Origin of the sequence: Pseudomonas sp. Pseusp3 (assembly GCF_047304225.1) — a bacterium.
In the GTDB taxonomy this organism is placed as follows: Bacteria; Pseudomonadota; Gammaproteobacteria; order Pseudomonadales; family Pseudomonadaceae; genus Aquipseudomonas; species Aquipseudomonas fluorescens_CD.
In genome coordinates this window covers 1-57155 of sequence record NZ_JBGLYV010000038.1, presented here as the reverse complement: position 1 = coordinate 57155, position 57155 = coordinate 1, and the positions used below count along the sequence as shown (strand labels likewise).

The 57155-nt window shown below is 60.4% G+C and carries 55 protein-coding genes (1 of these 55 running past the window's edge); 35 read left to right on the top strand and 20 right to left on the bottom strand.

Annotated elements, in window-relative coordinates; translation table 11 throughout:
- The 5 genes from ACCD00_RS15175 to ACCD00_RS15155 form a co-directional block, all read right to left on the bottom strand.
- On the bottom strand, nt 1–453 hold the 5' end (the start) of the coding sequence (locus ACCD00_RS15175; RefSeq protein WP_413425697.1) for an acyl-CoA dehydrogenase. Its footprint begins 675 nt before the window's first position; the window shows 453 of its 1128 coding nt (coding positions 1–453); its start codon is at nt 451–453; the stop codon falls past the left edge of the window.
- A gap of 144 nt (nt 454–597) precedes the next feature.
- Nucleotides 598–1791, bottom strand: a complete 1194-nt coding sequence (locus tag ACCD00_RS15170; protein WP_413425695.1) for an acetyl-CoA C-acyltransferase — start codon at nt 1789–1791, stop codon at nt 598–600.
- 12 nt (nt 1792–1803) lie between these two features.
- Entirely contained in the window at nt 1804–2565 is a 762-nt protein-coding gene (locus ACCD00_RS15165; RefSeq protein ID WP_413425693.1) for an SDR family NAD(P)-dependent oxidoreductase, read from the bottom strand.
- 16 nt (nt 2566–2581) lie between these two features.
- A complete protein-coding gene (locus tag ACCD00_RS15160) occupies nt 2582–4246 on the bottom strand; it encodes an AMP-binding protein (RefSeq protein WP_413425691.1) in 1665 nt (554 codons plus the stop codon).
- Nucleotides 4247–4382: 136 nt separating this feature from the next.
- Nucleotides 4383–5306 (bottom strand): carbon-nitrogen hydrolase family protein, encoded by a 924-nt coding sequence (locus ACCD00_RS15155; protein ID WP_413425689.1) that lies wholly within the window; start codon nt 5304–5306, stop codon nt 4383–4385.
- A gap of 84 nt (nt 5307–5390) precedes the next feature.
- Between ACCD00_RS15155 and ACCD00_RS15150 the strand changes: the two genes are divergently transcribed.
- Complete coding sequence (locus tag ACCD00_RS15150; RefSeq protein ID WP_413425687.1) at nt 5391–6299, top strand: LysR substrate-binding domain-containing protein; 909 nt, start codon at nt 5391–5393, stop codon at nt 6297–6299.
- A 9-nt stretch (nt 6300–6308) separates the two neighbouring features.
- Here the strand turns inward: ACCD00_RS15150 and ACCD00_RS15145 are convergent, their stop codons facing one another.
- A complete protein-coding gene (locus ACCD00_RS15145; protein ID WP_057400121.1) occupies nt 6309–6563 on the bottom strand; it encodes a hypothetical protein in 255 nt (84 codons plus the stop codon).
- A gap of 164 nt (nt 6564–6727) precedes the next feature.
- Here ACCD00_RS15145 and ACCD00_RS15140 point away from each other — a divergent pair, with 164 nt between their 5' ends.
- Nucleotides 6728–7045 carry a DUF883 family protein gene (locus tag ACCD00_RS15140; RefSeq protein WP_413425685.1) on the top strand — a complete coding sequence of 106 codons (318 nt, stop codon included), beginning with the start codon at nt 6728–6730 and terminating at the stop codon, nt 7043–7045.
- A gap of 124 nt (nt 7046–7169) precedes the next feature.
- Here ACCD00_RS15140 and ACCD00_RS15135 read toward each other — a convergent pair whose 3' ends face one another.
- A complete protein-coding gene (locus ACCD00_RS15135; protein WP_413425683.1) occupies nt 7170–8210 on the bottom strand; it encodes an Ldh family oxidoreductase in 1041 nt (346 codons plus the stop codon).
- 358 nt (nt 8211–8568) lie between these two features.
- Here ACCD00_RS15135 and ACCD00_RS15130 point away from each other — a divergent pair, with 358 nt between their 5' ends.
- Nucleotides 8569–9570, top strand: a complete 1002-nt coding sequence (locus ACCD00_RS15130) for a FecR family protein (protein ID WP_413425681.1) — start codon at nt 8569–8571, stop codon at nt 9568–9570.
- Nucleotides 9571–9628: 58 nt separating this feature from the next.
- On the opposite strand, the gene ACCD00_RS15125 is transcribed toward ACCD00_RS15130, so the two are convergent.
- Nucleotides 9629–11971, bottom strand: coding sequence for an acylase (locus tag ACCD00_RS15125; protein ID WP_413425679.1), 2343 nt, complete (start codon nt 11969–11971; stop codon nt 9629–9631).
- A 250-nt stretch (nt 11972–12221) separates the two neighbouring features.
- On the opposite strand from ACCD00_RS15125, the gene ACCD00_RS15120 reads away from it, so the two are divergent.
- Nucleotides 12222–12593, top strand: coding sequence for a fe2+ zn2+ uptake regulation protein (locus ACCD00_RS15120; protein WP_413425677.1), 372 nt, complete (start codon nt 12222–12224; stop codon nt 12591–12593).
- Nucleotides 12594–12601: 8 nt separating this feature from the next.
- On the opposite strand, the gene ACCD00_RS15115 is transcribed toward ACCD00_RS15120, so the two are convergent.
- Nucleotides 12602–12790, bottom strand: a complete 189-nt coding sequence (locus ACCD00_RS15115) for a hypothetical protein (protein ID WP_413425675.1) — start codon at nt 12788–12790, stop codon at nt 12602–12604.
- Nucleotides 12791–12947: 157 nt separating this feature from the next.
- Between ACCD00_RS15115 and ACCD00_RS15110 the strand changes: the two genes are divergently transcribed.
- On the top strand, nt 12948–13085 hold the full coding sequence (locus ACCD00_RS15110; RefSeq protein WP_413425673.1) for a hypothetical protein: 138 nt from the start codon (nt 12948–12950) through the stop codon (nt 13083–13085).
- Between the two features lie 7 nt (nt 13086–13092).
- Here the strand turns inward: ACCD00_RS15110 and ACCD00_RS15105 are convergent, their stop codons facing one another.
- Nucleotides 13093–14019, bottom strand: coding sequence for a LysR family transcriptional regulator (locus ACCD00_RS15105; protein ID WP_413425671.1), 927 nt, complete (start codon nt 14017–14019; stop codon nt 13093–13095).
- Nucleotides 14020–14136: 117 nt separating this feature from the next.
- Here ACCD00_RS15105 and ACCD00_RS15100 point away from each other — a divergent pair, with 117 nt between their 5' ends.
- The 8 genes from ACCD00_RS15100 (at nt 14137) to ACCD00_RS15065 (ending at nt 20583) form a co-directional block, all read left to right on the top strand.
- Entirely contained in the window at nt 14137–15132 is a 996-nt protein-coding gene (locus tag ACCD00_RS15100) for an aldo/keto reductase (RefSeq protein ID WP_413425669.1), read from the top strand.
- 230 nt (nt 15133–15362) lie between these two features.
- Complete coding sequence (locus tag ACCD00_RS15095; protein WP_413425667.1) at nt 15363–15809, top strand: DUF411 domain-containing protein; 447 nt, start codon at nt 15363–15365, stop codon at nt 15807–15809.
- Entirely contained in the window at nt 15809–16243 is a 435-nt protein-coding gene (locus tag ACCD00_RS15090) for a YqaA family protein (protein ID WP_413425665.1), read from the top strand. The genes ACCD00_RS15095 and ACCD00_RS15090 overlap by 1 nt, the downstream gene beginning before the upstream one ends.
- An 85-nt stretch (nt 16244–16328) precedes the next feature.
- Complete coding sequence (locus tag ACCD00_RS15085; protein WP_413425663.1) at nt 16329–17354, top strand: alpha/beta fold hydrolase; 1026 nt, start codon at nt 16329–16331, stop codon at nt 17352–17354.
- Nucleotides 17355–17367: 13 nt separating this feature from the next.
- Nucleotides 17368–18321, top strand: coding sequence for a D-2-hydroxyacid dehydrogenase family protein (locus ACCD00_RS15080; protein WP_413425661.1), 954 nt, complete (start codon nt 17368–17370; stop codon nt 18319–18321).
- A gap of 409 nt (nt 18322–18730) precedes the next feature.
- A complete protein-coding gene (locus ACCD00_RS15075) occupies nt 18731–19273 on the top strand; it encodes a tetratricopeptide repeat protein (RefSeq protein WP_413425659.1) in 543 nt (180 codons plus the stop codon).
- Between the two features lie 66 nt (nt 19274–19339).
- Nucleotides 19340–19822, top strand: coding sequence for an RNA polymerase sigma factor (locus tag ACCD00_RS15070; RefSeq protein WP_413425701.1), 483 nt, complete (start codon nt 19340–19342; stop codon nt 19820–19822).
- On the top strand, nt 19822–20583 hold the full coding sequence (locus ACCD00_RS15065) for an anti-sigma factor family protein (protein WP_413425657.1): 762 nt from the start codon (nt 19822–19824) through the stop codon (nt 20581–20583). The genes ACCD00_RS15070 and ACCD00_RS15065 overlap by 1 nt, the downstream gene beginning before the upstream one ends.
- Before the next feature lie 25 nt (nt 20584–20608).
- Here the strand turns inward: ACCD00_RS15065 and ACCD00_RS15060 are convergent, their stop codons facing one another.
- Nucleotides 20609–21910, bottom strand: coding sequence for an ATP-binding protein (locus tag ACCD00_RS15060; protein ID WP_413425655.1), 1302 nt, complete (start codon nt 21908–21910; stop codon nt 20609–20611).
- A 4-nt stretch (nt 21911–21914) separates the two neighbouring features.
- A complete protein-coding gene (locus tag ACCD00_RS15055; protein ID WP_413425653.1) occupies nt 21915–22616 on the bottom strand; it encodes a response regulator in 702 nt (233 codons plus the stop codon).
- A gap of 266 nt (nt 22617–22882) precedes the next feature.
- Here ACCD00_RS15055 and ACCD00_RS15050 point away from each other — a divergent pair, with 266 nt between their 5' ends.
- The 10 genes from ACCD00_RS15050 (at nt 22883) to ACCD00_RS15005 (ending at nt 35074) form a co-directional block, all read left to right on the top strand.
- On the top strand, nt 22883–24040 hold the full coding sequence (locus ACCD00_RS15050; protein ID WP_413425651.1) for an efflux RND transporter periplasmic adaptor subunit: 1158 nt from the start codon (nt 22883–22885) through the stop codon (nt 24038–24040).
- Between the two features lie 15 nt (nt 24041–24055).
- A complete protein-coding gene (locus tag ACCD00_RS15045; RefSeq protein WP_413425649.1) occupies nt 24056–27154 on the top strand; it encodes a multidrug efflux RND transporter permease subunit in 3099 nt (1032 codons plus the stop codon).
- A gap of 182 nt (nt 27155–27336) precedes the next feature.
- A complete protein-coding gene (locus ACCD00_RS15040; protein WP_413425647.1) occupies nt 27337–27978 on the top strand; it encodes a DUF1345 domain-containing protein in 642 nt (213 codons plus the stop codon).
- A gap of 77 nt (nt 27979–28055) precedes the next feature.
- On the top strand, nt 28056–28910 hold the full coding sequence (locus ACCD00_RS15035; RefSeq protein WP_413425645.1) for an AraC family ligand binding domain-containing protein: 855 nt from the start codon (nt 28056–28058) through the stop codon (nt 28908–28910).
- 38 nt (nt 28911–28948) lie between these two features.
- A complete protein-coding gene (locus tag ACCD00_RS15030) occupies nt 28949–29557 on the top strand; it encodes a LysE family translocator (RefSeq protein ID WP_413425643.1) in 609 nt (202 codons plus the stop codon).
- Between the two features lie 140 nt (nt 29558–29697).
- Entirely contained in the window at nt 29698–30723 is a 1026-nt protein-coding gene (locus ACCD00_RS15025; protein WP_413425641.1) for a LacI family DNA-binding transcriptional regulator, read from the top strand.
- Between the two features lie 183 nt (nt 30724–30906).
- On the top strand, nt 30907–31689 hold the full coding sequence (locus ACCD00_RS15020) for a sugar phosphate isomerase/epimerase family protein (RefSeq protein WP_413425639.1): 783 nt from the start codon (nt 30907–30909) through the stop codon (nt 31687–31689).
- Complete coding sequence (locus ACCD00_RS15015) at nt 31682–32722, top strand: sugar kinase (RefSeq protein WP_413425637.1); 1041 nt, start codon at nt 31682–31684, stop codon at nt 32720–32722. The genes ACCD00_RS15020 and ACCD00_RS15015 overlap by 8 nt, the downstream gene beginning before the upstream one ends.
- Before the next feature lie 54 nt (nt 32723–32776).
- On the top strand, nt 32777–34075 hold the full coding sequence (locus tag ACCD00_RS15010; protein WP_413425635.1) for an MFS transporter: 1299 nt from the start codon (nt 32777–32779) through the stop codon (nt 34073–34075).
- 21 nt (nt 34076–34096) lie between these two features.
- The gene (locus ACCD00_RS15005; RefSeq protein WP_413425633.1) at nt 34097–35074 is read left to right on the top strand and encodes a 2-hydroxyacid dehydrogenase; all 978 of its coding nucleotides are present in this window, start codon (nt 34097–34099) and stop codon (nt 35072–35074) included.
- 140 nt (nt 35075–35214) lie between these two features.
- On the opposite strand, the gene ACCD00_RS15000 is transcribed toward ACCD00_RS15005, so the two are convergent.
- The 5 genes from ACCD00_RS15000 to ACCD00_RS14980 all read right to left on the bottom strand — a co-directional run bounded on the left by ACCD00_RS15000 (nt 35215) and on the right by ACCD00_RS14980 (nt 40800).
- Nucleotides 35215–36402 (bottom strand): pyridoxal phosphate-dependent aminotransferase, encoded by a 1188-nt coding sequence (locus ACCD00_RS15000; RefSeq protein WP_413425631.1) that lies wholly within the window; start codon nt 36400–36402, stop codon nt 35215–35217.
- Between the two features lie 43 nt (nt 36403–36445).
- A complete protein-coding gene (locus ACCD00_RS14995; RefSeq protein WP_413425629.1) occupies nt 36446–37468 on the bottom strand; it encodes a methyl-accepting chemotaxis protein in 1023 nt (340 codons plus the stop codon).
- 51 nt (nt 37469–37519) lie between these two features.
- Nucleotides 37520–38071: an MCP four helix bundle domain-containing protein gene (locus tag ACCD00_RS14990; RefSeq protein ID WP_413425627.1), complete on the bottom strand. Its 552-nt coding sequence runs from the start codon at nt 38069–38071 to the stop codon at nt 37520–37522.
- A gap of 225 nt (nt 38072–38296) precedes the next feature.
- Entirely contained in the window at nt 38297–39439 is a 1143-nt protein-coding gene (locus ACCD00_RS14985; protein WP_413425625.1) for a glycerate kinase, read from the bottom strand.
- A 239-nt stretch (nt 39440–39678) separates the two neighbouring features.
- Nucleotides 39679–40800, bottom strand: coding sequence for a sugar diacid recognition domain-containing protein (locus ACCD00_RS14980; RefSeq protein WP_413425623.1), 1122 nt, complete (start codon nt 40798–40800; stop codon nt 39679–39681).
- Between the two features lie 169 nt (nt 40801–40969).
- Here ACCD00_RS14980 and ACCD00_RS14975 point away from each other — a divergent pair, with 169 nt between their 5' ends.
- From ACCD00_RS14975 to rarD, 8 genes are all read left to right on the top strand, one after another.
- Nucleotides 40970–42280, top strand: a complete 1311-nt coding sequence (locus tag ACCD00_RS14975; protein ID WP_413425621.1) for an MFS transporter — start codon at nt 40970–40972, stop codon at nt 42278–42280.
- 104 nt (nt 42281–42384) lie between these two features.
- Entirely contained in the window at nt 42385–42981 is a 597-nt protein-coding gene (locus ACCD00_RS14970; protein ID WP_413425619.1) for a hypothetical protein, read from the top strand.
- Between the two features lie 228 nt (nt 42982–43209).
- On the top strand, nt 43210–43917 hold the full coding sequence (locus ACCD00_RS14965; protein ID WP_413425617.1) for an ABC transporter ATP-binding protein: 708 nt from the start codon (nt 43210–43212) through the stop codon (nt 43915–43917).
- Nucleotides 43917–45113, top strand: coding sequence for an ABC transporter permease (locus tag ACCD00_RS14960; RefSeq protein ID WP_413425699.1), 1197 nt, complete (start codon nt 43917–43919; stop codon nt 45111–45113). Before ACCD00_RS14965 ends, ACCD00_RS14960 begins: the two co-directional genes overlap by 1 nt.
- Nucleotides 45106–46590, top strand: coding sequence for a TolC family protein (locus ACCD00_RS14955; protein ID WP_413425615.1), 1485 nt, complete (start codon nt 45106–45108; stop codon nt 46588–46590). The genes ACCD00_RS14960 and ACCD00_RS14955 overlap by 8 nt, the downstream gene beginning before the upstream one ends.
- Nucleotides 46580–47875 carry an efflux RND transporter periplasmic adaptor subunit gene (locus tag ACCD00_RS14950; protein WP_413425613.1) on the top strand — a complete coding sequence of 432 codons (1296 nt, stop codon included), beginning with the start codon at nt 46580–46582 and terminating at the stop codon, nt 47873–47875. Before ACCD00_RS14955 ends, ACCD00_RS14950 begins: the two co-directional genes overlap by 11 nt.
- 78 nt (nt 47876–47953) lie before the next feature.
- Nucleotides 47954–48964, top strand: coding sequence for an aldo/keto reductase (locus ACCD00_RS14945; RefSeq protein WP_413425611.1), 1011 nt, complete (start codon nt 47954–47956; stop codon nt 48962–48964).
- A 212-nt stretch (nt 48965–49176) separates the two neighbouring features.
- Nucleotides 49177–50058: an EamA family transporter RarD gene (gene rarD / locus ACCD00_RS14940; RefSeq protein WP_413425609.1), complete on the top strand. Its 882-nt coding sequence runs from the start codon at nt 49177–49179 to the stop codon at nt 50056–50058.
- 129 nt (nt 50059–50187) lie between these two features.
- On the opposite strand, the gene hppD is transcribed toward rarD, so the two are convergent.
- Together hppD and ACCD00_RS14930 are read right to left on the bottom strand one after the other, a co-directional pair.
- Nucleotides 50188–51264 (bottom strand): 4-hydroxyphenylpyruvate dioxygenase, encoded by a 1077-nt coding sequence (gene hppD / locus ACCD00_RS14935; RefSeq protein WP_008020954.1) that lies wholly within the window; start codon nt 51262–51264, stop codon nt 50188–50190.
- Between the two features lie 250 nt (nt 51265–51514).
- A complete protein-coding gene (locus ACCD00_RS14930) occupies nt 51515–52459 on the bottom strand; it encodes a DMT family transporter (RefSeq protein WP_413425606.1) in 945 nt (314 codons plus the stop codon).
- A gap of 78 nt (nt 52460–52537) precedes the next feature.
- On the opposite strand from ACCD00_RS14930, the gene ACCD00_RS14925 reads away from it, so the two are divergent.
- From ACCD00_RS14925 to ACCD00_RS14915, 3 genes are all read left to right on the top strand, one after another.
- Nucleotides 52538–53419, top strand: coding sequence for a LysR family transcriptional regulator (locus ACCD00_RS14925; protein ID WP_413425604.1), 882 nt, complete (start codon nt 52538–52540; stop codon nt 53417–53419).
- A 104-nt stretch (nt 53420–53523) separates the two neighbouring features.
- Nucleotides 53524–55056, top strand: a complete 1533-nt coding sequence (locus ACCD00_RS14920) for an EAL domain-containing protein (RefSeq protein ID WP_413425602.1) — start codon at nt 53524–53526, stop codon at nt 55054–55056.
- Between the two features lie 233 nt (nt 55057–55289).
- Nucleotides 55290–55652 (top strand): histone-like nucleoid-structuring protein, MvaT/MvaU family, encoded by a 363-nt coding sequence (locus ACCD00_RS14915; protein ID WP_007975932.1) that lies wholly within the window; start codon nt 55290–55292, stop codon nt 55650–55652.
- Between the two features lie 163 nt (nt 55653–55815).
- Here ACCD00_RS14915 and ACCD00_RS14910 read toward each other — a convergent pair whose 3' ends face one another.
- Nucleotides 55816–56334 carry a DUF4946 domain-containing protein gene (locus tag ACCD00_RS14910; protein WP_413425599.1) on the bottom strand — a complete coding sequence of 173 codons (519 nt, stop codon included), beginning with the start codon at nt 56332–56334 and terminating at the stop codon, nt 55816–55818.
- 144 nt (nt 56335–56478) lie between these two features.
- On the opposite strand from ACCD00_RS14910, the gene gloA reads away from it, so the two are divergent.
- Nucleotides 56479–57000 (top strand): lactoylglutathione lyase, encoded by a 522-nt coding sequence (gene gloA / locus ACCD00_RS14905; protein WP_413425597.1) that lies wholly within the window; start codon nt 56479–56481, stop codon nt 56998–57000.
- The last annotated feature ends 155 nt before the right edge of the window (nt 57001–57155 follow it).

The window sequence follows — 57155 nt, the reverse complement described above, 5'->3', positions numbered from 1 at the left end:
GCAACCGTTGAGCACGTAATGATCGCCCTCCAGGCGCGCGCGGGTTTTCAGGCCGCTGGCGTCGGAACCGGCCTGGGGTTCAGTCAGGGCGAATGCGCCGAGCATCGCGCCGCTGGCCAGCGGCTTGAGGAAGCGCTCTTTCTGCTCATCCGTGCCGTAGTTGAGGATCGGCACACAACCCACGGAGTTGTGCACACTCATGATGGTCGAACAGGCGCCATCGCCGGCGGCGATTTCTTCCAGCGCCATGGCGTAGGCCAGGTAACCGGTGTCGCATCCGCCCCACTGCTCCGGCACCAGCATGCCGAAGAAGCCCAGCCCGGCCATTTCGCCAATGGCTTCCTTGGGAAAGCGATGCTCACGGTCCCACTCGGCCGCGAACGGTTTCAGCCGTTCCTGGGCAAAGTCCCGGGCCATGTCGCGGATCTGTTGTTGGTCGTCATTGGGGATCATGGTGAATCCTTAAAAATGTAATCGCCCCCTGTAGGAGCGAGCTTGCTCGCGAAGGGCCTGAGAGCGCCGCATTCATCCAGGCAGACCTCGTCATCGTTGACGCCCTTCGCGAGCAAGCTCGCTCCTACAGGGACTGCGCAAGTCTTAATACAGGCATTCCACGGCCATCGCCGTCGCTTCACCGCCACCAATGCAAATCGCCGCGACACCACGCTTCAGGCCCTTCTGGCGCAGGGCCGAGAGCAAGGTCACGAGAATCCGCGCACCGGACGCCCCGATCGGATGACCGAGGGCGCAAGCACCGCCGTGCACGTTGAGTTTCTCGTGGGGAATTTCCAGATGAGTCATCGCGGCCATGCCGACCACGGCGAAGGCTTCGTTGACTTCCACCAGATCTACGTCATTGAGCGACCAGCCGGTTTTCTTCATCAACTTCCTGATTGCGCCAATCGGTGCCACCGGGAACAGGCCCGGGGTATCGGCGAACGCAGCGTGGCCATGAATCACCGCCAACGGTTTCAGGCCTTGCTTCTGTGCCTGCGACTGGCGCATCAGCACCAGTGCGGCGGCACCGTCGGAGATCGAACTGGAGTTGGCCGCCGTCACCGTACCGCCTTCACGGAACGCCGGTTTCAACGAAGCGATCTTGTCCAGCTTGGCTTTGGGCGGCTGCTCGTCATTGCTGATCACAACCTGCTCTTTGCCGACCGTCACGGTGAGCGGCACGATTTCGTCCCTGAAGCTGCCGTCCTTGATCGCCTGCTGGGCGCGAGTGGTCGAGGCGATGGCGAACGCGTCCTGGGCTTCACGGCTGAAGCTGTTGGTTTCGGCGCAGTCTTCGGCGAAGGTGCCCATCAGGCGGCCCTTGTCGTAGGCGTCTTCGAGGCCGTCCAGGAACATCGAGTCCTGCACCCGGCCATGGCCCATGCGGTAGCCGGCACGGGCGCGGTCCAGCAGGTAAGGCGCGTTGGACATGCTTTCCATGCCACCGGCGACCACCACGTCGGCACTGCCGGCCACCAGCATGTCGTGGGCCAGGATCGCCGCTTCCATGCCGGAACCGCACATCTTGTTCAAGGTGGTGCAGCGGGTCGATTTATCCAGCCCGGCACCCAGCGCCGCCTGACGCGCCGGGGCTTGGCCGAGGCCTGCCGGCAGTACGCAGCCGAACAGCACTTCGTCGACGCTATCACTGGCGACGCCGGCACGTTCAACCGCGGCCTTGATGGCGGCAGCGCCGAGTTGCGGCGCCGTCAGGCTTTTCAGTTCGCCCTGGAAACCGCCCATCGGGGTGCGGACGGCGCTGACGATTACAATCGGATCGTTGGACATTGTCATGACAAATCCTCCTTATTTGGCGGCCATGCGCAAGGCACCGTCGAGACGGATCACCTCGCCATTGAGCATGCTGTTTTCAATGATATGCCTGACCAGCGCGGCATACTCGCCCGGTTTGCCCAGGCGCGGCGGAAATGGCACGCCAGCCGCCAGGGAGTCGCGGACTTCCTGGGTCATGCCGGCCATCATCGGCGTTTCGAAGATGCCGGGAGCGATCGTCATGACACGGATGCCGAAACGCGCCAGTTCGCGGGCAGCGGGCAAGGTCAGGCTGACAATCGCACCTTTGGACGCCGAGTAGGCCGCCTGACCGATCTGACCGTCGTAAGCCGCGGCAGACGCGGTATTGATGATCACGCCGCGTTCGCCATCGGCGTCCGCTTCGGTTTCCGCAATCGCCGCTGCCGCAAGGCGCAGCATATTGAAGCTGCCGATCAGGTTGACGTTGATCACCTGGCTGAAGCTGGCCAGCGCGTGCGGGCCATTCTTGCCAAGAATCTTCTCGCCACGCACGATGCCGGCGCAATTGACCAGGCCATTGAGGCCGCCAAAGGCCTTGACCGTCGCCTGCACGGCGGCTTCGGCCGCTGCTTCGTTGCTGATGTCCGCCACCACGCTGTGCGCGCCAAGGCGCTGGGCCTGGGCGGCAACGGCTTCGGCGTTCATGTCCACCAGCATCACTTTCGCGCCTGCGGCAACCAGCACCTCGGCAGTGGCTGCACCAAGGCCGGAAGCGCCACCCGTGACGATAAATATCTTGTTCTCGATCTGCATCATTGTTTCCCTGGATTCAAGCTGGAACGTTCTTCGCCGCGGCCTCTTGAGCCTTGGCGATTTCCTGGTTGCGCAAGATAAAGCGCTGCAATTTGCCGCTTGGGGTTTTCGGCAACTCGCTGACAAATTCGATTTCGCGGGGGTAGGAATGCGCCGCCAGACGCTTGCGCACGTGTTGCCGCAGCTCTTCGGCCAACGCAGGTTCTGCGCGGTATTGCGGGCTGAGCACGACAAAGGCCTTGACCAGTTCGGTGCGCTCCGGATCGGGTTTGCCGATCACTGCGGCCTCGACCACGGCCGGGTGTTCGATCAGCGCGCTTTCCACGTCGAACGGACCGACCCGGTAACCGGAGGTGGTGATCACGTCATCGCTGCGACCGACGAAGCTGATGCTGCCGTCCGGGTTCCACTCGACGGTGTCGCCACTCAGGTAATAGTTGCCGACAAAGGCCTTGGTCGGCCCGCCTTCGTAGCCGGCGAACCAGCACATCGGCGATTGGCTGCGGTCGATGGCCAGAATGCCCGGCTGGCCAACGCCCAGTTCCTTGTATTCGTCATCCAGGACCACGATGCGGTGGCCTGGCGAGGCAAAACCGGCCGCGCCCATGTGAATCGGATGTTCAAGGCCGTGGTGGTTGCACAGCACCATGCCCAGTTCGGTCTGGCCGTAATGGTCGTGGATCACCACGTCGAGGTTGTCGGCGAACCAGCGGATCACTTCCGGGTTCAGCGGCTCGCCGGCGCTGCTGACGATGCGCAGCTTGCCCTTGATCGATCTGGCGAATTCGTCGCCGCCGGCAATCAGCAAACGGTAGGCGGTCGGCGAACCGGTGAGATTGGTAATCCCGTACTTGTTGATCACCCGGCAGGTGCTTTCCAGGGTGAACGGGCCATCGTAAAAGGTGATCGGATGCCCCATGGCCATCGGCCCCGTGACACCGAAATAGATACCGTAGGCCCAACCCGGATCTGCGACGTTCCAGAAGGCGTCTTCCGGGCGCAGATCCACCGCATCGCGGGTGTAGCTCTGGAACGCAACGATGGCCTTGAGCGGCACCGACAGGGCTTTCGACGGACCGGTGGTGCCCGAAGTGAACATCAGCAGGAACGGATCTTCCCCGGTCAGCAATACAGGCTCACAGTCGGCGGAATAGTTGGCCAGTTCGGCCCAGAAACTGCAATCGCCACGAACCAGGCCCTGCCCTTTGGGGCCTGTGACGGTCACCGTGGTCGGGCAATCGGCGACTTCGGCCAGTTTCGGCCGGTTCACCGCATCGGTGACCACCACTTTGGCGCCAGAGCAGCTCAGGCGGTGCTCGATGGCTTTGGGGCCGAACGCGGTAAACAGCGGTTGATACACCGCACCGATGCGCCAGGTGGCGAACACGGTGATCAGCAGTTCGATATTGCGTGGCAACAGGCCGGCCACCTTGTCGCCTTTCTTCACGCCCAAGGCCTGTAGGTAATTGGCGAAACGCGCGGCCTTGTCCTGCAGTTCGGTGAAGGTATAGGTCGCACTGGTGCCGTCGCGTCCTTCCCAGAACAGCGCGATGCGGCCCGGCAAGGCATGCCGGTCACAACATTCGACACAGGCGTTGAGGGCGGTCAGATCGCCTGCGAGTGCGGTGTCGACGGTGTGCTGATAATTGAACTGAGAAGTAGCAGACAAGTAATCGCGCATTGCCAGAATCCCTCTGTGTTTCTTATTAGGTTGGGGGAACCGTAATCAACAGGGAAATACTCGCTCTGCGCGGGGTGTCGGGCAATGGTCAAAGTTATCAAGTTGTCTGACTGCTTTGGCCAAAGCCCGCAGGGTATCAAGCGATGAAGCGCACTCCGGGTTTGGCGCGCTCGTCCACGGTCAGTTCGAAAACATCCGGCCGCGCGTAGTGGCCGACCACGTCGTAGTCGTAGCGGGCGCGTACCAGGTCGTCAGTGTCGATTTGCGCGGTAAGCAGACCGGCGCTGTCACGCAACGGTCCGGCGAGGATGTCGCCCATGGGACCTACGATCACACTGCCACCGGCGATCAATGGCCGATCCGCCGGCCAGTTGGCGATGTCCACGCCCAGGGCCTTGGGTGAGGCCTGGACCTGACAGGCACTGACCACGAAACAACGCCCCTCATGGGCGATGTGGCGCATGCTGACCTGCCACATCTCCCGTTCGTCCACGGTCGGCGCGCACCACACCTCCACGCCCTTGGCGTACATCGCCGTGCGCAGCAACGGCATCATGTTTTCCCAGCACACCGCCGCACCGACACGCCCGACCTGGCTGTCGATCACCGGCAGCGTCGAACCATCGCCCTTGCCCCAGATCAGCCGTTCGGTGCCGGTGGGCATCAGTTTGCGGTGTTTGGCCACCAGACCGGCCTGCGGATCAAAGTACAGCGCGGTGCAGTACAACGTGCTGCCCGCACGCTCGATCACGCCGATCACCAGATTGGCCCCAGTGCGGGCGGACAGCGCCGCCAACGCCTCGGTTTCCGCGCCGGGCACGTCGATGGCATTGGCAAAATAGCGGGCAAAGGCTTCGCGACCTTCCGGCAGGCGATAACCCAATTGCGTACCAAAGCCCTCACCTTTGGGATAACCGCCCAGCAGCGCTTCCGGCATCACCACCAACCCGGCGCCGGATTCGATGATCGCGTTTTCATAGGACAGGATCTGTTCCAGGGTTTCAGCCTTGCCGCCGGGCAATGCGCCGATTTGCAGGGCCGCAACGATTGATTTGGGCATATCGGAAACTCCATTCGCATCAGGTGTTGCTCATTATCCAGCGTCACGCAATCATCAATAAAGACCGACTCACTGCTGAATGATATGAGCCAAATGAATATCACAGACATCGACCTCAACCTGCTCAAAGTCTTCGAAGCGCTGCACGAGGAGTCCAGCGCCAGTCGTGCCGCCTTGCGCCTGGGCGTGACGCAATCGGCGGTCAGTGCAGCACTGCGGCGGTTGCGCGAGGTGTATGGCGATCAGCTGTTCGTGCGCACCGGACGAGGCCTGGCCCCCTCGCTCAAGGCCAATCAGCTCAAGCCGGTGGTCAGCGATGCCCTGAACAAATGCCGGCAGAGCCTGGCGATGGTCGATCCGGCCGCACAGCAGTACGACGGTCGCTCGGTCACTGTGGGAATGTCGGATGATTTCGAAATTGCCTACGGCCGGCGGATGATTGAAGAAATCGCCCGTACCGCGCCGAAGCTGCGGCTGATTTTCCGCCAGACCCACAGCCAGATCGTCGCCCAGGCGTTGATGGAGCGCAGCATCGACCTGGCGATCACCGCGGGCGGGGTTGCCGAGCGGCTGCTCAGCCGTCAGGTACTGGGGGAAGGCGGATACCTGTGCCTGGCGGACCCGTCGAGCCTGGGCGCGGGCCAGCAGAGCATCAGTCTTGAAGAGTTTGTCGCCCGCGAACACATTCTGGTGTCGTCCGGCGGTTTTATCGGGATTACCGACGAGGGGTTGGCCGCGCTGGGGTTGAGTCGGCGGGTGTGCGCCTCGACCACGCACTTTGCCGCGCTGCCGCATTTGCTCAAGGGCAGCCAGGCCGTTGCGACCATTCCGGCTCATGCGGCGCAAAGCATCGCAACGCTCAGCGGACTGGCGTTGCTGCCCTGCCCCTTGGCGTTGCCACGTTACCCGATCGAGCTGGGCTGGCGCACCAGCACCCAACTCGATCCGGTGGTGTTGAAAGTGCGTGAAGCGATTGTCGCAAGTTTCGCGTGACAGCCGATATTACTTGTTGGCGGCCATCAGGCGATTGACTTCACTGCGCACCATGTTGGCGAATTCCGGGGGCGACATACCGTCCAGCTCGGCGCGCACCCATTCCGCCCACTTGCCTTTGCGCTTGGCCCGTTCGCCGAACAACCGCGCGGCCTCACCCTTGGCTTTGCCCAGATTGTTTTGCCAGAGTTCGAACAGACGGGATTTCTCGTCTTCAAGCGCAGCGCGCTCGGCGAGGGGTTTGTCGGCCAGATTGAAGCTCATGGGATTTTCCTGCTGCGTAAAATAGGCGACATCTTACACTGTAGGACGAAATGTCCTGCGCCGGTTTTTCAGCAAGATGGCCTCACTGGGCAAAATAGCTGCAACTTTTCCGACAACCGCAGACTCCATTGTTCACTGTCCACTTACCTGCAAGGAGTACTTCAATGGTCCGCAAAACCACCGCGCAAGCCGCCGAAGACCAAATCAAGGATCTGGCGTTCAGCGAACTTCAATCGCTGATCGAAGAGTCGGAAAAACTGCTGAAAAGCAGCGCTTCACTGGTCGGGGAAGAAGCGGACACCATTCGCGGACAAATCGCGCTGAAACTCCGGCAGGCCAGGGATTCGGTAACCAGCGTGCGCGACCGGACGCTGCCCGCGGTCGAGGCCACTGAAACCTATATCGGCGGGCATCCATGGCAAACCGTGGCGATTTCTGCCGGGTTCGGCCTGGTGGTGGGGTTGTTGTTGGGGCGGCGCTAAATACTGGCAAAAACTGAACCCTGTGTGGGAGCGGGCTTGCTCGCGAAGGCGGTGTGTCAGCAACCAAGCTATCGGCTGACACGACGCCTTCGCGAGCAAGCCCGCTCCCACAAGGCTGACAGCGTCAGACGCCCGCCAGCTCCCGCAGGTTCGCCAGCGTCTTGGCATCCAGCTCGATGCCGTTGACCTGCGACCTGGCGCGCTGATGATGACGCCGGTCACCCGGCAAGCGCTTCAAGCCGACCCCGTGCATTTGACGCACCAGTTCCTGGCTGCGTTCGGCAAAGCTTTGCCCCGCCGCTTTGCCCGGATCGATCACGATCAGCAATTGGCCAGTCCAGGGCGTCTTGGCGCCAGGGTGGTTCTTCCAGTCGAATTCGAAGGAAAAATTCCCCCCGGTCAGTGCCGCCGCCAGCAGCTCGACCATCATCGACAACGCCGAGCCCTTGTGCCCGCCAAACGGCAGCAACGCGCCGCCCTCGAGAATTGCTTTCGGGTCTGTGGTCGGCTGGCCGAGGCTGTCCACGCCCATCCCTGCCGGCAAGCGTTTACCCTCGCGCGCGGCAATTTGCACATCACCATGGGCAATGGCACTGGTGGCAAGGTCGAAGACAATCGGTTCGCCGTCGGCCCGCGGGGCGGCGAAGGCAATCGGGTTGGTGCCGAACAGCGGCCGGTCGGCACCGTGGGGCACCACGCAGGTCATGCTGTTGACCACACTCAAGGCCACCAGGCCTTCATAGGCAAAAGGTTCGACATCCGGCCACAGCGCAGCGAAATGGTGTGAGTTGCGAATCGCCAGTACCGCGATTCCGGCGCTCCGCGCTTTCTCAACCAACAGCTCGCGTGCGGCCGCCAGGGCCGGTTGCGCAAAACCGTTGGCGGCATCGACCCGCACGAAACCTGAAGCCACATCTTCGACGATCGGAACGGCCTGGCCGTTGACCCAGCCACTTTGCAGCGTGGACACATAACCCGGCATCCGGAACACGCCGTGGCTGTGCGCGCCGTCGCGCTCGGCGCCCGCGCAGTTTTGCGCCAGCACCCTGGCGACATCGGCCGAGGTGCCGTGACGCAAGAAAATCTTCTCCAGCAAAGCGCTCAACGCTTCAAGGGACAGGTATTGCGAGACCGCAGTGGACGCGTGATCGTGTGGCGCAGACATCTGAAGCTCCAGACTAATTATTGGAGGGGGCAACAGCGTACGTAGACCGCCGATTAACAACGCGCCGGGAGCGAGCTGTCAACCCTTCGATTGCGCAGGCTGGCACGAACGCCAGCCGCCCATGCGTTAACTATCTACCGCCTGCGCCCCGGCGCCGATTTTTCGTCTCGACGCTCCTTCCATTGGCGTATTGCGCCGCGCCTCAACGTTGGTCCACCGGGCAGGTCCACGAATTCTCCCATCCGAAAAGAACGCAGCACTCTGGCGAAAAATAAACGCACTTTGATGGGTAATTGCCATGACTGATGTTCTCGCAGACTTCCCCCAAGGTTAGAATGCACGAAATCAGGATGAGCCAATGACCGACCACACGCTCTCGGAAGCCGAATACGACGCCATCACCGATGCCGCAGCGCATTGGTGCATGCGCCTGCACGCCAATGATTGCACTGAGCAAGAGCGCCAGGCGTTCGCGCAATGGCGGGATGCGCATCCGCTCCACGCCTTCGAGTACGAGGCGATGCTGGATATCTGGGATGTTGCCGGGGACCTGCCTTGCCCCGCCCCCGTCATGCCGATGGTTCATGCCAAACCGCAGACGCCCTGGCGCACCATGGGCATAGCGGCTGCCGTGTGTGCCCTGGCGTTACCGCTGGCCGCGTACAGCGGCTGGCACCTGGGCTGGCTGCCCAACTCGTACCAGCATTTCGAATCGACCGACAATGTCCGCACGGTCACCTTGAACGATGGCAGTCAGGTTGAGTTGAACCTGGGCAGCGAGCTGACCTACAGCAACTACAAGAATCAGCGGCAAGTCACGCTGAAAAAAGGCGAGGCGTTCTTCAGCGTCAGCCATGACACTCGTCACCCGTTTATCGTCAAGGCGGCTGAAGGCCGCATACGCGTGACCGGGACCAAGTTCAACGTCTGGATGTATGAAGACCAGGTGAAGGTGAACCTGATCGAAGGCTCGGTGCTGGTCAGCAGCAACGATAACCTGTCCGGCGACGGACTGCGGCTGGGTCCGGCGATGCAGGCAAGCTATCGCCGCGGCGATTTCACTCCGCGCATCAGCGATACCTATGACAACGACAGTTCGCTGGCCTGGCGCCAGGGCAAACTGGTGCTCGACGATCTGGCGCTGGCCGATGCATTGCCATTGATCAACCGTTACCTGGAAAAGCCGTTGAAGATCGCTGACAACAGCACCGGTTCGATCCACATCGGCGGCATCTATAGCATCAAGGAGATCAACGGTCTGGTGAAGTCCCTGCCCCGCGTGCTGCCGGTGTACCTGACGCGCAATGACAACGGCAATCTGGTGGTCAACGCGATTCCGCAAAAGACCCCAAAAAGCTGAAAAGGCCGCAACCCTTGCCGGGTGCGGCCTTCCTCGTTCGTTTCAGCACCCCTTCAGATCACTGCGCGGCCACCTTGGCGGGCTTTTCATCCTGTTGACGGATGGTCTGTAGCTGATACTGCGGATCGGCGGTGATCTGTTGCTCGGTGAACGGCAACACGCTCAATTGCTTGTTCGAAAACGCCTGGGTCTGATCCCGGGAATACTTCGACGCCGGGTCGCTCGATAACGAAAACGCCAACAACCCTTTGGCCTGTGGCCCCTGCTCGTCAAAGGTCACCACCTGCAAGTAGCTGGTGCCGCTGACCACTTCATGCTTGCCGTCGGACCTTGGCACGCTCTGGATCGCGTTATAGATCCCCAGCATGCCCGGCCCGCCGTGAATCGGTGTTTGCTGGCTACCGCTGCTGACCACCTGGATATCGCCCCAGCGGCTGTCTGGTTTGAGACCAGCAGCGCTGACTTGTTCGACCGAGGCCAGCATCGCCGCCCGCAGCGCCTGCGCCACGTTCGGACGATCGACCGCCAGGCCACGCGGGGTGTGTTGCGGGTCTAGCGGATCGAACGCCACGCGCCAGACATCAGGGACCGGCTCCAAGGCCTCCATGACATTCTGGAAGTGGACAAAGCCAAGGCCACTGTTCAGGTTTGCCGTTCGATCCCACGTTTTGAGGCTGGCGCACAGTGGCGTGAGCGCTTTTGCGTCGGCACCGAGATTTTTCGCGCAAAACTGCAGCAGATCAGGCATCACTAGAGCGGCCTGATAAACCTGATCGTCCATGACCATGTGTTGCAAGTCCGCCGGCGCGACCTTGGCCAGCGTATGCAAGCGATCCAGCGCAAAACGCGAACGCAAGCCCAGTGGCTGATTGTCCTGGCTGATCAATGGCGAGTAGCCGGTCAGTGGTTGTGCCGGGTTGGCCAGCCACGCCGAATCGTTGGAGTGCTGGACAAAATCCTTGCGCAGCAACTGCGGTAGTTTGTCCGAGGCATAGATGCCGGCCTGCGCGGCCAGCGGGTCGATGTCCCAGGCACAGGCACTGTTGGAACCGTCGAGGATGATCATCTGCAGGCCGATCCGCGGATCGCTGCACTGGGCGAGCTTGGCAGCACTGACGTTGGGCACCACCGACAGGTTCATGTACAGCGTCTGCCCCTGATCGTCCGCCGCCAGCGTGTTGACCCAAGGAATCCCCTGGATCTTGTGCACCGAGTCCTGGAAATCCTTGAGGTTGTCAGCGCGGTTCATTGCGTACCACTGTTGCAGCACGCGGTCGTTATCCAGGTTGGCATCGCGCAGGCTGTAGGCGTACTGACGGTCCCAATCCAGCTTTCCTGGCCATTGCACCACCGGGCCGAACTTCGAGCTGTAGATCACACGGGAAACCGCCTGGACCTGCCCGTCCGCCTGTTTGACGTTGACGGTCAGGGTTTGCTTGTCCATTGGCAGGGACTGGCCGTCGAGCAGGTAACGGGTCGAATCCTTGGGGTCGAGTTGCAGACGGTACAGCGTGAAGTGCCTGGAGGAATCCACGGTGTGGGTCCAGGCCAGATGTTGATTGAAACCGATGTTGATCACCGGCAGGCCGGGCAACGCCGCGCCCATCACGTCCAGTTTGCCGGGAATGGTCAGGTGCATCTGATAAAAACGCATGCCGCCCACCCACGGAAAGTGCGGATTGGCCAGCAACATGCCGCGCCCGTTGAAAGAACGCTCGCTGCCGACCGCGACGGCATTGCTGCCCCGGTCCAGGGCAAAGCGCTGCATCCGCGTGGCGGCCACCTGGAAATCGGCGTTTGACGCCAGAGTGACCGCCTCAGGCGGCGCGGCTCCGGCCAGGGCCTCGGCAAATTGCCCGACTCCGCCCTCGACCAGCAGGCGCCGGGTCAATTTCACCAGATCCATCGACGTGATATCCCGCACCCAGTCGCCCTGGCATTGCGCCGGCAAACCCTGTGCGCGACGTTCGGCCAGCGAACGGTTATACCCCGCCACGTAACCCTCAATGAGTTCGCGGACCTGCGGAATTTGCGCTTGCCAGAAACCGGCCACGGCCTGTGGTGTATTCAACCAGGTGAAAAACACATCACTGACCCGGTTCTCCCGCTCTTCGACGGTGAATTGATCCGGTCCGAAATACCGTGAGCGCTCACCATTGACCGTAGCGATCTCGTTAGCCAGCAGGCACAGGTTGTCCTGGGCGTAGGCATAGCCGATGCCGTAGCCAAGCCCGCGCTCGTTGTCGGCACGGATGTGCGGCACGCCGAAACCGGTTCGGCGGATGTCCGCGCTCGTTTGCGCAGGCGAACCGCTCGCGCTCGCAGCAAGGCTCAGCCCCAGGCTCAACCCCAGTGTCACACCCGCCAGGCTCAACCTGGCTAACTGGCTGGAAATAATCACGCTCGCTCCTGATCGAAAAAACGATGGCCACTGCTGCGCATACCCGCACGCACCGTGCCTCCCTGTAGGGACGAAGCTCACACCAGAAATTTAGGGTTTTACCGCGCATTGGCGCAAGGACTGACAGGTTGATCACGCGGTGGCGACAAAATTTCTACATTCGAGCCTTCATGATTTGCGCTGCTCATACGTCTAGTCATGTAAGAGCGCCCACTTTTTCCTGATCAGGCTCTGAAAAGGAGTTTTTGCAATGTACAACTCGCGACTGCCAACGGACGGTAGCAACGCGCCAAAGGGTGCTTCCATGGGAGTTGGCGTATTCGAGCCGCGTAGCGATCGCCACGGCAACGAGCGCATCAGGATCCTGCTCAAAAGCTATGGCCTGCGCACCAGCCTGATCCGCCTGAAAGTCATCGATGCCTTGCTGGCAGCCGCCGAAAGCGACCGCAGCCTTGGCGTACGCGGCGTGCACAGCCAATTGCTGGACCTGGATATTCCATTGTCCTTTCTCAGCGTGCGTGAAGTGCTAAAGCGCTTGTGCAGCGAAGGCGTGATTGTCCTCAACCCCGACAAAAGCTACAGCCTGCACCCTCAGGCTGCCGCCATCCTGCGCAACCCGTGATCGAATGATCAGGGCTTGACCTTGCGGCGCATCACGCCATTGATGACCACCACGACCACCGCCACGCCTATGGCGATGTACTGGAACATTTTTTCGCTGATGACACCGGTATTCTGCAACCAGGAAAGGCCAAACATGATCCCCAGTACCACCAGGGAGATCAGAATCGAGTATTTCAAACGTTGCGACTGAGTCATTGCGGGTTCCTGAATCTGAAAAATGTATCCGGTTTGTATCGACATGCATGCCAGGCGCTTACCCTGTTTCGGGAATGACCTGCTATAAGCGCGGTCTCATGTTACAGCCGATGAAGATTTTTAGCTTCATTACGGCGATAACATGAGGATTTCCAAAATGTTGCGTCGAATCACACTGCTGATTCCACTGTTTGCCCTCCTGACCCTGAGCGGTTGCATTATTTACCCCCATGGGGGCCGGCATCACGATCACTACTACGGCCATGGCGGACCGGGTTACTACCAACATCGTTAACGGCGGCTCAATATCCCGAGTCCTTTCTGTAAAAGTCATTGCCAGGCTGGGCACACAGTTCTACCAGCCAATCGACAAACACCCGCACCCGCCGGGATAACTGGCGGTGCGGCGGATACAGCGCCGTCATCGGCATGCCCGGTGGCGGCACTTGCTTGAGCACTTCACACAAACGTCCCTCCGCCAGTTGCCGCGCCACATGGTAGTACGGCGTCTGCACCAGACCATATCCGGCCTCGCACGCCGCCAGATAGCCATCGGCACTGTTGACCGCCACCTGCTTGGGCAGGTCGAGCGACTGCACCTGGCCATCCACGACAAACTCCAGCCCATAGCGTTTTCCGCTGCTGCTGGAGAAGTACTCGACCACCTGATGCCCGCGCAGGTCATCCAGGGAACGAGGCGTTCCGTGCCGCTGCAGATAATCAGGGCTGGCACAGGTCACCTGATCCATCATCACCAGCGGCCGCGCCACCAACGAATCGTCCAGCGTCGAGCCACCGCGCAACACGCAATCGACACCTTCGCGAATCAGGTCGACCGGCCGGTCATTCAAGCCGATTTCCAGCTCGATCAAGGGATAGCGGGCGGTGAATTGCGGCAGCGCCGGGATCACCACCAGGCGCCCCACTCCCGCCGGCATGTCCACGCGCAACAGCCCCTTGGGATTGTGCCGTGCTGCACTGAACACCGCTTCGGTCTCTTCAAGATCCGCCAGCAAGCGTACGCAACGTGGGTAATAGGCCGCACCGTCGAGCGTCAGGCTGATCTGCCGCGTGGTGCGTTGCAACAGTTGCACCCCCAGATGCGCCTCCAGTTGCTTGATCAGGATGGTTACCGAGGCCCGGGGCAATTGCAGGCTGTCGGCGGCCCTGGCAAAGCCACCCAGCTCGACGATTCGGGTAAAGACGCGCATGGCATTGAAACGGTCCATTGCTGGCTCCACCGGCAGATTGTTTAGATTTAACGAATAGTGATAGCCGTTTTAGCCGGTTTATCTTGTTTCTGTCGAGATGAACAATGGCGATTCACTTCACAGGGAGCTGATTTCATGCACACACGTCAATTGGGAAAAAACGGTCCGCAGGTTTCGGCCATCGGCCTGGGTTGCATGGGTATGACCGATTTCTATACCACCGGCACGGACACCCGCGAAGCCACCGCCACCCTGCATCGCGCGCTGGAACTGGGCGTCAACCTGCTCGATACCGCTGATATGTACGGCCCGCACAGCAATGAAGAACTGATTGGCAAGGCCATTGCCGGCAAGCGCGACCAGGTGTTCCTGGCCAGCAAGTTCGGTATCGTCCGCGACCCGGCGAACCCCGGCGCCCGGGGCGTCAACGGTCGGCCGGAATACATTCGCCAGTCCATCGACGGCAGCTTGAAACGCCTCGGCGTGGATACCCTTGACCTGTATTACCAGCACCGCATCGACCCGCAGGTGGCCATTGAAGAAACCGTTGGCGCCATGGCCGATCTGGTCAGTGCCGGCAAAGTCCGTTATCTGGGATTGAGCGAGGCCTCGGTGACGACACTGGAACGGGCGCACAAGGTTCATCCGATCAGTGCGTTGCAAAGTGAATATTCGCTGTGGAGCCGCGATCAGGAAGAAAACGGTTGCCTGGCAGCCTGCCAGCGCCTGGGCGTCGCCTTTGTGCCTTATAGCCCGTTGGGCCGGGGGTTTCTGACCGGCGCATTGAAAAGTCCGGATGATTTCGCCGCAGACGATTACCGCCGTTTCAGCCCGCGCTTCCAGGGCGAAAACTTCGCGAAGAACCTGCTGCTGGTGCAGCAAGTGCAGGCCCTGGCGGCGGAAAAAGGCGTGACGGCGGGCCAACTGGCGCTGGCGTGGGTGCTGGCCCAGGGTGATTACCTGATTCCGATTCCCGGCACCAAGCAACGTAAATACCTGGAAGAAAACGTGGCCGCACTGCAGGTGACGCTGAGCGCCGAAGAGCTGCACGCGCTGGAGTCGGTCTTTGCGGCTAATGCCACCGCTGGCCTGCGTTATCCGGAGGAAGTCATGAAGCTGCTCGACCGGTAAGGGTCACCGGCCCGTTCGATGAATCGGGCGGGCCGGGTAACACGGCTTCAGGCCTTGGCCGGGAGACCATTGCACCTGACGATTTTGTAATGTGCCCCTCATCTGCCTGACAGCGTTGATCTACCATCATCGAACGGCGGATCTTTGTAGTACTTCGAAACACTCCTTGAATGCCTGACCGGGAAAAATGGTCAGAATGCGTTTTTTGCCCGTTAGCCGAGACGAATCCCATGCGAAACCCTCTGCGTCTGATCGCCCTGAGCGCCCTGTTCATTTCTTCCCTGGCCCAGGCCGCCGACCTCATTCCGATCGAGGTTCATCGCGACGCCAATTGTGGTTGCTGCAAAAAGTGGATCACCCACCTGGAGGCCAATGGCTTCAAGGTCGAAGACCACGTCGAAGCCAACATGAGTGAGTTCAAGCAACAGCACGGTGTACCGCCGCGCCTGGCGTCGTGCCACACCGCATTGATCAATGGCAAATTCGTCGAAGGTCATGTCCCGGCCGATCAGGTCCTGGCCTTGAGCAAGCGCGACGATCTGCTCGGTGTCGCCGCCCCCGGCATGCCCATGGGGTCGCCCGGCATGGAAATGGATGGCATGAGCGATGCCTATCAGGTCATTGGCCTGAAAAAGGACGGCACTGACGTGGTGGTTGCGGACTACCCCGCCCATTGATGTCCGGCGCATACCTCGGGCTGTTTTTCGCCGCATTCGGCGCCGCCACGCTGCTGCCGTTGCAATCCGAAGCCGTGCTGGTCGCACTGCTGCTCAGCGATCGGTATTGGCTCTGGGCGCTGCTGGCAGTGGCAACGCTGGGCAACGTCCTGGGGTCGCTGCTTAACTGGTGGCTGGGGCGCGGGATCGAGCGGTTCCGCGACCGGCGCTGGTTTCCGGTGAGCCCCCGGCATCTGGAAAAAGCCCGGTTTCATTACCAACGCTACGGCCATTGGTCATTACTGCTCAGTTGGCTACCGGTGATCGGCGATCCGCTGACGCTGGTCGCCGGGGTCATGCGCGAGCCACCGGGGCGGTTCCTGCTGATCGTCACCCTGGCCAAAGGCGCCCGTTATGGTGTACTGGCCGTGGCGACATTGGGCTGGATGGGTTGAACCATCAAGGGCGGCGATTGCCTGTGCTTAATGTCGCCCTAATCGAGCCGATCCAGCATCGGCGGATTTTCCATGGAGTTGCCCCATGCCGCGCCCCCTCTCCCGCTGGTTACACGGCCTGTTGCTGACCGCCGCACTGCCCGCCATCGCCCAAGCCGAAGGACCGGCATACGGTCCCGAACTCCAGGGTTTCGACTATCCGTACACGCTCAAGCACTTTGCGTTCGAATCCCAGGGCCAATCCCTGCAAATGGGTTACATGGACGTCGCCGCCCACGGCAAGGCCAATGGTCGCAGCGTGGTGCTGATGCACGGCAAGAATTTCTGCGGCGCCACCTGGGACAGTTCGATCAAAGCCCTCAGCAACGCCGGCTATCGGGTCATCGCCCCGGATCAGATCGGCTTCTGCACCTCCAGCAAACCGGCGCACTATCAGTACAGCTTCCAGCAACTGGCGACGAACACCCAGCAATTGCTCAAGGCGCTGGGCATCCAGAAAGCGACTCTGCTGGGGCATTCCACCGGCGGCATGCTCGCCACTCGCTATGCCTTGCAATACCCCGAACAGGTCGAGCAACTGGCGCTGGTCAACCCTATCGGCCTGGAGGACTGGAAAGCCCTCGGTGTGCCCTATCGCACGGTTGATCAATGGTACGGACGCGAACTCAAACTCAGCGCCGACGGTATCCGCAACTACGAACGCAGCACGTATTACGGCGGCCGCTGGAAACCTGAATTCGATCGCTGGGTCGACATGCTCGCCGGCCTGAACAAAGGCCCGGGGCATACGCAAGTCGCGTGGAACTCGGCGCTGATCTACGACATGATCTTCACCCAGCCGGTGTACTACGAATTCCACAACCTGCGGATGCCGACCCTGCTGTTGATCGGAACGTCCGATACCACCGCCATCGGCAGTGACATCGCCCCTCCCGAGGTCAAGGCGAAGATCGGGCACTACGACGTCCTCGGCAAACAGGTGGCCAGGCTGATTCCCCAGTCCACGCTAGTCGAATTCCCTGGCATGGGCCACGCGCCACAGATGGAACAACCGGCACAATTCCACCAGGCCCTGCTCGCCTGGCTGAACAAGACCAACCCCGTGCGTTGAAGAGGAAAGGCTGATGCCTGTACAGATTGCAGTGCTTGATGATTGGCAGGATGTGGCGCGGGACGTGGTGGACTGGTCGGCGCTGGACAGCGTCGGCCAGGTGAGCTTTCTCCATGACTACCCCACCGATAACCCATCCCTGGCCGAGCGCCTGGCCGGGTTTGAGGTGATTTGCGTAATGCGCGAACGCACCCGCTTCGATGAAGACCTGCTGCGCCGCCTGCCTAAGCTCAAACTGCTGGTGACCGGCGGCATGCGCAACGCCGCGCTTGACCTGAAAGCCGCCGCCGCACTGGGCATTCAGGTCTGCGGCACCGACAGCTACAAACACGCCGCACCGGAACTGACCTGGGCGCTGATCATGGCCGCAACCCGCAACCTGGTGGTCGAAGCCAATGCCTTGCGCGCCGGCCAGTGGCAACAAGGCCTGGGTGGCGACCTGCATGGCAAGACGCTGGCGATCCTCGGTCTGGGCAGCATCGGCCAGCGCGTCGCGCAGTTCGGCCAGGTGTTCGGCATGCGCGTCATTGCCTGGAGTGAAAACCTCACCGCCGAACGTGCGGCGCAAGTCGGTGTGACCTATGTCAGCAAGCAGGAACTGTTCGAACAGGCCGACGTGTTGTCGGTGCACCTGGTGCTCAGCGACCGCAGTCGAGGCCTGGTGGACGCGCAAGCACTGGGCTGGATGAAGCCCACGGCGCTGCTGGTAAACACCGCTCGCGGGCCGATTGTCGATGAAGCGGCCTTGATCAAGGCACTGCAGAAACAGCGGCTGGCTGGTGCCGCTCTGGACGTCTTCGAACACGAGCCCCTGCCCGCCCACCACCCGTTCAGGACGCTGGACAACGTGCTGGCAACACCCCATGTCGGGTACGTGAGCCAACAGAACTACCAGCTGTTTTTCTCGCAAATGATCGAGGACATCCAGGCCTGGTCTGCCGGCTCCCCCATTCGTTTGCTGGGCTGATCGCGCGCCAACGTTCATCGTCGAAACACCGCCCGGATGTTTTGCTCGACGAAAATCCCATGTGGGAGCGGGCTTGCTCGCGAAGAGGCCGTAACATTCAACATCATCATTGACTGGTACACCGCCTTCGCGAGCAAGCCCGCTCCCACAGGGATCTTCAGCGCACACAAAGCTGCGCAAGGCTCAAAACCATGCCTGCGCCCCGATATGAGCTTTCCTTGAAAATACCGCCAGTACGTAATGAATAATTGTTCTTGCTGCGGTGTTCTCATGACATCAACCGTGAACATAAGATTGCCGGGGGCAGACAGCCCCCTTCAATTGTTCAAGCCGTTGGCTGTTTCGACCTTGCGCTGCATCCGGCGGGCGCGACCTGATCTGAAACGCATGAACCTGTGGAGCCAAGCCCATGAGTATTCGTTTTGCTGTTCTGATGACCCCGCTGTTGCTGACCGTTGCGTTGTCCGGCACTCTCGCCTTGGCCAACGGTGGCGGCGGCGGTGACGAGCCTCCCCCCAGACCCCATTGCCCGAAAGGTCAGGTGCTCGATACCCGATCGCAGCGCTGCGTCAGGCAGACCAGCAACCTGGTGCCTGACGAAGACCGCACCAACTATGCCTATCAACTGGCCAAGGACGGGCGTTACGAAGAAGCCCTGGCCCTGCTTGACACACTGAAACAGCCAAATACGGCAAAGGCGTTGAACTATCGCGGTTACGCCACGCGTAAACTGGGACGTACCGACGAAGGCATCGGTTATTACCTGCAATCGGTAAAACTCGACCCGCAATACGCGCAAGTCCGTGAATACCTCGGCGAGGCCTATGTGGTCAAAGGCCGGCTGGACCTTGCACAGGAGCAACTGCAGCAGATCAAAGCCATCTGCGGCAATACCCGGTGCGAGGAGTACCAGGACCTGGCCGAAGCCATCAACGATTCATCGAAAACCTGACAACCCGAGCGGACGGAGGTCGCCATCGCCAGCGATCAGACAATACGAACGGAACTGTACCAGCACCTGGCGCGTTTATGGCGCTACGGCCTGCTGCTGTCCCGACAACGGCATGTCGCCGATGACCTGGTACAGGCCACCTGCGTGCGGGCGCTTGAGCGGGCCGGACAATACGAGCAGGGAACGCGCATGGACCGCTGGCTGCTGAGCATTCTGCATTCGATCTGGCTCAACGAAGTCCGCGCCCAACGGGTGCGTCAAGGTCAGGGCTGGGTGGATGCCGATCAGGCCTTGTCGTTCGATGGAGAATCCGTGGCGCAGACCCACGTGTTGGCGGCACAGGTCATCCGGCGCGTCGATGCATTGCCCGAGGCCCAGCGCGAAACCGTGTTTCTCGCCTACGTCGAAGGGTTGTCCTACCGCGAAGTCGCCGATGTGCTGCAAGTGCCCATCGGCACGGTCATGAGTCGCCTTGCCACCGCTCGTGCGAAATTGGCCGAATACCCACCGTTGCACTCGGTGCCCAACCCTAACCGAGGAGAACATTGATGAGCGCAAGACCCTCGGACGAACAACTGGTGGCGTACCTCGACAACCAACTCGATGCCGAGCAGCGCTCGCGCATCGACGCGGCCATCATCGCCGACCCTATGCTCGGCCTGCGTCTGCAATGGCTGAATCGCAGTAGCCTGCCGTTCAAGGAAGCCTACGATGAACTGGCCCGGCAGGCCCCGGTGGATCGCCTGCAGGCCATGCTCGCCACGCTGCCCTCTCCGGTCCGCCCTGCGCTCAATCGACGCTGGTTCCTTGCCGCGGCGGCCGGACTGTTGGCCGGCGGCGTGTTGGCGGACCGTTTGTTCCTCGGCTGGCAAGCGAGCCAGAAGACACACAACTGGCGCGGCCTGGTGGCCGATTACATGGCGCTCTACGTGCCGGAAACCCTGGACCATTTACCCGCTGATGAAGCCAGCCAACGGGCACAGCTGCGGACCATCGATGCGCGCCTGGGCCTTGACCTCGCACCGGCAAAACTGAGCCTGCCCCGTGCCGAGTTCAAGCGTGCGCAAATCCTCGAGTACGACGGTGCGCCCATCGCCCAGATCACCTACCTCGATCCGGCGCACGGCCCCATGGCGCTGTGCGTCACCCGCTCCAACAGCGGCAGCCGCCATTTCGCCCGGGAACAGCGGCGCGAGCTGAACATCGTGTATTGGGCAGACATGGAACACGCCTGGATGCTGATCGGGCATCAGTCGATGACGGATCTGGAGGAGATGGCCAAGCTGTTGCGCAGTCGGCTGAGCGCTTGATAGTCGTTTTTTTCACCTGGACGCATCAGGCCGAAGGCGGCAACCACAAGCGAAACCTCGCCCCGCCCAGCGGCGAGGCTTCCACTGTCAGCGTGCCACCCTGGACCTCCAGCGCGCGGCGGCTGATCGCCAGACCCAGTCCGAAACCACCCGTGGCGCGGTCGCGGCTGCGGTCGAGGCGGTAGAACGGCTCGAAAATCCGCTCGCGCTCGTCATCCGGAATGCCGATGCCGTCATCGTCGACCCAGATCTCACAGCCGCCGGCGTGCACCTGCACACCGATCTGAATACGCTTCTCGCAATAGCGCAGGGCGTTGCGCAGCAGGTTTTGCAAGGCACGGGCGGTCAGGCGCGGGTCCAGGCTGAAGCGTTCGAGCTGGCCGTGCAGCAGCACGTCGATGACAATTTCCGGGGAGTCCATTTCTTCGTCGACGCTGCCAAGGATGCTGTCGATGAATTCATCCAGCGACACCTCGACCTGCTCCGTCAGCCGCGCCGGGTTTTGCAGGCGACTGTAGGACAGCAGCTCCAACACCAACTCATCGAGCTCCCGGATGTGCGCCACCAGGCTTTGCAAGCGCTCGCGGCTGGCCGCCGGCAAGTCATCGGACAGCGCCAGCGCCAGGCCGAAGTCCAGGCGCGTCAGCGGCGTGCGCAACTCGTGGGACACCGCATTGAGCAAATCCCGCTGCTGGTTGAGCAGGTTCTCGATATCGCCGGCCATGGTGTCGAACACACTGGCCAGGCTGCCGATGTTGGAATTCGGGGAAATTTGCGTGCGTTCGCTCAAGTGGCCCTTGCCAAAGCGTTCGGCCGCGCCCTTGAGGCGTTCCAGGTCACGCCAGTGCGGGCGCAGCCACAGCAACAGGCAGGCGAGCATGGTCGCGCCGATCAGGACGTTGATGCTCCAGTACAACAGGTTGACGTCCAGCGGATCCGGGGGCACGACCATTTGCACCACGGTGCGCTCATTCAGCGGCGCGACCGCCAGCGTGCGCCAGCCCCAGTCGCCCACGCGCACGACGTTCTCGCCACGGCGCAAGCGCTGCTGTTCATCAGGCGTCAGGCTGCTGTCGTCATTGTCACTGAGCACAATGTGCAGTGGATTGAAGTCCTTGTCCATTTCAGCGGCCAGGGCCGGCCACTGTTCGGCCGGGGCCGCGTGAAACTGTTTGACGATCAGCGTTTGCAGCCCACGGGAGTAATCGAGGTTGTAGGTGACAAAGCGTTCGTGGAACACCTTGATCACCAGATCCGGCACCAGGTAGATCGCCGCGCTGAACGAGACGATGGTCACCAGGTACAGACGAAAGAGGATTCTGAACATCGGCTCAACATTCCCACTCGGAACGACTGAACAGGTAGCCTTTGCCCCACACAGTCTTGATCTTGCGCGCCTCGCCGGCGTGGTCGTCGAATTTGCGCCGCAACTTGGAAATCGCCACGTCCACCGAACGGTCGGTGCCGTTGAATTCGATGCCGCGCAGGCGCTGCAGGATCTGGTCGCGGCTCAACACCTCACCGGCATGCCGGGCCAGCACCACCAGCAGGTTGTATTCGCCGCTGGACAGTTCCACCAATTGCCCGCGCCAGGTCACGGTGCGTTCGGACAAATCGATGCACAGGTTACCCATCAGAATGCGGTCATTGGCGGTCTGCGGCTCGCTGAGGCTGCTGCGGCGCAACAAGGTCCGCACCCGGGCCAGCAGCACCCGCGGCTCGCACGGTTTGGTGACGTAGTCGTCGGCGCCCATTTCCAGGCCCAGTACCTGGTCGTGGCTGTCGTCGCGGGCGGTGAGCATCAGGATCGGCAAGGTCGCCGAATCGGCGCGCAGCAGGCGACAGACCTGCAAGCCGTCGAGGCCGGGCAGCATCAGGTCGAGGATCACCAGGTCCGGCGGATTGAGCCGCGCACGTTCGCACACCTGATCACCGCGACCGATCACGCTGACGGAATAACCGTTGCGCTCCAGGTAGCTGGCAATCAGTTCGGCGAGGGCGGTGTCGTCTTCGACCAGGAGGATGTTGGGCATGGGGTGTTTCCAGAAAGAGCCGTGGCGCCTGTACCGGCCTCTTCGCGGGCAAGCCCGCTCCCACAGGGGACCGCATTTCAATGTAGGAGCGGGCTTGCCTGCGAAGGCGGCCTGACAGACGCAATAAAATTCAAGGACTGAAGGATATACGCCCTCACTCGTCTCTGAGTAAAACCCTTACACATTTTCACACAGCACCAACAAAGCTTCACCGCTACCCTCGCCTGCGCCCGGTAGGATGCCGGGAGTCATTATTGGGGTATTACATGTCGAAGAATCTGCTTGCCAGGCTCAGCCTGATTGCGCTGGCGATGACACTGGGCGCGTGTGACAAGTCCTCGAATGCCGAGGAACAGGCGCCACTGGCCACGGTTCGCATCGAAACCATCGAAGCGCGGCCACTGACCATCAGCAGCGAACTGAGCGGACGGATTGCCGCGCCGCGCATCGCTGAAGTGCGTGCCCGCGTGGCCGGCGTGGTCTTGCAGCGGACCTTCCGTGAAGGCAGTGACGTGAAACAGGGTGATGTCTTGTTCCGCATCGACCCGGCGCCGTTCAAGGCTGACCTGGACAGCGCCGAAGCGGCGTTGCGCAAGGCCGAAGCCAACGCGTTCCAGGCCAGGTTGCAGGAGCAACGCTACGCCCAGTTGATCGACGACAAGGCCATCAGCGGCCAGGACTACGACAACGCCCGGGCCAACGCACGGCAGACCGCCGCCGACGTTGCTGCCAGCAAGGCTGCGGTGGAGCGCGCCCGGTTGAACCTTGGCTACGCCACCGTCACCGCACCGATTTCCGGGCGTATCGGTCGGGCGCTGGTCACCGAAGGCGCGTTGGTCGGGCAAAACGAAACCACTGCGCTGGCGCTGATCCAGCAACTGAACCCGATTCATGCCGACCTGACCCAGTCCACCCGCGAACTCAACGAACTGCGCCGAGCCTTCCGTTCCGGGCAGTTGCAGCAGGTTGGCCAGGACCAGGCCAAGGCCACGCTGATTCAGGATGACGGCAGCCTCTACCCGTTACCTGGCAAAATGCTGTTCAGCGACATCACCGTCGACCCGGGCACCGGCCAGATCATCCTGCGCAGCGAGTTCCCCAACCCCGACCTCGACTTGCTGCCCGGCAGTTTCGTGCGCGTTCGCCTGGAACAAGCGGTCAACCAGCAGGGCATCAGCGTGCCGCAACGTGCCGTCCAGCGCGACAGCGCCGGCGTCGCCCAGGTGCTGCTGCTCGACGCCGAACAGCGCGTCGGGCAGCAACCGGTCGAACTGGGTGCCGTGCAGAACGATCGCTGGATCGTCACCAGCGGCCTGAAGGCAGGCGACCGCATCGTCATCGAAGGCCTGCAGCACGCCCGCCCCGGCGAGAAAGTGCAGATCGACGACACCCCTCTTCCACTTGCCCAGGTGACTGGTCAGTAAGCAGGACGCTTTTTTATGCCGCAGTTCTTTATCGACCGCCCGGTGTTCGCCTGGGTGGTTGCGCTGTTCATCCTGCTGGCCGGGGCACTGGCCATTCCGCAACTGCCGGTGGCGCAATACCCCGACGTGGCGCCACCACAGATCGAAATCTACGCCGTGTACCCGGGCGCTTCGGCACAAACCGTGGACGAGAGCGTGGTCAGCCTGATCGAGGAAGAGCTCAATGGCGCCGATCACCTGTTGTATTTCGAATCCCAGAGCAGCCTGGGCAGCGCCACCATCAAGGCTACGTTCCAGCCGGGCACCAACCCGGAACTGGCTCAAGTGGATGTGCAGAACCGCCTCAAGGCCGTGGAGTCACGCCTGCCGCAAGCCGTGAACCAGCAAGGTTTGCAGGTGGAGAAAGTCTCCTCCGGTTTCCTGCTGTTGATCACCCTGACGTCCAGCGACGGCAAACTCGACGACGTGGCGCTCAGCGATTACCTGGCGCGCAACGTGATGAACGAGATCAAGCGTCTGGACGGCGTCGGCAAGGCGCAGCTGTACGGCGCCGAACGGGCGATGCGGATCTGGATCGACCCGCAGAAACTGCTCGCCTTCAACCTGACGCCGGCGGACGTCAACGCCGCCATCGTCGCGCAAAACGCCCAGGTGTCGGCCGGCAGCATCGGCGATCTGCCGACCCGCGCCACCCAGGAAATCACCGCGACCATTCTGGTCAAGGGCCAGTTGTCGACCCCCGAAGAGTTTGCCGACATCGTCCTCAAGGCCAACCCGGACGGTTCGACCGTGCGCATCAGCGATGTGGCCCGGGTCGAGATCGGTAGCCAGGAATACCAGTTTTCCACGCGCCTGAACGGCAAACCGTCCACCGCCGTCGCCGTGCAGTTGTCGCCTGGCGCCAACGCGCTGAACACCGCGACCCTGGTGCGGGCGAAGATGGACGAACTCAAGCGCTACTTCCCGGCGAACGTCGATTACTCGATTCCGTACGACACTTCACCCTTCGTCAAGGTCTCGATCACCAAAGTGGTCTACACCCTCGGCGAGGCGATGCTGCTGGTGTTCGCGGTGATGTTCCTGTTCCTTCAGAACATCCGCTACACGCTGATTCCGACGCTGGTGGTGCCAGTAGCGTTGATGGGCACTTTTGCGACGATGCTGGCGCTCGGGTTTTCGATCAACGTGCTAACCATGTTCGGCATGGTGCTGGCGATCGGCATTCTGGTGGACGACGCCATCGTAGTGGTGGAGAACGTCGAGCGCATCATGGCCAGCGAGGGTCTGTCACCCAGGGAGGCCACGCGCAAGGCCATGCAGCAAATCACCGGGGCCATCGTCGGCATCACCCTGGTGCTGGTCGCGGTGTTCATTCCGATGGCGTTCATGCAGGGTTCGGTCGGGGTGATCTATCAGCAGTTCTCGCTGTCGATGGCCACTTCGATCCTGTTCTCGGCATTCCTCGCCCTGACCTTGACCCCGGCCCTGTGCGCGACATTGCTCAAGCCGATTGCCCAAGGCGAACACCACGAAAAGACCGGGTTCTTCGGCTGGTTCAACCGTCGCTTCGAGCGACTGACCGAGCGCTACCAGGGCTGGGTCGCCCATGCACTGAAACGCAGCGGGCGTTTCCTGCTGATCTACGGCGTGTTGCTGGTGGGGCTGGGCGTGTGCTTCAGTCGCCTGCCCTCGTCGTTCCTGCCGGTAGAAGACCAGGGTTACACCATCACCGACATCCAGTTGCCGCCGGGCGCAAGCAAGAACCGCACGGTGCAGGTGGCCGAGCAGGTTGAAGCGCACAACGCCGGCGAACCGGGTATTCGCGACAGCGTGGTGATTCTCGGATTCAGCTTCTCTGGCAGCGGGCAGAATGCGGCGCTGGCATTCAGCACGCTCAAAGACTGGTCCGAGCGAGACAGCGACGACTCGGCCGCCTCGATCGCCGACCGGGCCAACGTCGCCCTCAGCCAGATCAAGGATGCGGTGACGTTCGCCGTACTGCCGCCGCCCGTGGATGGCCTGGGTACGTCCAGCGGATTCGAGTTCCGGCTGCAGGATCGCGGTGGTCTCGGTCATGAGAAGTTGATGGCGGCTCGCACCGAGCTACTCGCAGCGGCCGAAAAAAGCCCGATCCTGATGAATGTGCGCGAAAGCGCCCTGGCCGAGGCACCGCAGGTGCAACTGATCGTCGACCGCAAGCAGGCCAACGCGCTGGGTGTGTCCTTTGCCGATGTCGGCGGTGTGCTGTCCACGGCCGTGGGCTCGGCCTACATCAACGACTTCCCCAATCAGGGGCGGATGCAGCGCGTCGTGGTGCAGGCCGAGGGCGATCAACGCAGTCAGGTGGCAGACCTGCTGAACATTCACGTGCGTAACACCCACGAAAAAATGGTGCCATTGTCGGCCTTTGTACAGGCAACGTGGACGCAGGGCCCGGCGCAATTGACCCGCTACAACGGCTACCCGGCGATCAGCATTTCCGGTGAACCGACGCCGGGCCACAGCACCGGCGAGGCCATGGCCGAGATCGAGCGGCTGGTGGCGCAAGGCCCGGCAGGCCTGGGCCAGGAATGGACCGGGTTGTCGTTGCAGGAACGGCTATCCGGCAGCCAGGCGCCGATCCTGCTGGGGCTGTCGCTGCTGATCGTGTTCCTGTGCCTGGCGGCGTTGTACGAGAGCTGGTCGATCCCGACCTCGGTGCTGCTGGTGGTGCCGCTGGGCGTGCTCGGCGCGGTGCTGGCCGTGACCTTGCGCGGGATGCCCAACGATGTGTTCTTCAAGGTCGGGCTGATCACCATCATCGGTCTGTCGGCAAAGAACGCGATCCTGATCATCGAGTTCGCCAAGAGCCTGTACGACGAAGGCCATGACCTGATCGACGCGACGCTGCAAGCGGCACGTCTGCGGTTGCGGCCGATCGTCATGACCTCGCTGGCGTTCATCCTTGGCGTAGTGCCGTTGGCGATCGCTACCGGCGCCAGTTCGGCGAGCCAGCAAGCCATCGGCACCGGGGTAATTGGCGGGATGATCACGGCGACCCTGGCCGTGGTGTTCGTGCCGGTGTTTTTTGTGGTGGTGATGAAACTGGTGCGCAAGCGCCATAAAAACATTTAACCAACAACACCTACCCAATGTGGGAGCGGGCTTGCTCGCGAAGGCGGATGGTCAGTCGACATGGATGTTGAATGTGATGGCCCCTTCGCGAGCAAGCCCGCTCCCACAGGGGATCCCGGTGATTTCAAGATTGTGCTCACCTGGGCTAAGGTGATTGCACAGCCACGACCCATCGAGCCTCCATGTCCTTCCTCACCCGCACCCACCCTCGCCTGTCCGCCGCCACGACGTTCGGTATCGCAGCTGGCATCCTGGTTCCGGCCGATTCGGTCATCGGCAAAATACTCATCGGCTGGAATGCCGGGGTCTGGACTTACCTGATCCTGATGTCTTGGCTCGTCGTGCGTTCGAAAGCGACTGATGTGAAACGCATTGCCGAAATCGAGGACGAGAACGCCGGGCTGGTGCTGTTCGTGGTGTGCATTGCGGCAATTGCCAGCCTGGCAGCCATCACTCTCGAACTGGCCGGCGGCAAAGACCTGGAAACCACCCGCAAACTGCTGCACTACGGCTTCACCGCGTTGACGGTAATCGGCTCCTGGTTGCTGATCGGGGTGATTTTCAGCGTGCACTACGCACGGCTGTTCTACACGTGGGAAGGCAAGGAGCCGGCACTACGTTTTGCCGAAGGTCTGACGACGCCCAACTACTGGGACTTTTTGTACTTCTCGTTCACCGTCGGCGTGGCGGTGCAGACCTCGGATGTCGGCGTGGCCACTCGTGACTTGCGCAAGATCGTGCTGGCGCAGTCGTTGATCGGTTTTCTGTTCAACACGGCCATTCTCGGGTTCTCGATCAACATCGCCGCCGGGCTGTTCAACTGAAAGCTGCACAAACGTTCTAGTCATCGCCCTCGGTGCGGGCGTTAAATGGAGCGGTCAATCCGCCGTGCAGGTGCAGCATGACTTCTCACAACTGGCTCGACCTGGCCCAGGATGCCGACACCGGCATCGAAACCCTGCGCGCGCATTTCGAAGGTCACGCCTATGACCCGCACTGGCATGACAGCTATCTGGTAGGCGTCACCGAGCAAGGGGTCCAGCAATTCAATTGTCGGCGGACCAGGCACCAAAGCACGCCGGGCAAGGTGTTTTTGCTCGAACCCGGTGACATCCATGACGGTGAAGCGCCGACCGCCGACGGCTTTACCTACCGCATGCTGTACCTCGACCCGCAGTGGCTGCAGCGCGAACTCGGCACCGTGTACGAGCATGCCCCCGACAACAGCCAACTGAGCTTCGCCGCCACCCTGGCCAGCGATGTTCGGCTGGCCCAGGCCACCAGCCTGGCGTTTGAAACCCTGCATTACGGCGAACTGAAGATCGTCCGCCAGTCCGCCCTCGACGGGTTGCTCGAACGCCTGACCAGCCATTTGCATTGGCGCGCCCGCGATGGCCAGGACCCGCGCCTGCCGCGAGTGGCACTAAAGGCCCGGGAATACCTGCATGCCAACGCGCAATACGACATAGGCCTCGATCAATTGGCAGCCGCCACAGGCGTCGACCGCTTCCGCCTGACCCGCGCGTTCAAGGCCGCTTACGGCATGGCGCCCCACGCGTATCTGGTGCAATTGCGCCTGGCAACCGCCCGACGCCTGCTGGCCCGTGGCGAACAACCGGCGGCGGTGGCGATGCAACTGGGCTTTGCCGACCAGAGCCATCTGGGGCGCTGGTTCATGCGTGCCTACGGCTTGACGCCGGCGTTGTACCGCAAACGTTGCTCAAATCTTCCAGACAGGCAAGCCCGCGGATTGTGAAGATCGGATTCACTGATCTTCACTGGAGTTCGCCCGCGATGCTGCCCTCGTTCCCGACCATGCTGCCTTTCCTGCTGTTTGCCTTCGTGGCTTCGATCACCCCCGGCCCGACCAACATCCTGGTACTGAGCAACAGCGCCCGCCATGGTCTGGCCGCGGCCGTACCGATCATCTTCGGCGCCTGTGCCAGCGCGGCGACCCTTGTGTTGCTGGTGGGTACGGGTGTCGGCTCATCGATCAGCGCATGGCCCACCGTGCAAAACGTCATGCAATGGGCCGGCGTGGCGTGGCTGAGCTATCTGGCCTGGCAGATCTACAGTGCTCCGGCGACAGCCATTGCCGCCCGGAACAGCGAAGCGCGCCTGGGATGGATGGGTGCCGCCAGCCTGCAACTGGTCAACCCGAAAACCTGGATGATGGCGCTGGCGGTGGTCAGCGTATTCGCCGGGAGTGACGAACATCGCGCTATGCAGGTGGTGTATTTGTCGCTGGTGTTTTTTCTGGTTTCCCTGCCATGTCTCGCGGTCTGGGCGGTGCTCGGTGCCGGATCGAGCCGCTGGTTGCGCTCACCCCGTGCCATGCGACGCTTCAATCGCTGCATGGCGCTGTTGCTGCTGGGTTCGGCATGGTTGAGCGTGCTGGCCTGACGGCCACTTCTCGGTCGTTGTTCGACAATCCATCATCCGGGGCTTGACGGCGAATTGGCTTTTGGTGTCTCCTGAAACCGGTTTCAGGTGGATCTCACGAACCACTCGACCTTATAAATCCAATAAGAAGGTTTCAGACCGTGAACGATTTCTCCGCCGCCCAGCGCAGCCGCGTGACCATGCTCGACGTGGCCGAATACGCCAAGGTCTCCAAGGCCAGCGTTTCGCGGTTCATTGGCGATGATCGTGCCCTGCTCTCCGATGCCATCGCCCAGCGCATCGAACAGGCCATCGCCGAACTCGGCTATCGCCCGAACCAGATGGCCCGGGGCCTGAAACGCGGGCGCACCCGCCTGATCGGCATGCTGGTGGCCGATATCCGCAACCCTTATTCAATTGCCGTGATGCACGGGGTGGAAACCGCTTGCCGTCAGCACGGCTATAGCCTGGTGGTGTGCAACACCGACCGTGACGACGAGCAGGAACGCCAGCACCTGGCCCTGCTGCGCTCGTACAACATCGAAGGCCTGATCGTGAACACCCTCGGTCATCACCCTGACGAATTGCACGAACTGCACCGGGAAATGCCCCTGGTACTGGTGGATCGCAAGGTGCAGCACCTTGAAAGCGATATGGTCGGGCTGAACAACCCGCAGGCCATCGACATGGCCCTTGACCACCTTGAAGAACGCGGTTACTGCGATGTGCTGCTGGTGACTGAGCCGCTGGATGGCACCAGTTCGCGGATTGAGCGGGTCAGCAGCTTCAAGGCGCAAATCGAACAACGACCGGCGCTTCGCGGCACGCACATCGAAACCGGCAGCGAACTGACCGCACAGCTGAAAACCTTCCTCGACACGCCAGGTCCCGGCCCGAAGGCGCTGTTTTGCGCGAACGGGATAGCGGCGCTAGCCATTACCCATGCGTTGCGTGAACTCCAGTGCAACCTGTTTGAAGACGTCGGCCTGATCGCCCTCGATGACCTGGATTGGTACCCGTTGGTGGGCAGTGGCATTACCGCCCTCGCGCAACCGACCGAGGAAATTGGCGCCAGCGCGTTCGAATGCTTGCTCAAGCGTTTGCGTGGAGATGACGGACCGGTGAGGACGCTGGATTTTTCGGCGCGGCTGGTTGTGCGAGGTTCGACCCGTGGGGATTTTCGGTGAATGGTTCGGCGCCTTCGCGAGCAAGCCCGCTCCCACAGTGTTCGAGTCGTACACAAAATCTGTGAACACAGCTGAACCTGTGGGAGCGGGCTTGCTCCGGGCGGCGATCCGACGAAGAGGCCCTAAGTAGCGCTGAAATTTTTTTTGAACAAAAATGAAACCGGTTTCAGAGGTAAAAAAACAATGAACAAACCAGCCGTTTCCATCAGCCTCTCCAGCTACGGCGCCGACCTCGTGCGTCAACGCGGCCAGGGCAGCTTCATCGAAATTCTCGCCGCCGCCGGCGCCACGCGCATTGAGTGGCGCGAAGAATTACTGACCACCGAGGACCCCGCTCAACTGGCCGATGCCACTCAAGCAGAAGGCCTGGAGAGTGTGTATTCGTCGCCAATGGAATTGTGGCTGGCCGGGCAATCCTTGCCCAACTCCGAACTGATCACTGCCCTGCAACGCGCCCAGGCGTTCGGCGCCAAATGGCTGAAGGTGTCGCTGGGCTATTTCACCGACAACAGCGATCTGCAAACCCTCGCCCGCGTGCTGGGCGAAAGCGCCGTGCAGTTGCTGGTGGAAAACGACCAGACCCTGCACGGCGGGCGCATTGAACCCTTCCAGCGTTTTTTCGCGGAGGTCGAGCAGCACAAGCTGCCGATCAAAATGACCTTCGACATCGGCAATTGGCACTGGCAGGACCAGTCCGCCGCCAGCGCCGCGCGGTTGCTCGGTCGTCATGTCGGTTATGTGCACTGCAAAGCGGTCATGCGCCGTACCGACGGCAAACTGGTTGCCACTCCGCCCGCGGTCAGTGACCTGCAACAGTGGGAGTACCTGCTGCGGCACATGGCCCAAGGCGTTATGCGCGCCGCCGAATATCCGCTGCAAGGCGATGACCTGGTGCAACTGACCACCGAGCACGTCGCTGCCCTCGCCCACCTCGGCCAATCGCAGCTGGAGAGTGCTCATGTCTGATATCGATATTCTGTCTTTCGGCGAAACCATGGCGATGTTCGTCGCCGAGCAGGCGGGTGACCTGGCCAGCGTCGGCGCCTTCCACAAACGCATTGCCGGGGCTGACAGCAACGTCGCCATTGGCCTTTCCCGACTGGGCTTCAACGTGGCATGGCTGAGCCGTGTCGGTGCCGATTCGTTGGGCCGGTTCGTGGTCGACACCCTGGAACAGGAAGGCCTGGATTGCCGCCACGTCGACATCGACACCGCCCACCCGACTGGTTTTCAACTCAAGTCCCGCACCGACGACGGCAGCGATCCGGTGGTCGAGTACTTCCGCCGTGGTTCGGCGGCCAGCCACCTGTCGCCGCACTCGATCGTGCCCGAATTGCTCAAGGCCCGGCACCTGCACGCCACCGGCATTCCCCCGGCGCTGTCGGAGTCGGCACGGCAGATGTCGTTCGAGTTGATGACCCGCATGCGCGAGGCCGGGCGCAGTGTGTCCTTCGACCCGAACCTGCGCCCGAGCCTGTGGGCCAGCGAGCAACAGATGATCACCGAGATCAACCGCCTCGCCGCCCTCGCCCACTGGGTGCTGCCGGGCTTGAGCGAAGGTCGCTTGCTCACGGGTTTCGAAGACCCGGCCGACATCGCCGCCTTCTACCTCGACCAGGGCGCCGAAGCCGTGGCGATCAAGCTTGGCCCACACGGGGCGTATTACCGCACGCAGCTGGATGAAGGCTTCGTGGCGGGCGTGCCTGTGGAGAAGGTGGTCGACACCGTGGGCGCCGGTGACGGGTTTGCCGTCGGCATGATCAGCGCGCTACTGGAAAACCACAGCATCGCCGACGCCGTGAAACGCGCCAACTGGATTGGCAGCCGTGCGGTGCAGAGTCGGGGGGATATGGAGGGGTTGCCTGCCCGGCCCGAAATGGCCAGCGAATTCGAGGCCGTCTTCGCGAGCAAGTCGGATCGCCGCACCGCCGCTCCCACATTGGAACGCGTTTCCCTGTGGGAGCGGGCTTGCTCGCGAATAGGCCAGAACAGTCACTGAAGATTTAGAACCGTTACCTGCTGCGACAAAAACAACAAGCTCAGGAGCACCACCATGAAAACCGCAACGCTCGCCACCCGCCGCTGGTGGTACATCATGCCCATCGTGTTCATCACCTATAGCCTGGCGTATCTGGACCGCGCCAACTATGGGTTTGCCGCCGCGTCCGGCATGGCGGCGGACCTGATGATCACACCAGGCCTGTCGTCGATGCTCGGCGCGCTGTTCTTCCTCGGCTACTTTTTCTTCCAGGTACCCGGCGCGATCTACGCGCAGAAACACAGTGTGAAGAAGCTGATTTTCGTCAGTCTGATCCTCTGGGGCAGCCTGGCGACGTTGACCGGGATCGTCTCCAATGCCTACTGGCTGATCGTCATCCGCTTCATGCTCGGCGTGGTCGAAGCGGCAGTGATGCCGGCGATGCTGATCTACCTGTGCCACTGGTTCACCCGCGCCGAACGCTCGCGGGCCAACACCTTCCTGATCCTCGGCAACCCGGTGACCATGCTCTGGATGTCGGTGGTCTCGGGCTATCTGGTGCAGCACTACAGCTGGCGCTGGATGTTCATCATCGAAGGTTTGCCGGCGGTATTGTGGGCATTCATCTGGTGGCGCCTGGCCGATGATCGTCCGTCACAAGCCAAGTGGCTCAACGATCAGGAAAAGCAGGACCTGGAATGCGCACTGGCCGCCGAACAGGTCGGCATCAAGGCCGTGAAGAACTACGCCGAAGCGTTCCGCTCCCCCAAAGTGATCATCCTCGCCCTGCAGTTTTTCTGCTGGAGCATTGGCGTGTACGGATTTGTGTTGTGGCTGCCGTCGATTCTCAAGGCTGGCGCGCAGATGGACATGGTCCAGGCCGGCTGGCTTTCGGCGCTGCCGTACCTGGCGGCGGTGATCGGCATGCTGCTGGTGTCCTGGGGTTCGGACAAGTTGCAAAAACGTAAACGTTTCGTCTGGCCGCCACTGCTGATTGCCTCGATTGCCTTCTATGGTTCCTACGCCCTGGGTGCCGAACACTTCTGGTGGTCCTACACCCTGCTGGTGATTGCCGGCGCCTGCATGTACGCGCCTTACGGACCGTTCTTCGCGATCATTCCGGAGATCCTCCCGGCCAACGTCGCGGGCGGCGCCATGGCGCTGATCAACAGCATGGGAGCGCTCGGTTCGTTTGGCGGCTCTTATCTGGTCGGTTACCTGAACAGCTCCACCGGCTCGCCCGGAGCTTCGTACCTTTTGATGAGCGGCGCGCTGATGTTCTCGGTGTTGCTGACCCTTTTCCTCAAGCCCGGCGCCAGCGATCGGGAGCGGCCCACGGCCCCGGTAACGCGCACCGCCACGGCACATTCCTGAATTGAAGCTGAGATCTCAAAGATGAAAAAGCAGGTCGTCCTGTACAAGAAACTCTCGCCGCTGCTGATGGCTCGCCTGCACGAGCAGACCGAAGTGACGCTGATCGAAAACCTTGATGCCTTGGGCCTGGCCAAACTGCGCGATGCCCTGCCCCGTGCCCATGGTTTGCTGGGTGCCAGCCTGAAGCTGGATGCCGGACTGCTCGATCTGGCACCCCACCTTGAAGCCATTGCCAGCGTTTCGGTGGGTGTCGACAACTACGACATCGACTACCTGACCGAGCGGCGCATCTTGCTCAGCAACACACCGGATGTATTGACGGAAACTACCGCCGACACTGGTTTCGCGCTGATCCTGGCAACGGCCCGGCGCGTCGTGGAACTGGCCAACATGATTCGCGAAGGCAAGTGGACCCGCAACATCGGCCCCGCGCATTTCGGCAGCGACGTGCACGGTAAAACCCTGGGCATCATTGGCATGGGTCGTATTGGCGAGGCACTGGCCCAACGCGGGCATTTCGGTTTCGGCATGCCGGTGATTTACCACAGCCAGTCACCGAAACCGGCGGTGGAACAGCGGTTCGATGCGCAGTACCGCAGCCTGCCGGAGTTGTTGCAACAGGCGGATTTCGTTTGCCTGACGCTGCCGCTGACCGCTGATACCGAAGGGCTGATCGGCGCAGAACAGTTCGCCCTGATGCGTCCCGAGACCATCTTCATCAATATTTCACGGGGCAAGGTGGTGGATGAAGCAGCGCTGATTGAAACCCTGCGTGCGGGCCGGATTCGCGCGGCGGGGCTGGATGTATTCGAACGCGAACCTTTGAATCCGGACTCGCCGTTGTTGCAGTTGAACAACGTGGTGGCGACTCCGCACATCGGCTCGGCCACTCATGAAACACGGGAGGCCATGGCCAGATGCGCGGTGGACAACCTGTTGGCGGCGCTGGCGGGTGAGCGACCGGTGAATCTGGTGAATGTCGGGGCGTGGAAGGGCTGAGGTATTCGGCGCTTTTCAGGCAGCCTTCGCGAGCAAGCCCGCTCCCACACTGGTTTTGTGTTCGACACAGATCAATGTGGGAGCGGGCTTGCTCCGGGCGGCGATCCGACGAAGAGGCCGGCACAGACCACCACAACCTTTCAGGCACGCCGTGCCTCCAGCAAATCCGTCGCACACCGTACGATCCGCCGACAAGCATCTGCCAGTTTCGGCCGGTCAACCACCAACCCGATGCGGATATGCCCCGCCGCACTCGGCCCGAACGCTTCACCGGCCAGCACCGACACACCATAGTCTTCCAGCAGTCGCTCGGCGAAGCGCTGGGCCGACAAACCGGTCTGGCGCACATCGACCATCACGAACATACCGCCATCCGGGCGAATTGGCCTGAGGCCCTGACATTGGCCCAGACTTGCACACACCAGGTCTCGACGCTGACGATACTCTTCGCGCATCGAGGCCACTTCCGGCAGGTCCCGGTCCAGCGCCAATTGCGCGGCGTTCTGCACGAAATCCGGAATGCCGAACAACATGCTGAGCGACAAATTGACCAGGTGCCCGGCCATGGGTTTGGGCCCGACCACCCAGCCTACCCGCCAGCCGCTCATGGCGTGGGACTTGGACAGGCTGTTGATCGTCGCCGTCCGTTCGGCCATGCCCGGCAGGCTCGCCGGACTGATGTGCTCGCCCTCGTACAGCAGATCGCTGTAGACCTCGTCACTGATCAGCCACAAATCATGATGAATGCACAGCGCGGCCAGGTCTTGCCAGGTGGCCAGTGGCAAACTGGCGCCGGATGGATTGTTCGGACTGTTGAGCAGGATGGCGCGTGTTTTTGCCGTGATCCGGGCCGCGACATCCGCCGGGTCGACGCGAAACCCGTTCTGCGGGCGCACGGGCACCGGGACCACGGTGGCCGCACAGGCGCCGATCACGCCTTCATAGGTCACGTACATCGGCTCGGCGACAATCACTTCATCGCCCGGATCGAGCAGGCATTGCGCCACCGAATACACCGCGCACTGCGCGCCCGGAAAGACGATCACATGTTCAGCATCCACCACCTGACCGCTGCGGTGCCGATGCCGACGGGCAATGCTGTCGCGCAGCCCTCGGCTGCCGCGCACTTCAGGATAGTGCGTATCACCGGCCAACAGGCTGGCGATGGCGGCCTGGACGATAGGTTGCGGCGTATCGAAGTCCGGGTCGCCAATTGACAACAGCAGGACGTCGACGCCCTGTTCGCGCAATTGCAGCGCTCGATCGTGAATCTGCCAGGCCGCCGCTCCGTCACCGGCGATTCGTTGGGTCAAGGCTGAATAGCGCATGTCTGTCTCCTGTCGCGCGGGTGCTCCCAGCCACAACCCTATCTCAAATCACGAAACGCGCCACCATGGCGTTCAAATCCACCGCCAGGCGCGACAATTCGTGGGTCGCTGCACTGGTCTGATTGGCACCGGCGGCGGACTGGGTAGCAAGGTCGCGAATGTTCACCAGATTGCGATCCACCTCACGGGACACCTGGGCCTGTTCTTCGGATGCACTGGCGATCACCAGGTTGCGTTCGTTGATCAAGTGGATCGACTGGGTGATCTGTTCCAGGGCAATGCCGGCGGCGCGGGCCATTTCCAGTGTGGTCTGTGTACGTTGATTGCTTTGTTGCATCGACGACACCGCCTGGCCAGTACCGTTCTGAATGCCGGCGACCATTTTTTCGATTTCCTGGGTCGACTGTGCCGTGCGATGGGCCAGCGCCCGCACCTCGTCGGCGACCACGGCAAATCCGCGCCCGGCCTCACCGGCCCGGGCAGCTTCGATGGCGGCGTTGAGCGCCAACAGGTTGGTCTGTTCCGCAATGGCGCGGATCACGTCGAGCACTTTGCCGATGTCACGGCCCTGGGTCGCCAAGCCTTCAATCATCAATGCCGTGTTCTGCACGTCATGGGTCATGGTCTGGATCGCATCGACGGTTTCCACCACACGGTCACGACCTTCCCGGGCAGCCTGGGTCGACTGGTTCGAGGCTTCTGAAGTGGATACCGCGTTGCGTGCAACTTCCTCCACGGCGGCAGTCATTTCATTGACGGCGGTAGCGGCCTGTTCGATTTCGTTGTTCTGCTGTTGCAGACCGCGAGAGGCTTCCTGAGTGACGGTGCTCAGTTCTTCGGCGGCGGCTCCCAGTTGGGTAGCGGAACCGGCGATCTGCTCGATGGTTTTGCGCAGGCTGGTCTGCATGCTGGACAAAGCGCCAAGCAAGCGCGCCGGCTCATCCTTGCCGTCCACTTCGATGGCATTGGTCAGGTTGCCCCCGGCGATGGTAACGGCGATCTGCAGCGCGCGGTTGAGCGGCGTGACGATGCTGCGGGTCAGCAGCAATGCCAACAACACGGTCATCAGTGCCGCGATCACCGCGACCACAATGATGCCGGTGATGGCGTTGTTGTATTACTCGCCCGCCTCGGCCAACGCGCGCTGGGCGTAGTCGGTATTGAGGGCCACCAGTTTGTTGAGCTGCTCGCCCATCTGGTCGGTGCCGTCCTTGATCCGCGTGTTGATCAGGCTGCGCATCTCATCGAGCTTGTTTGCACGCGACAGCTCCATCATTTGGCTCTGGGCCTGCATGTAGTTGTCGAGGGTGGCGGTGAAGGTCTTGTACAGCGCGGCTTCTTCCGGTTGGGCGGGCAGCGCGGCATAACTTTGCCGGGCACTTCGCAGTTTGTCGGTGAGCACGCCGATACGGGTCTGGGCTTCCTGCAACGCGGCCGGGTCACGGTTGACCAGGATGCGGAACGAGAGGATGCGCATGCGCAGGACGTTTTCGGTCATGTTGCCCAGGAAGCCGACACTGGGCAGTTGCGTGGCCCCCATGTCCACGGATGCCTGGCGGATGATACTCACGCGATTGACGGCAAACACACCCAGCACGATGACCAGCAAGGCGATGAAGGCAAACCCCAGGAAAGCTCGAGGCGCGATGTTCAGATGACGCAGGGACATAGGACGATACTCGGGTGATTGAGGCTTCGAGCGTCCTTGCCATGATCACTGGCGGGCAGGCGTTGAGGCGCGCCGGTCAGTCGGGCGACACTGTTTTTTTAGGTGTGTGTGTGCGCCTGATCGTTGTATCGGCAGGGCTTGAGGGTTTTTGCAGGGGGGGTGGCAGAAATTTTTTTTGCCTACTGCAGGAGCGAGCTTGCTCGCTCCTACAAAACGCGGGTGTGTTCAGGTTCTACGCGAGGCCACTCGCCAGACCCGGGCGATATCGCTCGCCCGCTCGCGCAGCAACTGCGGTGCTTCGCTGCAGGCCTTGGCCAGGGTCATCGGCCCACTGGCCAGGGCGAACGCGGCGTCGATGCCGTGTTCGTACAGCGTTTGATATCCCTCGCCCAGGGTGCCGGCGATGACGATCACCGGCACGCCTTGTTGCCGGGCAATGCGCGCCACACCAAAAGGCGTTTTCCCGCGCAGGGTCTGGGCATCGAAACGGCCTTCGCCGGTGATGACCAGATCAGCGTTTTGCACTGCGTCGGCCAAGCCAACCAGTTCGGCGACTACTTCAACCCCCGCCTTGAACTTCGCACCGAGAAAGGCCTTGGCCGCAAAGCCCAGACCACCCGCCGCACCACTGCCCGGCTCGTCACGCACATCCTTGTTCAGGACGTTGACGCAGTGATCGGCAAAGCGCCCGAGGGCGTGATCCAGTAACTGAACCTGTTCAGGGGAGGCGCCTTTTTGCGGGCCGAAAATCGCCGAAGCGCCGTGGGGGCCGCACAACGGGTTGTTGACGTCAGCGGCGATGTCGAAGCGTACCCGGGCCAGGCGCGGATCAATGTCGCTCAGGTCGATGCGAGCCAATTGCGCAAGGGCGAGACCGCCCGGTGACAGCGTCTGCCCCTGAGCGTCGAGCAGTTTCACGCCCAGGGCCTGCATGGCGCCGGCGCCGCCGTCATTGGTCGCACTGCCGCCAATCGCCAGGATCACCCGTTGTGCACCGGCCTCCAGCGCGGCGCGGATCAGTTGCCCGGTACCGAAGGTGCTGCTGATGCACGCATCCCGTTGAGCCAGCGGGACCAACTGCAAACCGCTGGCCTCGGCCATTTCGATGATCGCGGTGTGGCTCTGCGGCAACCAGCCCCAGGCGGCATCCACCATGGTCCCCAGCGGCCCGCGAACCACCGAGCGGCGCAATTCGCCTTCACACGCGGCAAGAATCGACTCGACAGTCCCTTCCCCGCCGTCTGCCATCGGGCATTTGATCAGTTGGGCATCAGGCCAGACCTGCGCCAATCCCAAGGCAATGGCGTCGGCCACGCCTTGAGCGCTGAGGCTGTCCTTGAACGAATCGGGGGCGATCACGATTTTCATGGGAATTCTCCAGTTCCAATGTCCACATGCTGCCAGCCGCCATGAACAATAACGCCGGTCCGCTGCACAAACGGCGATGAGGATTATTGTTCATTTCCACAAAACCCGTTGCAGACGTTTCACCTGTAGGAGCGAGCTTGCTCGCGATGGAGGGTAACGATGACGCGGGAAATCAGACTTACCGCGGCGTCCTCTGGTTTTTCGCGAGCAAGCTCGCTCCTACAGGGGGATTTTGTCGCTCACGAAATTGAGTCTGACTCGGGCAGCAGTTGCACGCCCAGATACAACGCGAGCATGCCGTCCAGTCGCAACGGATCAACCCCGCTCAGCTCGGCAATCCGCTCCATGCGATAACGCAGGCTGTTGCGATGAATCCCCAGGGCATCGGCGCAAGCCTGGCTCTGGCCGTCGTGTTCACACCAGCTGCGCAGGGTCGCCAGCAACTGACCGTTGCTGTCCTTGGCAATGACCTTGCGCAGCGGGTTGAGCAATTCATCGAGGGCGTCGTCGTTGCGATGGCGCCAAAGCATCACCGGCAGCCGATAGCGGTTCAGCGTCAACAACCGGGACCGTGGCAACACCTCGCGCCCGTAGGCCAGCAAGTCACCGACCCGACGATAGCAGCGACGTAATCCCGCCAACCCGTCGGCTTGTCCACCCACGGCGATGCGCAGGATGTTCCAGCCCAGGCCGTCGAGTTTGTCCAGCAAGCGCTCGTTCTCGACCGACTGGCTGGCCGGCCGGCACCAGAGCAATGAGGTTTTGGCCGAGCTCACGCACCAACTGTCGGGATGACGGCTCGTCAACCAGGCACTCAGTGCCTCGACGGTTTGTCCTGGTGCGTGTTCCAGGCCCAGTTCGAACAAGTACGGCACCCGGGTCATTTGTGGCTTGAGGCCCAACTGCTGCGCTTCATCGACCAGTCGTGGAGAGTCCCCGGCTTCGCTCAGCAGCAGCGCCAGCAAATCATCGCAACGCTGGCGCCGCCATTGCTGCTCGGCCTGCTGGTTGCGCTGGCCCACCAGCATCTCGGCGGTCATGCGCACCAGTTCGGCATAGGTGCGCAGTTGTTCGGGCTCACCGGTGATCCCCAGCACGCCGATCAGGCGCTGATCCAGCAACAGCGGCAGGTTGATGCCCGGCTGCACGCCCTTGAGATGAATCGCCGTCTGCGCATCGATCTCCACCACGCGACCGTTGGCCAGGACCAGTTGCGCACCTTCATGCCGGGTGTTGACCCGCTCCGGCTCCCCGCTGCCCAGGATCAAGCCCTGGCTGTCCATGACGTTGACGTTGTACGGCAGAATGGCCATCGCCCGGTCGACGATGTCCTGGGCCAGGTCGTGATCGAGTTCGAACATAGCGAGGATCCTTGAAACAGTGGTGGAACGGGTTGTTCACCCGCACAGGCCTTGGTGGCAAACCCTGTGCTCAGGCACAAAGACAGCCACCCTGAGGGTGGTCGAGACTCTCAGGGCGATCAACGTTACCCTTTGCATCGCAAAAAATCATAATAAAGAGAGAGCCGCCATGACACAGAGCGCCATAGCGTCCGACGCCATCGCTGACGATAAAAACGCCGTCTACAAGCGCATCACCCTGCGTTTGATCCCCTTCATTTTCATCTGCTACCTGTTCAACTACCTCGACCGGGTAAACGTTGGATTTGCAAAGCTGCAGATGCTCGACGCGCTGAAATTCAGCGAAACCGTATACGGCCTCGGTGCCGGCATCTTCTTTATCGGTTACGTACTGTGCGGCGTGCCAAGCAACCTTGCCCTGACCAAATTCGGCCCGCGACGCTGGATCGCGCTGATGATGATCGTCTGGGGCACACTGTCGACCTGCCTGCTGTTCGTCTCCACGCCGAACGAGTTCTACACCTTGCGCCTGTTCACCGGCGCCGCCGAAGCCGGATTCTTCCCGGGTGTGGTGCTGTACCTCTCGCAGTGGTTCCCGACCTTCCGCCGTGGCCGCATCATGGCGCTGTTCATGTCGGCGATCCCGGTATCCGGCCTGCTCGGCAGTCCGCTCTCCGGCTGGATCCTCAATCACTTCGCCGCGGGCCAGGGTGGTTTGGCGGGCTGGCAGTGGATGTTCCTGCTGCAAGGCATTCCGACCGTGATCCTCGGTACGCTGGCTTATTTCCTGCTCAGCGACAGTTACGCCAATGCGAAATGGCTGACCCCATTCGAGCGTTCGGTGCTGGAAGCCGACCACGCCGAAGACCGCGCCAACAAACCGAAAACCACGACCGATTCGCTACTGGCGGTATTCAAGAACCCGGCGATCTGGGCCTTCGGCCTGATCTACTTCTGCATCCAGAGTGGCGTCTATGCGATCAACTTCTGGTTGCCATCGATCATCAAGAACCTGGGCTTCAGCGATAACCTGGTGATCGGCTGGCTGAGTGCAATTCCGTACCTGCTGGCAGCGCTGTTCATGTTGTTTGTCGGTCGCTCGGCGGACCTGCGCAAAGAGCGCCGCTGGCATTTGGTGGTGCCGATGTTGATGGGCGCGCTGGGGCTGCTGATTGCGGTGAACTTCGCCGCCAACCCGGCCATCGCGATTCTCGGCCTGACCATCGCCACCATGGGCGCCCTCACCGGCCTGCCGATGTTCTGGCCGGTGCCAACCGCCCTGCTCAGTGCGGGTGCTGCCGCCGGTGGCCTGGCGCTGATCAACTCGATGGGGCAAATGGCCGGCTTCCTCAGCCCGTACCTGGTGGGTTGGGTCAAGGACAGCACCGGTTCGACCGATGCGGCGCTGTATCTGTTGGCGGGTGTGATTGTCTGCGGCAGTTTGCTGGCGTTGCGTATGACCCGGACCCTGCGAGTTTAAGAGACTCGCTTTCGCCGGGTGAAAATCACTTCACGGCAAGTAAGAAAATTCCTACTTGCCTTGAAGGTGACTCCTACATTAATCAATTTTGAGAGGCGATAGTCTTGCGTCGCCTCATTTCTCCCAACCGTAACGGTTCATTTGAGAGAGGCACAAAAAAACTAAAAAGAGGATGTATTTCAGTGAGCGCGCTTTCCGCAAAAAAAATCCTATTGTCGCTGTCGATAGCCTGCATACCGCTAACAGGGTTTGCTGCCACCCCAACCAACTCGATCATTGGCAATCCGATCATTGTCGACCCGAACATCGGCAGCCCTAACCCTGGCAACCCGAACTTTGGCAGTTCAGCATCCAAACCCTTTCACGTCTCCTGCTCGACTGGCAACTTCACCGGGGAAGCCAAAGGGCATTACTTTAATTATGGCAGCAGCAAAAGTGTCTACTTGAAAGAGTACCGAATCACTAAACACAACGGCCAATCGGGTGGTAACAAAGCAAACGTGAACCTGGTTGTGGCCAACTTCAATGGTGGAGGGAGCAAAGAGGTCAAGTCTCCCGACAGAATGAAGCAGGACGGTCAGTGGAATGCTCAAGACCTGAGTGTGATGCACGCTCCTTGGAGTTCCGCACAGATCCGGGTTGAGTTTATTTTTGATAAATCCGGGTCGGACCCACGCTGTACTAGTCGAACCAACATTTAAAGTTTCAAGGGCAATATCTTCATACGATTTGGCGCGTAGTTGAATCCCTCTACCGCTCGCGCAAATCCGCTGTCTGCGTTGCTCGCCGACAACTTATACGGCGAGCAACTTCATTACTTTCAAAGAATCCTTAACAAACCAGCTAGCCTGCCATTAAGATTTTTGAGATTTTCGGCTTTCCTCAATCAACAACTCAAAATAAACCCACCCTCCCACACAATCAATTAAATGAACAACACCACCATTGAAAGCCTCATTAGCCTCAAGGGCATCAATAAAGGTTATAAAATAAACAACAATTACCTGCCCATCCTTCAAGATGTATTTTTGACCATAAAAACAGGCGAAAGCTGTGCTCTCTTGGGAGCTTCGGGATCAGGTAAAAGCACACTGCTGAATATTCTCGGGTTACTGGACTCAGTTGATGCCGGTGAGTATCGCTTCGCCGGTCACGATGTATGCTCCGCTACCCCCGATGAACTGGCAGCCATTCGCAATCAACAGATCGGATTTGTCTTTCAGAGTTTCAACCTGATACCGCGCCTTAACGCTATCGAAAACGTGGCATTGCCACTAAGGTATCGCTCAATGAAGCCTGGTGATGCGCGACAACGAGCGCAGCAAATGCTCGCAGAGGTCGGTCTGGAACAGCGAGCTCATCATCGCCCGGCAGACTTGTCGGGTGGTCAGCGACAACGACTGGCGATTGCGCGGGCACTTGTAGGTCAACCCTCCTTGATACTGGCTGACGAACCCACCGGCAACCTCGACCCTGGCACGGCTGATGACATCATGGACCTGTTGATTTCGCTCAACCGGGCACATGACGTAACGCTTGTCGTGGTCACCCACGATTCGGCGATCGCCAGGCGCCTGAATCGGCAGATTCGCGTTACTAACGGTGCTGTACAGGAACTCTGTCCTTGTCCCGCGTGATGCCGGGTCGCGGACGAAGCGCACTTCTGCTGATGCATGACGTCAGCTCCAGCCTCCGCACGCTGGGCAAGCGTTCGGTTCTCGCGCTGCTGGGGATCGCCATTGGCAGTTCGTCGGTGGTTGCCATGATCAACATCGCAAGTAACGCCGCCGAAGAAGCATCAATGATTTTCAAAGGAATGGGAGTTAACACGTTCGTGGCCCATCTATCCACGGCGAACGAAAAACGGACACCTGCTTACGCGACCTTTGATGCCGGGCAATTTCGCAAGGCAGTACCCAATCTTCTGAACATTGCACCGACCGCGTACGTCGGAGCTTCGGTGGTATTCAAGGGGCGCAGTCTGAACGCCGACCTGATTGGCAGCACAGGCGAGTTGATGGATGCCATGGATTTAACACTCCGCGCGGGGCGCTTCATGTCCGAATTCGATCAGGGTGAAACTTACGTGGTGGTTGGACACTCACTCGCCGAGACCCTGGGAGCGGCCGATGAGCCACTGCGTACAGGGGACCGGATTCGCATCAACAATTACCTGTTTCAGGTGATCGGCATTCTGCAGGACAGGCCCGATACCCTGCTCATTCCAATCAGGGCCAATGACTCCTTGTTCCTTACCTTGAACGGCATGCGCCGAATCAGCCCTTTGGCACAAATACGTAACGTGATTATCCGGGTCTCCCCCGATCAGGAGATCAACGCGGCTGCTACAGCATTAGTCGACCCTTTGAAACAGTTGCCAGGCGTAACAGATGTCGCAATGTTGCTCCCGCATCAGCTCATGGATGGAATGTCGCGTCAAAACCGTACCTTCGCTTACTTGTTGTTGGCGCTTGGGGCAATTTCTTTGGTGGGAGGCGGTACCGGCGTGATGAACGTCATGCTGATGAACGTGACTCAAAGACGACGAGAGATCGGCGTTCGCATGGCGCTGGGCGCATGTCGGCGGGACATTCGCAATCTTTTCATGCTGGAGGCGATCACACTGACCGCCGTGGGCGCCTTTTGCGGTGGAGTCCTGGGCATCGGCTTCGCATTCATGTACGCCCATTTGTCTGACTGGACGTTTTTCCTCGCACCTGCTGCACTACCGCTCGGCGTCATCAGCACCCTGGGGGTGGGTGTATTTTTTGGTCTGTATCCGGCCGTACTGGCTTCTCGGCTGCAACCGGTTGAGGCGTTGCGCGATGAGTAGCGGACGAGCCTTGATGGTCACCCTGCTTTGCCTTTTTACCCAGAGCGGCAAAGCGTCAATGGAAATCACCCGACAGCTGTCGGCGCCGACGTTACACGACGGCCACTCTCGCAGTGCACTGTTGAGCCAGCAGGCGACACACATATCCTTGGGCGACGCCGTGTATCTCGGATTGCGCAATCATCGCGGAATTCGAAGTGCTTATCTGCAACGCGTGGGACAGAAATTCGACTTGCGCGTGGCCAAGGATGCGTTCAGTCCGAAGCTGTTGCTCAAGGGACACTACACAGATAACCAGGGCAGCGAAGACCGGGTCCGAAAGACGTCGCTATCCCCCAGTGTCAGTTTGCTTGGCGAATACGGTACGCGTCTGAGCGTGAGCTGGACCCGACAACTGAATGATGCCGAGCGTGCAGGCCGCTTTCGCGGCGACGGCCTGGAGCTGACGTTGATTCAGCCACTTCTGCGGGGTGCGGGGCGGGATGTCTCCACTGCCCCCCTGCGCCTGGAACAACTCAAGGAGCAAGCGAACCGCCTGAATCTCAAGACCAGCGTCTCCCAGGCAATTGTCGACATCATCACGACCTACCGCGAACTGCTCAGGTCGCAAGAGCAACTTGCCATTGTTCAGGAGGCGCTCAGGCGAACGCGATCGCTGCTGGATGTGAACAAGGCGTTGATCACTGCCGGGCGAATGGCCGAGTTCGAAATCGTCCAGACCGAAGCCGAAATTGCTGTGCAGGAAATGGACGTCGAAGAAGCACAGAATCAGGTGCACATCAGTCGTCTGGATCTTCTGCGTCTGCTGGCTCTGGACTTGTCTACCCCACTCCACGCCAGCGAAGTGCTGGAGGCATTCCGCATCACGATCGACCAGCCGGAAGCTCTGCGCCTGGCACAGATTCAGCAACCGCAATATTTATCCATGCTGCTCGGCAGCCATCAGGCCGATCTGAACCTGCTCATCGCCAAAGACCAGGCGCGTTGGGATGTCTCGTTGGTGGCCGGCGCCACTCAGATTCATGGTCGCTATGACAACGGCATCGGTTCCGGAAGAAACTGGGATAGCTACGCCGGTGTGCAACTGGAAATCCCCATAGGTGCCCTCAGTACCCGCCAGGCCGAGATTCACGCGCATATCAATTTGCAGACGCAGGAAATCAATCTGGCAGACGCTCGCCAGGAACTGGAGCGCGACGTCAATAACGCAGTGCGTGAGCTCGGCACACGCTGGCGCCAATATGAAATTGCGCAGCGAGCCACCGAACTGTCCAGACGCAAGCTTGAAATCGAACAGGAAAAACTCAACGCCGGGCGCTCCAGCAACTTTCAGATCATCAGCTTTGAGAGCGATCTGCGAAACGCCGAAAATGCTCGTCTGAGTGCATTGATCTCGTATTTGAACGCCCAGACCCAACTCGACCTGACCCTCGGCATGACCCTGGAAAGCTGGGAGATTGCACTCAATGACGTCTGATAACAAAGCCCCAGTCATTTGGTACTCAAGTCGCTTTGTCTGGGTTGCTCTGTCGATATCGTTGGTCCTGGCAGGCATCGCGATCATCAATGTGCAAGCATGGATTGTCAGCAGACCCGATGGTGAAAACTGGGTGAGCATACGCAACGAATCACTGGTTCACAAAATCGGCCTGGCAGGAACAATAGAGCCCAATAAGACTGTCCTTCTGACCGCGCCATTTGAAGGCAACATTCAAACAATCCGGGTGGGGCAAGGACAGCGGGTGCACCAAGGCCAGACACTGTTGACCATGGACCCTGCTTCCATCGAATCGCAGCTGCGCGATGCCCTTTCGGCGCAGCTCAAGGCGCAGCGTACTGCCCGGGAGCTGACAGATTGGGAGAACAGTGCGCAAGTCGCACGGGCACGCCGAACAGTCCGTACGGCCGAAATAGCCGTGAGCAATCTGCAGCGCCGGCTTGGCGACACTCAGCGACTATTGAAGCGCGGCATCATTGCGCGCAGCGAGCTGGACGATTTGAATCAGCAGATGCAGATGCACGAGCTTGAACTGGTGGCAGCTCAAAACGAGTTGCAACACGTATTGGATGAGGGGGCTGGCGAGCATCGGCGAGTGGCAGAAATGGAACTGAAGAATGCCACAGTCAGGTACGAAGGATTGCAAGCGTTGCTCGCTGACCAGAACATCCTCGCACCTTTCACCGGAGTGGTCGTGCCTGCCCGTACTTCGCAACTCCCCGGTGCAATCTCACTCGGGCCTTTGCAGGCAGGGGCCAGACTCAGTCAGGGACAAGCGTTGTTCGGACTCGCCGATATCGAGCATCTGAAAATCGTGGCCTCGGTATCGGAGCTCGACATCAATCAGTTACATCCGGGACAAGAGGTCGAGATAGAGGGCGATGGTTTCGAGGGCGAACGCCTGAAGGGCACAGTGCAGGTGGTCAGCAGCCTGGCCGAACCGAGCGACGAATCAAGCGGCGGTGCGAGTTTCTCGGTAACTCTGTCAGTCTCGAAATTGACCCCTGAACAGATGCAACGTGTCCGGCTGGGCATGAGCGCACGCCTGGCCATCATCACTTACCGCAATGAGCAGGCGATCATTATCCCGCCGCAGGCAATCCGCCTGGAGGGTCTGAGCAAAGTTGTGGATTATCGGGAGGCAATGGATCGCCCCATCCAGCAAATCCCAGTCTCCACCGGACGATCAACCCTCGATGGTGTAGAGGTCTTTGGGCTGCTGCCGGGATTCATTCGCCTGGGGAACCAGGGCAATCCGTTGTAAGCCGCCCTGATTCAGATTGCCCCGAAAGGCGTTTCTGGTATTTGATTGAGCCTTTCCCACTGGTAAAAGGATTTGCTCATGAGCTACCGCACACTGGGTCATTCGGGTCTTCAGGTGTCCACCCTGACTCTGGGCACCATGATGTTCGGCGAACAGACCAGCACCGAGGATTCCCTGCGCATCATCGACAAGGCCTGGGATCAGGGCATCAACTTCATCGACACCGCCGATGTCTACACCAACGGCCGTTCCGAGGAGATCGTCGGCGAGGCCATCGCCAGCCGCCGCCACGAATGGGTGCTGGCCACCAAGGTCGGCTTCGGTCCCGTGGACGGCGTCCCCAACCGCAGCGGCCTGAGTCGCAAGCACCTGTTCAACGGTATCGACGCCAGCCTGACGCGCCTGGGCACCGACTACCTCGACATCTATTACCTGCACCGCGAAGACCACAATACGCCGCTGGAAGTCACGGTGTCGGCCATCGGCGATCTGATTCGCCATGGCAAAATCCGCTATTGGGGCCTGTCGAACTACCGTGGCTGGCGCATCGCCGAAGTCATCCGCATCGCCGACAAACTGGACGTTGACCGGCCGGTGATCAGCCAGCCGCTGTACAACATCGTCAACCGCCAGGCTGAATCCGAGCAGATCACGGCTGCGCAAAACTACGGTCTCGGCGTGGTGCCCTACAGCCCGCTGGCGCGCGGGGTGCTCAGCGGCAAGTACGCGCCGGACGTGAAACCGGACGCCAACAGCCGCGCCGGGCGGGCAGACAAACGCATTCTGGAAACCGAATGGCGTGTCGAGTCCCTGCGCATCGCCCAGCAAATCCAGCAATACACTCAGGAACGCGGCGTAGGCATCGTCGAGTTCGCGATTGCCTGGGTGTTGAACAACAGCGCCGTTACCTCAGCCATTGTCGGGCCGCGTACCGAAGCGCAGTGGGACGCCTACACTAAGGCGCAGACGGTGAAGCTTACGACCGATGACGAGGCGTTCATCGATTCGCTGGTGACGCCGGGACATGCGTCGACACCGGGGTTCAATGATGTGAGCCACTTCGTGTCCGGCCGCAGACCGCTTAACTGAAGAAACATAAACCACTGTAGGAGCGAGCTTGCTCGCGATGGTGGTCAACGATAACGCGGGGGAGCCTGCCTGCCCGCGGTGTCTGGTCGTTCATCGCGAGCAAGCTCGCTCCTACAGGGTGGATGTTGGAAATATTGATCATCCGGACAATATTCAGCACAAAAACCACGTATCCTGCCCGCCCCGTTTAACCTTCAACCCGCGAGGACAGCTTGTCTAAAGGTATCGCTCTATCGGTTTCAGCCTCGGTGCTGTTTGCCGTCATGTATTACTACACGTCGCTGCTCACCCCCTTGAGCGGTGTGGAAATCTTCGGTTGGCGCATGCTGCTGACCGTGCCGTGCATGACCGTGTTCATGGTGCTGTCCGGCGAATGGAAGCGCGTGTTGGACATCGTTCGGCGGGTCGTTGCCAATCCGAAACTGATGGGCGCGCTGATCGCCTCCTCTTTCCTGCTCGCCGTGCAGCTGTGGCTGTTCATGTGGGCACCGCTGAACGGGTACAGCCTGGACGTGTCCCTCGGTTATTTCCTGCTGCCGCTGACCATGGTCCTGACCGGCCGCCTCGCCTATGGCGAACGCCTGTCCTATCTGCAGAAAATCGCCGTGGTGTTCGCCTGCCTGGGCGTGATCAACGAGGTGTATCAGGTCGGTGGTTTTTCCTGGGCGACCTTGCTGGTCTGCATCGGCTATCCGACTTACTTCGTCGTTCGCAAACGGCTGGCAACGGACAATCTCGGCGGCTTGTGGCTGGACATGGCATTGACGCTGCCGGTGGCGATCTGGTTCGTTCAGAGCGGCGCACAAGGTTTCGGGGTGTTTGACCAGCATCCATGGTTGTCGCTGCTGATCCCGATGCTTGGCGTGATCAGCGCGTCGGCGCTGGTGGTCTACATCATTGCCAGTCGCCTGCTGCCGTTCAGCCTGTTCGGCTTGTTGAGCTACGTCGAACCGGTGTTGCTGCTGGGCGTGGCGCTGCTGTTGGGAGAGAGCATCAAGGCCGGCGAATGGCTGACCTACATCCCGATCTGGATGGCTGTGCTGGTGCTGGTGTTTGAAGGGTTCAAGCATCTGGTGCGGCAGCGCAGACCTTAACTACCGACACAAAACAAAGTGGGAGCGGGCTTGCTCGCGAAGGCGGTGTATCAGTCAGCATTGATGGCGACTGGCACTCCGTCTTCGCGAGCAAGCCCGCTCCCACAGTTTTTTTACAGCGTCAACGGATTAGTCGGTGGAGAGAACACCACGACGAACCTGGTCACGCTCGATCGATTCGAACAGCGCCTTGAAGTTGCCTTCGCCGAAACCATCGTCGCCCTTGCGCTGGATGAACTCGAAGAACACCGGCCCCATCAGGGTTTCCGAGAAGATCTGCAACAGCAGGCGCTTGTCGCCCGACTCGGACGAACCATCCAGCAGGATGCCCCGTGCCTGCAGTTCGCCCACCGGTTCGCCATGGTTCGGCAAACGGCCTTCGAGCATTTCGTAGTAGGTGTCCGGTGGCGCGGTCATGAAGCGCATGCCGATGCTTTTCAGGTGATCCCAGGTCTTGATCAGGTCATCGGACAGGAAAGCAACGTGCTGGATGCCCTCGCCGTTGAACTGCATCAGGAACTCTTCGATCTGCCCGGCGCCCTTGGACGACTCTTCGTTCAACGGAATGCGGATCATGCCATCGGGTGCGGTCATGGCCTTGGAGGTCAGGCCGGTGTACTCGCCCTTGATGTCGAAGTAGCGGATTTCGCGGAAATTGAACAGCTTCTCGTAGAAGTTGGCCCAGTAGGCCATGCGACCGCGATACACGTTGTGGGTCAGGTGATCGATGATCTTCAGGCCGGCACCGACCGGGTGACGGTCAACGCCTTCGAGGAACACGAAGTCGATGTCATAGATCGAGTTGCCTTCACCGAAACGGTCGATCAGGTACAGTGGCGCACCACCGATGCCTTTGATCGCCGGCAGGTTCAGTTCCATCGGGCCGGTTTCAATGTGGATCGGCTGGGCGCCGAGTTCCAGGGCGCGCTTGTAGGCTTTTTGCGAATCCTTGACCCGGAACGCCATGCCGCACACCGACGGACCGTGCTCGGCCGCGAAGTACGAGGCCACGCTGTGGGGTTCATTGTTGAGGATCAGGTTGATCGCGCCCTGGCGATACAGGTGCACGTCCTTGGAGCGGTGGGTCGCCACCTTGGTGAAGCCCATGATCTCGAAGATCGGCTCCAGGGTATTGGGGGTCGGCGATGCGAGCTCGATGAATTCAAAGCCCATCAGGCCCATTGGGTTTTCGTATAAATCTGCCATGGTTGGCGCCTCATCATTCTTTATCAATTAACAAAGGTTAGTTGTAAGCAATGCTGAGACCGGTGGGTGGCGCACAGGAGATGCCCCGCACACTGCGGGCGAGAAAATCACCGTAGATCAGTTGAAACCCGAATATCTTCATTATCGACCCAAGGCTCTTGCGGGCGAGGCTTCTGCTGCCAGAAGACGATTATTATTGTATGCGTAACCTGATTCTACACAGCGTAAATCAGTTTGTCCGCCTTCTGTATCAAATCCCCTTTTTCCTTGCCCGCGCAAGGGGTTTATTGCAGAGGAAAATCCCCGCCAGTATCAGCCCGCCACCCAGGCACATGGCCAGTGTCAGCGGCTCATCCAGCAGCAGCGCGCCAAGAATCACCGCCGTCAACGGGTTCAGGGCAATGAACACCCCGGAACGCGTCGCACCGATTTTGCGAATGCCGTCGTAATAGCCAATGTACGCCAGCGCCGATCCCAGCACGCCGAGGTACAAAAGACTCGACCATTGCTGCGCACCCAGGTGGGCGATCGCGACAACACTCGCCTCACCACGGACGATGCAGGCCATCCAGAGCATGGCGGTGCCCAGCAGAATCGAATACGTCACTGTTTGCACCGGCCCCAGGGTCTGGTTCAGTTCTCTGGAGCACAGCGAGTAGATGCCCCAGCCCAGGACACAGCCGAAAATCAGCAGATCACCGAGCCAGGCGTCGGCTCCACCGGCCAATAATTGCGGGTTGCGACTGACGATCACCTGGCTCGCGCCTGCGATGCAGATCGCAATGCCGACGACTTTTGCCCGGTTCAAACGCTCCTTGAACAGTAGCCAGGAAGCCAGGCCGATCACTGCCGGGTTCAGAGCCACGATCAAGGATGCCCGTGAAGCGTTGATGTACTGCAAGCCATAAAAGAAGCACAGGTTGTAAAAAAAAATCCCGAAAAAGCCAAGCAATGACAATTGTAGCCATTGCCGGGCGCTGGGCCGGGCCAGCGGTATCCGCGCCAGGCGCACAAACAGTAGCAACGCCACGCTGGCCAGCAGGAACCGCAGACTGGCAGCCAGCAGCGGGCTGAGGCTGCCGGCCAGATAGCGTCCGGCAACGAAGGTGCCACCCCACACCATGGTGACCGCCGCCAGCTTTAGGTACACCGGCAGATCCGAGGGTTTTGACAGGGTTTGCTCGCAGATCGTCATAAGATTCCAGGGCCGGATGTCGGAGAGATGACGTATCATTCGACTAATACACAGTCATCGTAAAATGAGTAAACACTCATGACTCTCACTCAACTGGAGATTTTCTCCATCGTGGCCGAACTCCACGGCTTCACGGCAGCGGCCAATCGCCTGGGTATTTCCCAATCGGCGGTGTCCCATGCCTTGAAGTCCCTGGAGCAGGAATTGGGTGTCGAGTTGTTGCGCCGGCATCAATCCCGGGTCGAGCCAAGCGACATTGGCCAGCAGTTGTTGCTGCGCGCCCGAGCGATGCTGGGCCTGGCCAACACCCTGCGCCAGGAAGCGGCCGATGCACGGGGCATGAAACGCGGCACGTTGCGCATCGGTTCCTTCGGCCCGACCTCATCGATCAAGTTGCTGCCGTTGATTCTGCAGCAGTACCGCGTCGCCCATCCCGGCATCGAGGTGCATATCGACGAAGGCCCTGATCGCCAGGTACTCCAGTGGCTGGAGGAACGACGGATCGACATCGGCTTTGTGGTGTTGCCCGAGGAGCGTTTCGATACGGTCGCGTTGATCGAAGACCAGATGGTCGCGCTGCTGCCCGCTGGCCATCCGCTGGCAGCTCACGACAGCCTGAGCCTGAAGGATCTGTGTCACGCCCCGTTTGTGCTGACCGAGGCCGGCTCTTCGGAGCTGGTTTCACGCCTGTTCGCCGAGGCCCGACTGATGCCCAACATCCGTTATCGCTGCTCGCAGTTGATGAGCACCCTGGATGTTGTCGCGCGTGGCGACGGGGTGACGGTGGTTGCCGAAGGTTCATTACCCAATCAGATTGACAGCCGCTGCGTGAAAAAACCGCTGTCGCCGGCGGTGGTGCGCCAGGTCGGCCTGGCGGTACTCGATCGACGCCAGGCATCACCCGCGACGCTGGCCTTTATCAATCTGGCCGTAAGCCTTGACTTCCATAGAACGGCATAACCGCCAAGGGCCAACTATCATGGCCCATACCCGAACTCTTCATGGGAGGCGTATTACCCTGCCAGCGTTTGAGAGCCCTACTTTTTTCGTGACAGGATTCGCGAATGCCACTGAAAGCCAAAACCCGCAGTCGCGGTACAAGAATTGCTGTCACCCTGATCAGTGGATTGCTCCCAGTGCTGCTGGGGGCCGCCATTCTTTACATGCAAGCAGGCCGTGCACTCAAACAAGACGCCGAACAAACCGCCGAAGAAGCGATTCGCCAGTTCGACTTGATGCTCGACAACAACTCCCAGGCCGCTCGCGAACTGCTGCCGCTGTCTGGCCAAAGTTGTGCTGACGTCAAACTGGCTCTGCGTGAACAGGTCACTCGCCGCCCATTCGTGCGCGCGACCAATCTGGTGTGGGACAACAACCTCTATTGCAGCTCTTTGTTCGGCGACTACCAGGAGAACGTCAACCCCGGTGACTACACCCAGGGCGCCTTGTGGCTCATGAATGGCAACCTGGTGACACCCGACACCGCCTTGCTGGTGTACCGTCTGAGCGAAGGGAAAAAAGGCGTGCTGACAACCCTCGATGGTTATCACTTGAGCAACATTCTGCGCTTGATCGGTCGCAAGACCTTGCTGTTGCTGCAGGTCGGCCCGGACTGGATGTCCGTCGATGGCAAGGTTCACACCAGTGCTGTACCTGAACCGCCCGTTGCGCCGAGCCGATTGACCTCCGGGCACTATGCATTTGCCGTGGCAGCCGGTTTCCCCGAAGGCGAAACCTGGCGATACATGAGCAGCGAATATCCGCCGCTGTTCAGCCTGCTGATTTTCTTCGGTGTGATTGCCGGGTCAATCGGTCATTTCCTGCAAAAACGCTCATCGGCACCCACCCAGGAAATGCAACGGGCACTGGAAGCCGCAGAGTTCATTCCCTATTTCCAGCCCGTGGTGCATGGCGACAGCAAAAGCTGGTCCGGTGCTGAAGTGCTGATGCGCTGGAAACATCCGAAGGAAGGCCTGGTGCGTCCGGACCTGTTCATCCCGTTTGCCGAGCACTCGGGACTGATCGTGCCGATGACCCGCTCGCTGATGCGGCAGACTGCTGCCCTGCTCGCCCCGCAATCCGCCAGATTCAACAAACCGTTTCACATTGGCATCAACATCACCGCCAGCCATTGCCAGGACCTGGAACTGGTCAAGGACTGTCGTGACTTTCTCGATACGTTCGAACCGGGCTCGATCCATCTGGTACTGGAGCTGACCGAGCGCGAACTGATCGAGCCCACGGCCATCACCCTGCAACTGTTCGAGCAACTTCGCGAACTGGGTGTGAAAATCGCCATCGACGATTTTGGCACGGGTCACTCGAGCCTTGGCTACCTGCGCCAGTTCAATGTGGACTTCCTGAAAATCGACCAGAGTTTTGTCGCCATGATCGGTATCGACACACTCTCGAGCCACATCCTCGACAGCATCATCGAACTGGCAGTCAAACTCGACCTTGCCCTGGTGGCCGAAGGTGTCGAGACCCGTGAGCAGAGTGATTACCTGAGCGCTCATCAGGTCAACTTCCTGCAAGGTTATCTATTCGGCAAACCCATGCCCGGCGCGGAATTCATTAGTGCATTAAGCGACCATTAACTCGCGAATTTAATTGATAAAACAACGCTTGCACGCACCAATTTGAATCAAAACGCTACTGCCGTTACATGAAAAAAAAGACAGGATTTACTCTTGGCCAATTAACTACTACAATTTTTCATGCCTGCGCTAATTTGGCAGGTGAGCCACTATCACCGAGTCGCTTCAAGGCTCTTGGCTTATAGCTTTGTTTGCGGTTGGTATCAGCCAAATACACTATTGGAGTAAAGATATTGTCCAGACTCGCTGAATTTCGTGCAGCCGAAAAGGCCCTTCAAGAGCAGCTCAAGCAGCTGGAATCCCTGAAGAACGATGCCGGGCTCAAGAAAGAAATCGAATTCGAAGAGAAGCTCCAGGGTTTGATGAAAACCTATGGCAAGAGCCTGCGCGACATCATCGCCATTCTCGACCCCAACCCGGCAAAATCCGGCCTGCAGGCAGCAGCACCTAAAACCCGCCGCGCCCGTGTGGTCAAGGTTTATCAGAACCCGCACACCGGCGAGCTGATTGAAACCAAGGGCGGCAACCACCGCGGCCTGAAAGCCTGGAAAGAACAGTACGGTGCAGCCACCGTTGACTCCTGGCTGCGCGGCTAACTCTCGCGGTGACAAAAAAGCCCTGCATATGCAGGGCTTTTTCATGGGTTATCTAAATGCCCGGGGCAGGCACCAGACAACTACCTGACTGCCAACAACTTTGTGCTTAATCCATTTGGATATCTAAAATTTTCTTCATGCATCGAAAAAGCACTGACGCCAACTAAAGTTTCAAGCTGTTACGGGCAGCGTCTATTTCTTCCTGGCTCGCCTTATAAGCCTCGGCCTGCCCTGCGTAGGAAAGAACATAGGCCTTATCGGCATCCACCGCGGCCACCAGTGTTTGAGAAAGCACGTGCCTGCCGTTTTGCGTGACGGTGCAGGTTGTTTCCAGCGCGGCCAATCGACTCAAGGTAGTCGAATGAATTCGCGTGCAGACACTTTGATACCCACCCTGAAAGAAGTCTTTTTGAACCGACTTGCGCATCTCCAGCAATACGCCTTCGAGGTTTACCTGGTGATCGCTTTGTACCGGGCTCATGGTCAGTTCCATCACCATGAGCGGCGATCCATTCTGATCATTTTTCACCGCCCGCTGACGGCTGACCCCCGACGCCGATTCAGGCACTTCTTCGACCTGCCAGCCTTCCGGCCAAGTCACTACTGGCGCATCGGCGCGAGCAACGCCAGCCAGCGAAAACACGCTTAGCAGGATGAACAGCACGTTACGGATTCGAATCATTGCAATGGGCACTCAAGGATCAAGCTGTAAAGTCTGGGCCCAGGCCGGCTGTCAGGCAATAGCCGACTGTTTGGGTTTGGTGATGTCCGAACCCTTGCGTATCATTGTCACCAATTGTTAGCCCACATATTTCCCGGAGGGCCCATGAGCCTGCACGAATTGAACACCTTCCCCGGCGTCACCGCCCAACCGGACGCCGCTACGCAGAAATTCGTCTTCAACCACGCCATGCTGCGGGTCAAGGACATCACCAGGTCCCTGGATTTCTACACGCGCATCCTGGGTTTTACCCTGGTGGAAAAACGCGACTTCCCGGAAGCCGAGTTCAGCCTGTATTTCCTCGCGCTGGTCGACAAAAACCAGATCCCGGCCGATGCCGCCGCGCGCACCGAGTGGATGAAATCGATCCCCGGCATTCTGGAACTGACCCACAACCATGGCACAGAGAACGATGCGGATTTCGCCTACCACAATGGCAATACCGACCCACGCGGTTTCGGCCACATCTGCATCTCGGTGCCGGATATCGTCGCCGCTTGCGAGCGCTTTGAAGCACTGGGCTGCGACTTCCAGAAACGCTTGAGCGATGGTCGCATGAAGAGCCTGGCGTTCATCAAGGACCCGGACGCCTACTGGGTAGAGATCATCCAGCCTGCTCCGCTGTAGGAGCGAGCTTGCTCGCGAAAAACCCGAGAACGCCGCGGGGCACCTGCCAACCCGCGTTATCGTTAACGACCATCGCGAGCGAGCTCGCTCCTACAGGCGTTGTGTTTTCAGTGCCGGCGCCGATGCCCCTTGTAGGAGCGAGCTTGCTCGCGAAA

Coding starts and splice junctions, on each gene's coding strand:
- ACCD00_RS15170 (WP_413425695.1), bottom strand. CDS start 1,791: ATGACAATGTCCAACGATCCGATTGTAATCGTCAGCGCCGTCCGCACC.
- ACCD00_RS15165 (WP_413425693.1), bottom strand. CDS start 2,565: ATGCAGATCGAGAACAAGATATTTATCGTCACGGGTGGCGCTTCCGGC.
- ACCD00_RS15160 (WP_413425691.1), bottom strand. CDS start 4,246: ATGCGCGATTACTTGTCTGCTACTTCTCAGTTCAATTATCAGCACACC.
- ACCD00_RS15155 (WP_413425689.1), bottom strand. CDS start 5,306: ATGCCCAAATCAATCGTTGCGGCCCTGCAAATCGGCGCATTGCCCGGC.
- ACCD00_RS15150 (WP_413425687.1), top strand. CDS start 5,391: ATGAGCCAAATGAATATCACAGACATCGACCTCAACCTGCTCAAAGTC.
- ACCD00_RS15145 (WP_057400121.1), bottom strand. CDS start 6,563: ATGAGCTTCAATCTGGCCGACAAACCCCTCGCCGAGCGCGCTGCGCTT.
- ACCD00_RS15140 (WP_413425685.1), top strand. CDS start 6,728: ATGGTCCGCAAAACCACCGCGCAAGCCGCCGAAGACCAAATCAAGGAT.
- ACCD00_RS15135 (WP_413425683.1), bottom strand. CDS start 8,210: ATGTCTGCGCCACACGATCACGCGTCCACTGCGGTCTCGCAATACCTG.
- ACCD00_RS15130 (WP_413425681.1), top strand. CDS start 8,569: ATGACCGACCACACGCTCTCGGAAGCCGAATACGACGCCATCACCGAT.
- ACCD00_RS15120 (WP_413425677.1), top strand. CDS start 12,222: ATGTACAACTCGCGACTGCCAACGGACGGTAGCAACGCGCCAAAGGGT.
- ACCD00_RS15115 (WP_413425675.1), bottom strand. CDS start 12,790: ATGACTCAGTCGCAACGTTTGAAATACTCGATTCTGATCTCCCTGGTG.
- ACCD00_RS15110 (WP_413425673.1), top strand. CDS start 12,948: ATGTTGCGTCGAATCACACTGCTGATTCCACTGTTTGCCCTCCTGACC.
- ACCD00_RS15105 (WP_413425671.1), bottom strand. CDS start 14,019: ATGGACCGTTTCAATGCCATGCGCGTCTTTACCCGAATCGTCGAGCTG.
- ACCD00_RS15100 (WP_413425669.1), top strand. CDS start 14,137: ATGCACACACGTCAATTGGGAAAAAACGGTCCGCAGGTTTCGGCCATC.
- ACCD00_RS15095 (WP_413425667.1), top strand. CDS start 15,363: ATGCGAAACCCTCTGCGTCTGATCGCCCTGAGCGCCCTGTTCATTTCT.
- ACCD00_RS15090 (WP_413425665.1), top strand. CDS start 15,809: ATGTCCGGCGCATACCTCGGGCTGTTTTTCGCCGCATTCGGCGCCGCC.
- ACCD00_RS15085 (WP_413425663.1), top strand. CDS start 16,329: ATGCCGCGCCCCCTCTCCCGCTGGTTACACGGCCTGTTGCTGACCGCC.
- ACCD00_RS15080 (WP_413425661.1), top strand. CDS start 17,368: ATGCCTGTACAGATTGCAGTGCTTGATGATTGGCAGGATGTGGCGCGG.
- ACCD00_RS15075 (WP_413425659.1), top strand. CDS start 18,731: ATGAGTATTCGTTTTGCTGTTCTGATGACCCCGCTGTTGCTGACCGTT.
- ACCD00_RS15065 (WP_413425657.1), top strand. CDS start 19,822: ATGAGCGCAAGACCCTCGGACGAACAACTGGTGGCGTACCTCGACAAC.
- ACCD00_RS15060 (WP_413425655.1), bottom strand. CDS start 21,910: ATGTTCAGAATCCTCTTTCGTCTGTACCTGGTGACCATCGTCTCGTTC.
- ACCD00_RS15055 (WP_413425653.1), bottom strand. CDS start 22,616: ATGCCCAACATCCTCCTGGTCGAAGACGACACCGCCCTCGCCGAACTG.
- ACCD00_RS15050 (WP_413425651.1), top strand. CDS start 22,883: ATGTCGAAGAATCTGCTTGCCAGGCTCAGCCTGATTGCGCTGGCGATG.
- ACCD00_RS15045 (WP_413425649.1), top strand. CDS start 24,056: ATGCCGCAGTTCTTTATCGACCGCCCGGTGTTCGCCTGGGTGGTTGCG.
- ACCD00_RS15040 (WP_413425647.1), top strand. CDS start 27,337: ATGTCCTTCCTCACCCGCACCCACCCTCGCCTGTCCGCCGCCACGACG.
- ACCD00_RS15035 (WP_413425645.1), top strand. CDS start 28,056: ATGACTTCTCACAACTGGCTCGACCTGGCCCAGGATGCCGACACCGGC.
- ACCD00_RS15030 (WP_413425643.1), top strand. CDS start 28,949: ATGCTGCCCTCGTTCCCGACCATGCTGCCTTTCCTGCTGTTTGCCTTC.
- ACCD00_RS15020 (WP_413425639.1), top strand. CDS start 30,907: ATGAACAAACCAGCCGTTTCCATCAGCCTCTCCAGCTACGGCGCCGAC.
- ACCD00_RS15015 (WP_413425637.1), top strand. CDS start 31,682: ATGTCTGATATCGATATTCTGTCTTTCGGCGAAACCATGGCGATGTTC.
- ACCD00_RS15010 (WP_413425635.1), top strand. CDS start 32,777: ATGAAAACCGCAACGCTCGCCACCCGCCGCTGGTGGTACATCATGCCC.
- ACCD00_RS15005 (WP_413425633.1), top strand. CDS start 34,097: ATGAAAAAGCAGGTCGTCCTGTACAAGAAACTCTCGCCGCTGCTGATG.
- ACCD00_RS15000 (WP_413425631.1), bottom strand. CDS start 36,402: ATGCGCTATTCAGCCTTGACCCAACGAATCGCCGGTGACGGAGCGGCG.
- ACCD00_RS14995 (WP_413425629.1), bottom strand. CDS start 37,468: ATGACCGTGTTGTTGGCATTGCTGCTGACCCGCAGCATCGTCACGCCG.
- ACCD00_RS14990 (WP_413425627.1), bottom strand. CDS start 38,071: ATGTCCCTGCGTCATCTGAACATCGCGCCTCGAGCTTTCCTGGGGTTT.
- ACCD00_RS14985 (WP_413425625.1), bottom strand. CDS start 39,439: ATGAAAATCGTGATCGCCCCCGATTCGTTCAAGGACAGCCTCAGCGCT.
- ACCD00_RS14980 (WP_413425623.1), bottom strand. CDS start 40,800: ATGTTCGAACTCGATCACGACCTGGCCCAGGACATCGTCGACCGGGCG.
- ACCD00_RS14975 (WP_413425621.1), top strand. CDS start 40,970: ATGACACAGAGCGCCATAGCGTCCGACGCCATCGCTGACGATAAAAAC.
- ACCD00_RS14965 (WP_413425617.1), top strand. CDS start 43,210: ATGAACAACACCACCATTGAAAGCCTCATTAGCCTCAAGGGCATCAAT.
- ACCD00_RS14960 (WP_413425699.1), top strand. CDS start 43,917: ATGCCGGGTCGCGGACGAAGCGCACTTCTGCTGATGCATGACGTCAGC.
- ACCD00_RS14955 (WP_413425615.1), top strand. CDS start 45,106: ATGAGTAGCGGACGAGCCTTGATGGTCACCCTGCTTTGCCTTTTTACC.
- ACCD00_RS14950 (WP_413425613.1), top strand. CDS start 46,580: ATGACGTCTGATAACAAAGCCCCAGTCATTTGGTACTCAAGTCGCTTT.
- ACCD00_RS14945 (WP_413425611.1), top strand. CDS start 47,954: ATGAGCTACCGCACACTGGGTCATTCGGGTCTTCAGGTGTCCACCCTG.
- hppD (WP_008020954.1), bottom strand. CDS start 51,264: ATGGCAGATTTATACGAAAACCCAATGGGCCTGATGGGCTTTGAATTC.
- ACCD00_RS14930 (WP_413425606.1), bottom strand. CDS start 52,459: ATGACGATCTGCGAGCAAACCCTGTCAAAACCCTCGGATCTGCCGGTG.
- ACCD00_RS14925 (WP_413425604.1), top strand. CDS start 52,538: ATGACTCTCACTCAACTGGAGATTTTCTCCATCGTGGCCGAACTCCAC.
- ACCD00_RS14920 (WP_413425602.1), top strand. CDS start 53,524: ATGCCACTGAAAGCCAAAACCCGCAGTCGCGGTACAAGAATTGCTGTC.
- ACCD00_RS14910 (WP_413425599.1), bottom strand. CDS start 56,334: ATGATTCGAATCCGTAACGTGCTGTTCATCCTGCTAAGCGTGTTTTCG.
- gloA (WP_413425597.1), top strand. CDS start 56,479: ATGAGCCTGCACGAATTGAACACCTTCCCCGGCGTCACCGCCCAACCG.